Below are 56,297 nucleotides of genomic sequence, written 5' to 3'. Positions count from 1 at the left end.
ACCATCGACGTCGCCGAGACCGCCGCCGAGCTCGCCGACCTCGCGACGGCGACCCTGCGCGCCGCGCTCGCCATCGCCCGTACGGCCGCGCCCGACGACGCCGCCCTGTGCCGGCTCGCCGTGATCGCGATGGGCAAGTGCGGCGGTCACGAGCTGAACTACGTCTCCGACGTGGACGTGATCTTCGTGGGGGAGCCGGCCACCGAGGTCGGCGACCGGGAAGGGGGCGAGGCCAAGGCCATGCAGGCCGCGACCCGGCTCGCCTCGCACCTCATGCGGATCTGCTCGGAGACCACCGTCGAGGGCACGATCTGGCCGGTCGACGCCAATCTGCGCCCCGAGGGCCGCAACGGCCCCCTCGTCCGTACGCTCTCCTCCCACCTCGCGTACTACCAGCGCTGGGCGAAGACCTGGGAGTTCCAGGCGCTGCTGAAGGCGCGCGCGGTGGCCGGCGACCCGGAGCTGGGCGCCCAGTACATCGACGCCGTCTCCCCGCTGGTCTGGCAGGCCGCCGAGCGCGAGAACTTCGTGCCCGACGTGCAGAAGATGCGCCGCCGGGTCGTGGACAACATCCCCGCCGCCCAGGTCGACCGCGAACTCAAGCTCGGCCCCGGTGGCCTGCGCGACGTCGAGTTCGCCGTCCAGCTCCTCCAGCTCGTGCACGGCCGCAGCGACGCCGGACTGCACAGCGGCACCACCCTCGACGCGCTCGACGCCCTCGCCGCCGGCGGCTACGTCGGCCGGGCCGACGCCGCCCAGCTCGACGAGGCCTACCGCTTCCTGCGGGCCATGGAGCACCGCATCCAGCTGTACCGGCTGCGCCGCACCCACCTCGTCCCCGAGGACGAGGCGGACCTGCGCCGTCTCGGCCGCTCGCTCGGACTGCGCACCGACCCGGTCGCCGGTCTGAACAAGGAGTGGAAGCGGCACGCGGCCGTCGTCCGCCGCCTGCACGAGAAGCTCTTCTACCGGCCGCTGCTCGACGCCGTCGCCCAGCTCGCGCCCGGCGAGATCCGGCTCAGCCCGAAGGCCGCGGGACAGCGGCTCGAAGCGCTGGGGTACGCCGACCCCGCCGCCGCCCTGCGCCACCTGGAGGCCCTGGCCTCCGGGGTCAGCAGGAAGGCCGCGATCCAGCGGACGCTGCTCCCGGTGCTGCTCGGCTGGTTCGCGGACTCGGCCGACCCGGACGCCGGCCTGCTCGGCTTCCGCAAGGTCTCCGACGCACTCGGGAAGACCCCCTGGTACCTGCGGCTGCTCCGTGACGAGGGCGCCGCCGCCGAGAACCTCGCCCGGGTCCTCTCCGCCGGACGCCTCGCCCCCGACCTGCTGCTGCGCGCCCCCGAGGCGGTCGCGCTGCTCGGCGACCCGGAGGGGTTGAAGCCGCGCGGCCGGGACCACCTGGAGCAGGAGGTCCTGGCGGCGGTGGGCCGCGCGTCCGACGCCGAGCAGGCCGTCGCCGCGGCCCGCGGGGTGCGCCGCAGGGAGCTGTTCCGGACCGCCGCGGCCGACCTCATCGGCTCGTACGGCACCGAGGACAGCCCCCGCGAGCCCGACCCGGGCGCGCTGGTCGACCGGGTGGGGGAGGCGGTCACCGACCTCAACGCGGCGACGATCGCGGGCGCCCTGCGGGCCGCCGTCCGCGCCGAGTGGGGCGACGAACTGCCCACCCGGTTCGCCGTCATCGGCATGGGCCGCTTCGGCGGTCACGAGCTGGGGTACGGCTCCGACGCCGACGTCCTGTTCGTGCACGAGCCGCGCGAGGGCGTCGACGAGCAGGACGCGGCCAGGGCCGCGAGCAAGGTGGTCGCCGAAATGCGACGTCTCCTTCAACTCCCCACCGCGGACCCGCCGTTGCTGATCGACGCGGACCTCAGGCCGGAGGGCAAGAGCGGCCCCCTGGTCCGCACCCTGAAGTCGTACGCGGCCTACTACCACCGCTGGTCCCTCGTCTGGGAGAGCCAGGCGCTGCTGCGCGCCGAACCCATCGCGGGTGACCGTGAGTTGGGGGAGCGGTTCATCGAGCTCGTCGACCCGCTGCGCTACCCGGCCGAGGGCCTCGGCGAGGACGCCGTCCGAGAGATCCGCCGCCTCAAGGCCCGGATGGAGTCCGAGCGGCTGCCGCGCGGCGCCGACCCGACCCTCCACGCCAAGCTGGGGCGCGGCGGCCTGAGCGACGTCGAGTGGACGGTCCAGCTGCTTCAGATGCAGCACGGCTGGGTGGAACCGGGGCTGCGGACGACCCGTACCCGCGCGGCACTGCGGGCGGCCCACGCGGCCGGCCTCATCCCGACGGAGGAGGCGCAGACCCTGGACGAGGCGTGGGTCCTCGCCACCCGCGTCCGCAACGCGGTGATGCTGGTGCGCGGCAGGTCCGGCGACACCTTCCCCTCGGATCCGCGCGAACTCGCGGCGGTCGGACGGTACTTGGGGTACGAGGCCGGCCATGTCGGCGAGATGGTCGACGACTACCGGCGGATCACCCGCCGGGCCCGCGCCGTCGTCGAGGAGCTGTTCTACGGGGCGTAGGCCCTGGGGCGGTGGTGCGGGCGGGTCATGGCCGCGCCTACGCCCCGTCCGGCATGCCCCGGATGTGGGTCAGATAGCCGGCCAGGGCCAGTTCGAAGGCGGTGTCCGTGCGACCGCCCTCGGGGAAGGCGGCGAGCGCCCGCGCGAGGCGCGGGGTCGCCGTGTCGTCGGCCAGCTCCCACATCGCCTCCGGGGCCGCCATGTCGAGGGCCGAGCCCAGGACCAGGTTCTCCAGGGCGATGATCACCGGCATCACGTCCGGGAGGGCGAAGCCCGCGTCGAGGAGGAGGGCCACCGCCTTCTCGTACTGCTCCAGGACCCGCGGGGCGCGCACCGGTGAGGTGGTGAGCAGCGGGATCGCCTTCGGGTGGGCGGCGAAGGCGGCCCGGTAGGACCGCGCCCAGGCGGCGACGGCCGCGTCCCACGGCCGTCCGTCGAGGGTGCCGCCGTCGATGGCGGCGCAGATCCGCTCCCGCAGCAGCTCCACGATGCCGTCCCGGCCGTCCACATGGTGGTACACCGAGGCCGTCTGCACGCCGAGTCGCCTGGCGATCTGGGGGACGCTGAAGTCGCCCTGTTCGTCGACGAGTTCCAGTGCCGTGGTGGTGATGCGCACCCGGTCGAGCAGGGGCTTGTGCGGCCGGCCCATGGACGTTCTCCCGCTGTTCAGGTCTTCCCGAATCGTTGGACACGAGGCTACATTGCGCCAACCGAAAGCCTTTAGGTTTACGAGAAGGGCTTCTCCCGCATGTCCTCCAGCACGTCCGACAAGCCGCCCGGCCTGCGCACCGGCACCCTCGGCACCGCCGACATCTCCTTCTTCGTCGTCTCCGCCGCCGCCCCGCTCACCGTGATGGCAGGCGTCGCCCCCCTCGCCCTCGTCCTCGGCGGCATCGGAGCCCCGGCCGGCTACCTCCTCGCCGGCATCACCCTGGCGGTCTTCGCCGTCGGCTTCACCACCATGAGCCGCCATATCCGCAGCGGCGGCGCCTTCTACGCGTACATCGCCCAGGGCCTCGGCAAGCCGCTCGGCATCGCCGCCGCCCTCGTCGCCATGGTCGGCTACAACGGCATGGAGATCGGCGTCTACGGACTCCTCGGCTCCGCCACCGCCGACACCGCCGGCGCCCTGGGGGGCACCGACCCGCCCTGGCTCCCGATCGCCCTCGCCGGCCTGCTGGTCATCTGGTACGGCGGCTACCGGTCCATCGACTTCGGCGCCAAGGTCCTCGGCGTCCTGCTCGTCGCCGAGACCGGCATACTCGTCCTCCTCGCCGGCGGCGTCCTCCTCAAGGGCGGCGCGAACGGGCTCTCCCTCGCCTCCTTCGCCCCCGGCAACGTCCTCGTCCCCGGCACCGCGGCCGTCCTGGCCTTCGCCTTCTCGGCCTTCACCGGCTTCGAGTCCACCGTCATCTACCGCCGCGAGGCCCGCGACCCGGCCCGCACCATCCCCCGCGCCACCTACATCGCGGTCGGCTTCCTCGGCCTGTTCTACGCCTTCGTCGTCTGGACCGTGATCCAGGCCTTCGGCGACGACCAGGTCGTCGCGGCCGCCGCCGGCGACACCGGTGGACTCTTCTTCGCCGTCATCACCACCTACGTCGGCCCCTGGGCCGCCGACCTGATGCACGTGTTCATCGTGACCAGCATCATCGCCTCGCTCCTCGCCTTCCACAACGCGATCAACCGCTACGCCCTCGCCCTCGCCGAGGAGGGCGTCCTGCCCGCCGCCCTCGGCCGGATCCACCCCCGCCACCGCTCCCCGTACGTCGCCGGCCTCGCCCAGAGCCTGCTCGGCGCGGGCGTCGTCCTCGGCTTCGCGGCCGCCGGCGCCGACCCGTACACCCAGCTGCTGCTCTGGGTGAACACCCCCGGGATGCTCGGGCTCATGGCGCTGATGCTGCTCGCCGCCCTCGCCGTCGTCCGCTACTTCCGGCGCGTCCCGCACCGGGAGGGCGCCCTGCGCACCCTCGTCGCCCCCGCCACCGCGGCCGTCCTGCTCGCCGTGGCGATCTGGCTGGTCGCCTCCAAGGTCGCGCTGTTCACCGGCGCCTCCCCGACGGTCAACACGGTCCTCGTCGCCGTCGTCCCCGCCGTCCTCGTCCTCGGGCTCCTCCTCGCGTACCGGCTGCGCCGCACGCGCCCCGAGGTCTACGCCCACTTCGCCGAAGAACCGCCCACCGACCCGCACGCCGAGCCGCCCGGCACCGCGAACCCCCACCCGAACACCGACCCGCACGCCGAAGGAGCCGACCCCTCGTGTCCGCAGCCCCCGACCTCCTCCTCGTCGACGCCCGCGTCCGTACCCCCGAACCGAGCGGCCACACCACTGTCGCCGTCCGCGACGGACTGATCACCGCCCTCGGCGACGCCACCGACGCCCGCGCCTGGCGCGGCCCCCGCACCGAGGTCGTCGACCTGGCCGGCGCCACCCTCACCCCCGGCCTCACCGACGCCCACAGCCACCCCGTCTGGGGCCTGGAGATGTTCACCGGCACCGACCTGTCCGGCGTCACCGACCTCGAAGGACTACGGGCCGCCCTCCGGGACGCCGAGCGCCGCGACGGCTGGATCATCGGCTTCGGCCTCGACCACAACGTCTTCGGCGGCCGACCCGTCCACCGCGACCTGATCGAGGACGTCCTCGGCGGCGCCCCCGCGTACCTCCGCCTCTACGACGGACACTCCGTCCTGGCCGGCGCGGCCGCCCTCAAGGCCGCCGGCATCGACGGGCCCCGCGCCTTCGCCCAGCTCTCCGAGATCGTCTGCGACGCCGACGGACACCCCACCGGGCATCTGGTCGAGCACGCCGCCATGGACCTGATGACCCCGGTCCTGCCCACCCAGCCGTACGCCGAGCGCCGCGACCGGCTCGTCGGGCTGCTCACCGGCATGGCCGCCACCGGACTCACCTCCGCCCACGTCATGGACCTCGGCGGACCCGACGTACCCGGCCTCCTGACCGTCCTGGAGGAGGACGGCGAGCTGCCGCTGCGCCTCCGGCTCGCACCCTGGTGCATGCCGGGCGTCGACGAGGAGGAGCTGGACGCGTTCGTACGGCTCCAGGGGCGGGCCGGGCGCATGTGGGCGATCGGCGGCGTGAAGTTCTTCATGGACGGCACCGTCGAGGGCGGCACCGCCTGGCTGGAACACGCCGACTGCCACGGCCGGGGCACCGACGCCTTCTGGCCGGATCCGGCCGCGTACTCCGCCGCCGTGCGCCATCTCCACCGCGCGGGCGTCGGCACCGCCACCCACGCCATCGGCGACGCCGCCGTACGGCACGTCCTCGACACCGTGGAAACCCTGGGCACGGGCGGTCCCCGCCATCGCGTCGAGCACATCGAGACGGTCCCCGACGACCAGCTGGGGCGGTTCGCCGCGCTCGGTGTCGTCGCCTCGATGCAGCCCCCGCACACCGCGTACACCCGCGCCGACCACACCGACGAATGGTCCAGGCGGCTCGGCGAGGAGCGCGCGGCCCGTGCCTGGCGCTGCCGTGACCTGCGGGAGGCCGGCGCGTACCTCGCGCTGGGCTCGGACTGGCCCATCGCCCACTACGACGCCCGGCAGGTCCTCGCCACCGCGCGGGCCCCGCGCGGCGCGGCCTCGGCCCGGCACGGGCTGACGGGTCTGATGGCCCTGGAGGGGATGACCACGCACGCGGCGGTCGCGGCGGGGGAGGAGCGGATCGCGGGCCGGATCGCCCCGGGCCACCGGGCCGATCTCACCGCCTTCGCGGTGGACCCGGTGGAGGCCCCGGCGGACGAGACGGAGAACGCCCCGATCCGCCTCACCGTCGCCGGTGGCCGGATCACCTACCGGAGCTGACCGAGCGCTCCGTATCGGCCTTCTCGGCCACATCCGTCCCGGCGGCCACCTCGGTCGACGCGACGGCGTCGGCCTTCTCGTCCTCGCGGTCCGCCTCCGCCTTCGGAGGCGGACCGCTCCGCGTCACCGCGCCGGGCATCGGCTCGATCAGCTTGGGCAGGCGGTGCGGGCGGGAGCCGTACCAGAAGTAGGAGACGGCGAAGCCGAAGGCGAGGCAGATCATGCCGCCGACCGCGTCCAGCCAGAAGTGGTTGGCGGTGGCGACGATGACCACGAGGGTCGCCACCGGGTAGAGCAGGCCCAGGATCCTCGCCCAGGGCGCCTTGGCCAGGAGGAAGATCGTCAGGCCGCACCAGAGGGACCAGCCGATGTGCATCGACGGCATCGCCGCGTACTGGTTCGACACGTGCTTGAGGTTGCCCGAGGCCATCGAGCCCCAGGTGTGGTGGACGAGGACCGTGTCGACGAAGTTCTGGCTGGTCATGAGCCGCGGGGGCGCGAGCGGGTACAGGTAGTAACCGACCAGTGCCACACCGGTGGTGGCGAACAGCACGGTGCGGAACGCCCCGTAACGGCCCGGGTGCCATCGGTACAGCCACACGAGCACACCAATGGTCACGATGAAGTGCAGCGTCGCGTAGTAGTAGTTCATCGACACGATCAGCCATGTCACCGAGTTCACGGCATGGTTGACGGCGTGCTCGAAGGCGAGGCCGAGGGACTGCTCGGTCTCCCAGATCCAGTCGGCGTTCTTGAAGGCCTGGGCCTTCTGCTCCGGCACCGCGTTGCGGATGAGCGAGTACGTCCAGTAGCTCACCGCGATCAGCGCGATCTCGAACCAGATCGTGGGGCGCCGCGGCGCGCGCGCACGGAGGCGCGCGAACCTGCCGTCGGCCACGGTGGGTGACGACGGGGTCGTCCGGTTGTCCAAACTCTTCACGGTCGTTTCACCCATAGGGAGAGAGTCTGCCAGATCCCTTCCCCCCGACCGATCATCCCTCCGACGGGTTCGGTGCGCACCCGGTCCACCTCAGGAAGGAGTGCGCGCGGATGACGGCGCCGAGGCCGTCGACCCGCGAACCACCAGCTCAGGCATGAAGACGAACTCGGAGTGCGGGGCCGGAGTGCCCCCGACCTCCTCGAGCAGCGCGCGGACCGCGGCCTGCCCCATCGCCTGCACGGGCTGCCGAATGGTGGTCAGCGGCGGATCGGTGAACGCTATGAGGGGAGAGTCGTCGAAGCCGACGACGGAGACGTCCCTGGGGACGTCGAGCCCCTGCTGCCGTGCGGCCCGGATCGCGCCGAGCGCCATCATGTCGCTCGCGCAGACCACCGCCGTGCAGCCGCGGGAGATCAGCGCCCCGGCCGCGGCCTGGCCGCCCTCCAGGGTGTAGAGGGAGTGCTGGATCAGCGCCTCGGACTCCTCGAAGCCGAGGCCGAGCCGCTCCTCCATGCCCTGCTGGAAGCCCTCTATCTTGCGGAGCACCGGCACGAACCGCTTCGGTCCGACGGCGAGCCCGATCCTGGTGTGCCCGAGCGCGGCCAGGTGCGTCACCGCGAGCCGCATCGCGGCCCGGTCGTCGGGGGAGACGAAGGGCGCCTGCACCTTGGGGGAGAAGCCGTTGAGGAGGACGTACGGGACGCCCTTGCCGCGCAGCTGGTCGTAGCGCGTCATGTCGGCGGTGGTGTCGGCGTGCAGTCCGGAGACGAAGATGATGCCGGCGACGCCCCGCTCGACCAGCATGTCGGTGAGCTCGTCCTCGGTGGACCCGCCGGGGGTCTGGGTGGCGAGCACCGGGGTGTATCCCTGCCGGGTCAGGGCCTGTCCGATGACCTGCGCGAGCGCGGGGAAGATCGGGTTGTCCAGTTCGGGGGTGATGAGGCCGACGAGGCCCGCGCTGCGCTGGCGCAGTCGTACGGGCCGCTCGTAGCCGAGCACGTCGAGCGCGGCAAGGACGGACTCGCGGGTGGCCCCGGCCACACCGGGCTTGCCGTTGAGCACGCGGCTGACTGTGGCCTCACTGACCCCCGCCTGGGCTGCGATGTCGGAGAGCCGCGCGGTCATGAGGATGGACTGTACCGGTCACGGGGCGTATTGCCCACCGCACGGGTGAGGTGCGCGTGATGCAAGCCACTCCGCAAGCTCTTGCAGGTTTTGCGGGGCGTGCGTGGTGCGCTCGGGGCGTGCGCGCGGGGTCGTACGGCGCACGAGGGGCGTGTGTCAGCTGCTGTCAAGCGATTCAACGGCAACCTTCGGGACACGTGGATGTAACGATCCCCGGCCCTTGCAGAAAGTTCTCGCAAGGTCTTTCGGCTCGTTTTCATCCCTGTTACGTTCCTGGCAACCCGGAGCGCCGCGAGGGAGCGGTCGCATGAGGAAGGTTCCAGCCCCTCGTCCCCCCGGGATCAGTTGAAGGAGTTCACATGCGGCGTGGCATTGCGGCCACCGCGCTGGTCGCGGCCCTGGGCGTGACCCTGGCGGCGTGCGGGAGTGACAGCGGTTCCGACGGCGGCTCGAAGAGCTCGGGCGAGCTCTCCGGAACCGTGACCTGGTGGGACACCTCGACCGTCGGTTCCGAGGACAAGGTCTTCAAGAAGATCGCCGAGGGCTTCACGAAGAAGCACCCGAAGGTCACCGTCAAGTACGTGAACGTGCCGTTCGGTGAGGCGCAGAACAAGTTCAAGAACGCCGCGCAGTCCGGCTCCGGTGCCCCCGACGTCATCCGCTCCGAGGTCGCCTGGACCCCGGACTTCGCCAGCCTCGGCTACCTCCAGCCGCTGGACAAGACGCCGGCCCTGAAGGACGAGGGCGACTTCCTCCCGCAGGCCGCGGCCTCCACGAAGTTCGACGGCAAGACCTACGCCGTGCCGCAGGTCATCGACTCCATGGGCATCTTCTACAACAAGAAGATCTTCAAGGAGGCCGGCGTCGAGGCCCCCAAGACCATCGCCGAGCTCAAGTCGGTCTCCGCCAAGATCAAGGAGAAGACCGGCAAGACCGGTCTCTACCTGCGCGGCGACGACCCGTACTGGTTCCTCTCCTTCCTGTACGGCGAGGGCGGCGACATGGTCGACGCCGCCGGCAAGACCATCACGATCGACGACGCCAAGGGCGTCAAGGCGCTCGCCACCGTGAAGGACCTGGTCGACTCGAAGGCGGCGATCACCGACGCCACCAACGGCTGGGAGAACATGCAGGCCGCCTTCAAGGACGGCAAGGTCGCGATGATGATCAACGGCCCGTGGGCCGTCACCGACACCTACGCGGGCAAGGAGTTCGCCGACAAGGCGAACCTGGGCATCGCCCCGGTGCCGGCCGGCTCGGCCGGTCAGGGCGCCCCGCAGGGCGGCCACAACCTCGCGATCTACGCGGGCTCCAAGAACCTGGACGCCTCCTACGCCTTCACCGAGTACATGACCTCGGTCGAGACGCAGACGCAGATCGCCAAGGAGCTCAGCCTGCTCCCGACCCGTCAGTCCGTCTACATCAAGCCGGACGTCGCCACCAACGAGATGATCGGCTTCTTCAAGCCGGTCGTCGAGAAGGCCGTCGAGCGCCCCTGGATCCCCGAGGGCGGCAGCCTGTTCGACCCGATCAAGGTGGAGTACGCGAAGGTCCTCACCGGCCAGACCACCCCTGAGCAGGGCGCCAAGGCCATCGGTGACTCCTACCGCAAGCTCCTGAAGGACTGGAAGTAGAAGGAAGGCAGGCCGGCTGATGGCTGTTGACACCAGCAGCCAGTCGGTGGCGAAGGCCGCGGGCGACCATGTCGCCCGCGGCCGGAGCCGCGGTACTGGCACCTCCCGGGGCCCGCTGAGGCGCTCCCTCTCCACCCACTGGTACGCCTGGGCGATGGTCGCCCCGGTGGTGATCGTGATCGGCGTGATCATCGGCTATCCGCTGGTCCGCGGCATCTACCTGTCGCTCACCGACGCCAACGAGCGCAACGTCGCACGCTCCATCGGCGTCAACGAGATCCCCGCGACCTACGAGTTCGTCGGCCTGGACAACTACGTCGACGCCCTCACCGGCGGCCAGTTCCTCGCCACCCTCGGCTGGACCCTGCTGTGGACGGTGGCCTGTGTCTCCGTCACCTTCGGCCTCGGCCTCGCGCTCGCCAACATCCTCAACCGCAGGATCGCCGGCCGCTCCTTCTACCGGATGCTGCTGATCCTGCCCTGGGCCGTGCCCGGCTTCGTGTCGGTCTTCGCCTGGCGCTTCCTCTACGACGAGCGCCGCGGCCTGCTCAACCAGATCCTCGGGGGCGTCGGCGTCGACGCCCTGCCCTGGCTCAACGACCCCACCTGGGCCAAGTTCTCCGTCATCACGGTCAACGTGTGGCTCGGCATCCCGTTCATGATGGTCGCCCTGCTCGGCGGACTGCAGTCCATCCCCGGTGAGCTCTACGAGGCCGCCGAGATGGACGGCGCCGGCGCCTGGCAGCGCTTCCGGCACATCACGATGCCCGGTCTGCGCTCGGTGTCCACCACCGTCATCCTGCTGAGCACCATCTGGACCTTCAACATGTTCCCGGTGATCTTCCTGCTCACCCGGGGAGGACCGGGCGAGGCCACCCAGATCCTGGTCACCCAGGCGTACAAGTTCTCCTTCGAGATCAGCCCGCGGGACTTCGCCCAGTCGTCGACCTGGGGCGTCCTGATCCTGGTCCTTCTGATGATCTTCGCCGCGGTCTACCGGCGAGTCCTCCGCAAGCAGGGAGAAGTCTGGTGACCACCGCCACCAACGCCCCGATCCGCGGCCGCCGTTCGCCGCTCGCCTCGGTCGGGCTGCACGCCACCCTGATCGTGGCCTCCGTGATCGCCGTCTTCCCGGTGCTGTGGGTCCTGCTGACCTCGCTCAAGCCCGCCAAGTACGCGACCACCACGGACTTCGTCAAGGAGACGACGTTCGAGAACTACACGAACCTGCTGAAGGACACCCCGTTCCTCACCTGGTTCGGCAACTCGCTGCTCGTCGCCGGCCTCACCACCCTCCTCGGCGTCTTCATCGCCTCCACCACCGGCTACGCCGTCAGCCGCTTCCGCTTCCCCGGCAAGCGCGGCCTGATGTGGACGCTGCTCATCACCCAGATGTTCCCGGTCGCCGTCCTGATCGTGCCGATCTACAACATCATGGCGTCGATGGGCCTGCTCAACCAGCCGGTCGGCCTGGTCATCACGTACCTGACCATCGCCGTCCCGTTCTGTGCGTGGATGATGAAGGGCTTCTTCGACACCATCCCGCGCGAGATCGACGAGTCCGGCTACGTCGACGGCCTCACCCCGTTCGGCACGTTCTGGCGGCTCATCCTGCCGCTCGCCAAGCCGGGCATCGCGGTCACGGCCTTCTACTCCTTCATCACCGCCTGGGGCGAGGTCGCCTACGCCTCCGCCTTCATGGTCGGCGACGAGAACCTCACGCTCGCCGGCGGACTGCAGAAGTTCGTCAACCAGTACGGCGCCCAGTGGGGGCCGATGTCCGCGGCCTCCGTCCTGATCGCCGTCCCGGCCGCGCTGGTGTTCCTCTTCGTCCAGCGGCACCTGGTGACCGGCATGTCCGCCGGCGCCGTCAAGGGCTGACGGCCCTGAGCACCCCGCCCGAACGCACCTCCTTACCTCCCAGGGAAGACATGACCCAGCATCTCGCCACCCCGGCCGACGCCCCGACCACCGGCACGCACACGGGCTGGTGGAGAGACGCGGTGATCTACCAGGTCTACCCGCGCAGCTTCGCCGACGGCAACGGCGACGGCATGGGCGACCTGGAGGGAATCCGCAGCCGGCTGCCGTACCTCAAGGAACTGGGCGTCGACGCCGTCTGGCTCTCCCCGTTCTACGCCTCGCCGCAGGCCGACGCCGGCTACGACGTCGCCGACTACCGGGCCATCGACCCCATGTTCGGCTCGCTCCTCGACGCCGACGCCGTGATCCGCGACGCCCACGCCCTGGGCCTGCGCATCATCGTCGACCTGGTCCCCAACCACTCCTCCGACCAGCACGAGTGGTTCCAGCGCGCGCTGCGCGAGGGCCCCGGGTCGGTCCTGCGGGAGCGCTACCACTTCCGCCCCGGCAAGGGCGAGAACGGCGAACTGCCGCCCAACGACTGGGAGTCCATCTTCGGCGGCCCCGCCTGGACCCGCACGGAGAACCCGGACGGCACTCCCGGCGACTGGTACCTCCACCTCTTCGCCCCGGAGCAGCCCGACTTCAACTGGGAACACCCCGCCGTCCGCGACGAGTTCCGCTCGATCCTGCGCTTCTGGCTCGACATGGGCGTCGACGGCTTCCGCGTCGACGTCGCCCACGGCCTCGTCAAGGCCGAGGGCCTGCCCGACCTCGGCGCCCACGACCAGCTGAAGCTGCTCGGCAACGACGTCATGCCCTTCTTCGACCAGGACGGCGTCCACGAGATCTACCGCTCCTGGCGGAACGTGCTCTCCGAGTACGACGGCGAGCGCGTCCTCGTCGCCGAGGCGTGGACCCCGACCGTCGAGCGCACCGCCCACTACGTGCGCCCCGACGAGATGCACCAGGCCTTCAACTTCCAGTACCTGGGCACCCACTGGGACGCCGCCGAGCTGCGCCGCGTCATCGACGACTCGCTGGAGGCGATGCGCCCGGTCGGCGCGCCCACCACCTGGGTGCTGTCCAACCACGACGTCACCCGGCACGCCACCCGCTTCGCCAACCCGGCGGGCCTCGGCACCCAGCTCCGCGAGCCGGGCGACCGCGAACTCGGCCTGCGCCGCGCCCGCGCCGCGACCCTGCTGATGCTGGCGCTGCCCGGCTCGGCGTACGTCTACCAGGGCGAGGAGCTCGGCCTGCCCGACGTCACCGACCTGCCCGACGAGGTCCGCCAGGACCCGTCGTTCTGGCGGGCGTCGGGCCAGGACGGCTTCCGCGACGGCTGCCGGGTCCCGATCCCGTGGACCGTCGAGGGCGGCTCGTACGGCTTCGGTGCCGGCGGCTCCTGGCTGCCGCAGCCCACCACCTGGGGCGGCCTGAGCGTCGAGGCGCAGACCGGCGACCCCGGCTCCACCCTGGAGCTGTACCGCAGCGCCCTCGCCGTGCGGCGGGCGCAGCCCGGACTCGGTGCGGGCGAGGCCGTCGAGTGGCTGGAGGCACCCGAGGGTGTGCTCTCCTTCCGCCGCGAGGGCTTCGCCTGCATCGCCAACACCACCGGCCGGGCCATCTCCGTCCCGCTGCCCGGCCGGTTCCTTCTCTCCAACGAGGAGATCTCGATCGTCGACGACGAAGCGGTCCTGCCCGCCGACTCGACCGCCTGGTGGGCGGTGTGACGATCCCCCTGCCGCGGGGCGCCGGGAACGGCGCCCCGCGGCTCGCGGACATCGCGGCCCAGTCCGGGGTCAGCGAGGCCACCGTCAGCCGCGTGCTCAACGGCAAGGCGGGGGTGGCCGGCGCGACCCGGCACAAGGTGCTCGCGGCGCTCGACGTGCTCGGCTACGAGCGTCCCGTACGGCTGAAACGGCGCAGCGCGGGCCTCGTCGGGCTCGTCGTGCCCGAGCTGACCAACCCGATCTTCCCGGCGTTCGCGCAGGTCGTCGAGCAGGTCCTGGCCGGGCACGGCTACACCCCCGTGCTCTGCACCCAGATGCCCGGCGGCGCCACCGAGGACGAGCTCGTCGAGCAGCTCGTGGAGCGCGGGGTGGCCGGCATCGTCTTCCTCTCCGGGCTCCACGCGGACGCCTCCGCCGACCCGGCCCGCTACGCCCGGCTGACCGCCCGGGGCGTGCCGTACGTCCTCATCAACGGCTACAACGAGCACATCGACGCCAACTTCGTCTCCCCCGACGACCGGGCCGCCGCCCGGATGGCCGTGCGGCACCTGGTCGAGCTGGGGCACGAGCGCATCGGCCTCGCCATCGGCCCCACCCGCTACGTTCCCTCGCGCCGCAAGGCCGAGGGCTTCACCGCCGAGCTGTACGAGCTCCTCGGCGTCGAACGCGCCGACGCGGAACGGTTCATCAGACCCACGCTCTTCGGTGTCGAGGGCGGACACGCGGCCGCCGACATCCTGCTCCGCGAGGGCTGCACCGGCATCGTCTGCGGCTCCGACCTGATGGCGCTCGGCGTGATCCGTGCCGTCCGCGCCCGGGGCCTCGACGTACCTGGGGACGTCTCCGTCGTCGGCTTCGACGACTCGCCGCTGATCGCCTTCACCAGCCCCCCGCTGTCCACCGTGCGCCAGCCCGTCCAGGCCATGGCGACGGCGGCCGTCGGGGCGCTCCTCGAGGAGATCGAGGGGAACCCGGTGCAGCGCACGGAGTTCGTCTTCCAGCCTGAGCTGGTGGTCCGCGGCTCCACGGCGCAGCCGCCCGCCGCCCGCGCCGCGCTGCCGCAAGTCCTTACGTAACAACTTGCGTTGCGGTGTCCGGAGGGTTGACCGGGCGTCGGGGCACTCGTACGGTCACGGCTGAAAACAGTTGCTGAAGTTTTCGGCAACTTCTTGCGACAGTGAAGTCAGCAGGAGGAATCATGGCCAGCAGAACCGTGGCCGCTGCACTCGCCCTCGTGGCGGGAGCTGCCGCTGTGGCCGTCACGGGAAACGCCCCGGCGCAAGCCGCCCCGCCCGGCGAGAAGGACGTCACCGCGGTGATGTTCGAATGGAACTTCGCCTCGGTGGCCCGGGAGTGCACCGCCCGCCTCGGCCCCGCCGGATACGGATACGTCCAGGTCTCCCCGCCCCAGGAACACCTCCAGGGCGGCCAGTGGTGGACCTCGTACCAGCCGGTCAGTTACAAGATCGCCGGACGTCTCGGCGACCGCACCGCCTTCAAGAACATGATCGACACCTGCCACGCGGCCGGCGTCAAGGTCGTCGCCGACTCCGTCATCAACCACATGGCGAACGGCTCCGGTACGGGAACGGGCGGGACCCCGTTCTCCAAGTACGACTACCCGGGCCTCTACTCCGGCGCCGACATGGACGACTGCCGTTCCTCGATCTCCAACTACCAGGACCGGGGCAACGTCCAGAACTGCGAACTGGTCCAGCTCCCCGACCTCGACACCGGCGAGGACCACGTCCGCGGGAAGATAGCCGGCTACCTCAACGACCTGCTCTCCCTCGGCGTCGACGGCTTCCGCGTCGACGCCGCCAAGCACATGCCGGCCGCCGACCTCGCCAACATCAAGTCGCGGCTCACCACGCCCGGCGTGTACTGGAAGCAGGAGGCCATCTTCGGTGCCGGCGAGGCCGTCTCCCCGAGCGAGTACCTCGGCAACGGAGACGTCCAGGAGTTCCGCTACGCCCGCGACCTCAAGCGCGTCCTGCAGAACGAGAAGCTCGCCTACCTCAAGAACTTCGGCGAGGCCTGGGGCTACATGCCCTCCGGCCAGTCCGGCGTCTTCGTCGACAACCACGACACCGAGCGCGGCGGCGACACCCTCTCCTACAAGGACGGCGCGAACTACACTCTCGCCTCCGTCTTCGCGCTCGCCTGGCCCTACGGTGCCCCGGACGTCCACTCCGGCTACGAGTGGACCGACAAGGACGCCGGGCCGCCCAACGGCGGCCAGGTCAACGCCTGTTACGTCGACGGCTGGAAGTGCCAGCACGCCTGGCGCGAGATCTCCTCCATGGTCGCCTTCCGCAACACCGCACGCGGCCAGGCCGTCACCGGCTGGTGGGACAACGGCAACAACGCGATCGCGTTCGGCCGCGGCACCAAGGCGTACGTGGCCATCAACCACGAGACCTCGGCGCTCACCCGCACCTTCCAGACCTCGCTGCCCGCCGGCACCTACTGCGACGTCCAGTCGAACACGCCCGTGACGGTGAACGGATCCGGACAGTTCACGGCCACCCTCGGCGCCAACACCGCCCTGGCCCTGCACGTGAACGCCACGAGCTGCGGAGGCGGCGGCTCCACCACGCCGCCCGCCACCTCGGGCGCCTCGTTCAACGCCACCGCCACCACCGTGTCCGGCCAGGACATCTACGTCACCGGCAACCGCGCCGAACTCGGCACCTGGTCCCCGGCCGCCGCCCTGAAGCTCGACCCGGCCACGTACCCCGTCTGGAAGCTCACCGTCGGCCTGCCCGCCGGAACGGCCTTCGAGTACAAGTACCTCCGCAAGGACGCCGCCGGAAACGTCACCTGGGAGTCCGGCGCCAACCGCACCGCGACCGTCCCCGCCTCGGGCCAGATCGTCCTGAACGACACCTTCCGCAGCTGACCTCCCCTCCCCTCCAGGACCGCCCCGCACCGGGGCGGTCCTCCCACCCGTACCCGTACACCCGTCCCTCCTCCAGGGAGCACCCCCGTGACACGCAAGAGAACGGCGGTCGCACTGGCCGCCGCCCTGTGCGCCGCCCTCGTGCCGGCCGTCCCCGCGGCCGCCGCGCCCAGGCCCCCCGCCCCGCCCTCCGACCGGGCGCTCGCGGCCGAGCCCGCCCGCCAGGACCTCACCCGCGAGCAGTTCTACTTCGTCCTGCCCGACCGCTTCGCCAACGGCGACACCTCCAACGACCGGGGCGGCCTCACCGGCAGCCGGACCCAGACCGGCTTCGACCCCACCGACAAGGGCTTCTACCAGGGCGGCGACCTCAAGGGCCTCACGGAGCGGCTCGACTACATCAAGGGCCTCGGCACCACCGCCATCTGGATGGCGCCGATCTTCAAGAACCGGCCCGTGCAGGGCGAGGGCAAGGACGCCTCCGCCGGCTACCACGGCTACTGGATCACCGACTTCACCCAGGTCGACCCGCACTTCGGGACGAACGAGGACCTGGAGAAGCTGATCGCGGCCGCCCACCGCAAGGGCATGAAGGTCTTCTTCGACGTCATCACCAACCACACCGCCGACACCGTCGACTACGCCGAGCAGAAGTACGGCTACCGCCCCAAGGGCGCCTACCCGTACCTGGACGCCTCAGGACGTCCCTTCGACGACCGCGAGGCCATCGGCAAGGTCGACCGGGACTCCTTCCCGTACACCCCCGTCACCTCCACCGAGAAGGCGGACACCAAGGTCCCGGCCTGGCTCAACGACCCCACGATGTACCACAACCGGGGCGACTCCACCTGGGCCGGCGAGTCCGCCGAGTACGGCGACTTCGTCGGCCTCGACGACCTGTGGACCGAGCGCCCCGAGGTCGTCGACGGCATGCGGAAGATCTACGAGAAGTGGGTCCGCGACTTCAAGATCGACGGCTTCCGCATCGACACCGTCAAGCACGTCGACCTCGACTTCTGGACCCAGTGGGCCACCGCCCTCGACGCCTACGCGAAGAAGCAGGGCCGCGAGGACTTCTTCATGTTCGGCGAGGTGTACTCGGCCGACACCACCGTCACCTCCCCGTACGTCACCCGGGGCCGGCTCGACGCCACCCTCGACTTCCCCTTCCAGGACGCCGCCCGCGCCTTCGCCTCCCAGGGCGCCGGAGCCGACCGCCTCGCCAAGGTCTTCGCCGAGGACTACCGGTACACCACCGACAAGGCCAACGCCTACGAGCAGGTGACCTTCCTCGGCAACCACGACATGGGCCGCATCGGCACCTTCCTCAAGCAGGACAACCCGAACGCCTCCGACACCGAACTCGTCCGCCGGGCCACCCTCGCCAACGAGCTGATGTTCCTCTCCCGCGGCAACCCGGTGATCTACTACGGCGACGAGCAGGGCTTCACCGGCCCCGGCGGCGACAAGGACGCCCGCCAGACCCTCTTCGCCTCCCGGACCGCCGACTACCTCGACGACGACCAGCTCGGCACCGACCGCACCCACGCCACCGACGCGTACGACCCCACGCACCCGGTGTACACGTCCGTCGCCGCGCTGTCGAAGCTGACCCGCGACAACCCGGCCCTCCGCGACGGCGTCCAGCAGGAACGGTACGCCGAGGGCTCCGTCTACGCCTTCTCCCGTACGGACGCGAAGACGCGCACCGAGTACCTCGTCGCCACCAACAGCGCCACCACCGCGAAGACGGTCACCGTCCCCGTCGACTCGGCGAACTTCCGCGCCCTGTACGGAAGCCAGGGCGCCGTCACCGCCGTGAACGGCAGGGTCACCGTCACCGTGCCCGCCCTCTCCTCCCTGGTGCTCAAGGCCGACAAGCCCCTCCCGGCCCCCGCCGTGAAGCCCTCCGTCAGCCTCAAGGCCCCCGCCGCCGGAGCCACCGGCACCGTCGAGCTCACCGCCGACGTCAGCGGCGGCGGCCTCAACCGCGTCGTCTTCGCCGCCCAGACCGGCAACGGCCGCTGGCAGACCCTCGGCACCGCCGACCACGCCCCCTACAAGGTCACCCAGCACGTCACCGCGCCCGCCGGCACCGCCCTGCGCTACAAGGCCGTCGTCGTCGACAGCACCGGCCGCACCGCGAGCGCCACCGCCGCGAGCACCGCCGGACAGGCCCCCGCGCCCCAGAAGCCGGTCGCCGTCGAGCGTGCCCACGCCGTCGTCCACTACCGGCGCGAGGACGGGAACTACGACGGCTGGACCCTGAAGGGCGCCGGCCAGGAAGCCGCCTTCACCGGCCGCGACGCCCACGGCGCCTTCGCCTGGGTCAAGGTCCCCGAAGGCGCGTCCACCATCGCGTACACCGTCGAGAAGAACGGCACCGCCGACGGCCCGCAGCGCAGCGTCGACCTCGGCCGCACCGGCGAGGTCTGGATCACCCAGGGTCAGGACGGGCAGTCCGACACCAACCCCGCCCCCACCACCCCGGACAAGACCAAGGCCGTCCTCCACTACCAGCGCCCCGACGGGAACTACGAGGGCTGGGGCCTCCACACCTGGACCGGCGCCGCCCAGCCCACCGACTGGTCCAAGCCCCTCATGCCGACCCGGACCGACGCCTACGGCGCCGTCTACGAGGTCCCGCTCACCGACGGCGCGAGTTCCCTCTCGTACATCCTCCACAAGGGCGACGAGAAGGACCTGCCCACCGACCAGTCCCTCGACCTGGCGACCCTCGGCCACGAGGTGTGGCTGCTCTCCGGACAGCCCAAGTACCTGCTCCCGACCGTCGGCGGCGCCCCGAACCTCGACCTCGGCAAGGCCGAGGCCCAGTGGATCGACAGGAACACCGTCGTCTGGAAGGTCAAGGCCACCGAGGCCACCAGCCAGCAGCTCGTGTACGCGAAGGACGGCGGGATCACCGTCACCGACGGTGCCCTGAACACCGAGGGCCAGTGGCTCCGGCTCAACCAGACCGCCCTCACCGACGCCCAGAAGGCGAAGTACCCGCACCTCAAGGACTACCCGGCCTTCACCGTCGATCCGCGCGACACCGACCGTGCCCGCGACTCCCTCCGCGGACAGTTGATCGCCACCCAGCGCGCCGCCAACGGCGCCCTGCTCGCCGCCACCGGTGTGCAGACCGCCGGAGCCCTCGACGACCTGTACGCGAGGAAGGCCACCGGCGCCGCCCTCGGCCCCGTCTTCCGCGGCGGCAAGGTCGGCCTCTCCGTATGGGCCCCCACCGCGCAGTCCGTGGCCCTCGAACTCGACGGCCGCACCGTGCCCATGCGGCGCGACGACACCTCCGGCGTCTGGTCCGTCACCGGCCCTCGCGGCTGGGCGGGCAAGCCGTACCGGTACGTGGTGAAGGTCTGGGCGCCCAGCGTCCAGAAGGTCGTGGTGAACAAGGTCACCGACCCCTACTCCACCGCCCTCACCACCGACTCCGCCCGCAGCCTCGCCGTCGACCTCGCCGACCCGAAGCTCGCACCGGCCGGCTGGAGCGGACTCAGGAAGCCGGCCGCCGTGCCGCTGCGCGACGCCCAGATCCAGGAACTCCACATCCGTGACTTCTCCGTCGCGGACCCCACGGCGAAGGCCGACCACCGGGGCACCTACCTCGCCTTCACGGACAAGGCGAGCAAGGGCTCGAAGCACCTGCGCGAGCTCGCCGCCTCCGGCACCTCCTACGTCCACCTCCTCCCGGCCTTCGACATCGGCACCATCCCCGAGAAGAAGTCCGACCGGACCGAGCCCGCCTGCGACCTGAAGGTCTACGCCCCCGACTCCGAGGAGCAGCAGGCCTGCGTGGCCGCCGCCGCGGCCGAGGACGCCTACAACTGGGGCTACGACCCCCTGCACTACACCGTCCCCGAGGGCTCTTACAGCACCGACCCCGAAGGCACCCGCCGCACGGTCGAGTTCCGGCAGATGGTCCAGGCCCTCAACGGCAACGGCCTGCGCACCGTCATGGACGTCGTCTACAACCACACCGTCGCCGCCGGACAGTCCGACAAGTCCGTCCTCGACCGGATCGTCCCCGGCTACTACCAGCGCCTCCAGGCCGACGGCACCGTCGCCACCTCCACCTGCTGCGCCAACACCGCACCCGAGAACGCGATGATGGGCAAGCTCGTCGTCGACTCCCTCGTCACCTGGGCCAAGGACTACAAGGTCGACGGCTTCCGCTTCGACCTCATGGGCCACCACCCCAAGGCCAACATCCTCGCCGTGCGCAAGGCCCTCGACGAGCTGACCGTCGCCAAGGACGGCGTCGACGGCAAGGCGATCATCCTCTACGGCGAGGGCTGGAACTTCGGCGAGATCGCCGACGACGCCCGCTTCGTCCAGGCCACCCAGAAGAACATGGCCGGCACCGGCATCGCCACCTTCTCCGACCGGGCCCGCGACGCCGTCCGCGGCGGCGGCCCCTTCGACGAGGACCCCGGCGTCCAGGGCTTCGCCTCGGGCCTCTTCACCGACCCCAACACGTCCACCGCCAACGGCACCCCGGAGCAGCAGAAGGCCCGCCTCCTCCACTACCAGGACCTCATCAAGGTCGGCCTGACCGGCAACCTCGCCGACTACTCCTTCACCGACACCTCCGGGCGTACGGTCACGGGCAGCCAGGTCGACTACAACGGCGCCCCCGCCGGATACGCCGCCGCCCCCGGCGAGGCCCTCGCCTACGCCGACGCCCACGACAACGAATCCCTGTACGACGCGCTCGCCTTCAAGCTCCCGGCGGGCACGCCGGCAGCGGACCGGGCCCGGATGCAGGTCCTCGCCATGGCCACCGCGACCCTCTCGCAGGGGCCGGCACTCTCCCAGGCGGGCTCGGACCTGCTGCGCTCCAAGTCCCTCGACCGCAACTCCTACGACAGCGGCGACTGGTTCAACGCGATCCACTGGGACTGCGGAGACGGCAACGGCTTCGGCCGCGGACTGCCCCCGGCGGCCGACAACAAGGCCAAGTGGGGCTACGGAAAGCCGCTGCTCGTGAATCCGGACCTGACGGTCGGCTGCGCGCAGATCGACGGCGCCTCCGCCGCCTACCGCGACCTCCAGAAGATCCGCACCACCGAGCCGGCCTTCTCCCTCGCGACCGCGGGCCAGGTGCAGGACACCCTGTCCTTCCCGCTCTCGGGCCGCGAGGAGACCCCCGGCGTGATCACGATGCGCCTGGGCGACCTGGTGGTCGTCTTCAACGCGGGCACGCGGAGCGCCACCCAGCAGGTCCCCGGCCTGGCCGGGACGTCGTACGCCCTGCACCCGGTGCAGGCGAACGGCTCCGACACGGTCGTGAAGACGTCGTCCTACGAGCCGGGTTCGGGCACTTTCACGGTCCCGGCGCGGACGGTGGCGGTCTTCACGAAGCGGTGATCACCCGCTCCATCAGGGTCACCCCGTAGCGCGTGCCGTCGGCGGCGAGCTTTCCCGGCTCCTCGCCGACGGCACGATATCCCGCGGCCTCGTAGTACGTACGGAGCCGCGGGTTGTTCGACAGGCAGTCCAGCCGGGCGACCGACCGCCCACCGGCCGCGACCCGGCCCTCCGCGTGCGCGAGCAGCGCCCGCCCGGTCCCGGCGGGGGCCGAGTCCCGGACCGTCATCAGCCGGTGGACGTACCCGGCGACCGGCGGCTGCGGACCCCAGGCCTGTTCGTCCTCCCACCACAGCTCGTACGCGCCGACGGCCAGGCCGCCGTGGGACGCCAGCCACACCTCACCGGCGGCGACCCGCGCGCGGAAGTGCTCGGCGCTCTTCCCGCCGGGCTTCCACTGGTCGATCCCGCTCCGCAGCATCCACCGGGCCGCGCCGTCGTACATTCCCACCAGCAGGTCCACATCACCGGCGTCCGCCTGCCGGAAGGTCACTTGTGCCGTCATGGCGATCACCGTAAAGGTGTGGCCAGACAACCGACAGCCGTATCCCTCTGGCCGGGAGTGCCCATGCCGCAGATCACCGTCGACCACTCCGCGCCCCTCGACCGGCGCGGCTTCGCGCTCGCCCTGCACCCGCTGGTCGTGGAGACGGTCGACACGACGCTCGACGCCTGCAAGACCCGGTTCCGCGAGGTCGACGAGGCGGTCGTCGGGGACGGCTCGGCCGAGGACGGCCTCGTCCACGTCGAGATCGCCCTGCTGCCGGGCCGCCCGGACGAGCTCAAGGGGCGCCTCGCGGAGGCGGTCCTCGCCCTCCTCCCCGAGTACCTCAAGGCGACCGACGGGGTCCGCCTCTCGGTCGAGATCCGCGACCTGGAAGCGTCCTACCGCAAGCGCTGATCGGGCACGGAGGGCGCCTCGGGTGAGGCCGTCGGCACCAGCGCGACGAGCCGGGCCACCAGCTCCCCGAAGGGGCCGTCGGCCGGCTCGTCCGCGAGGATGCCGACCAGGATCTCCGCCATGTCCGCGTCGTACGCGGCACTCACCGCGGCGAGCGCCCCGAAGTCGTGCACGAGCTGCAACTCCAGCTCGGCGCGCGGGACCCGGCGGCCGTCCAGCCAGATCAGCGCCGTCGACTCGGCGAGCGACACCCAGGACCGCACGACCAACTCCAGCCTGGCCGAGGGCTTCTCGACCTGGAGATGGGCGAGGATCTGCACGTACGCGGCGTGCCGCACCTCGTCGATCATCGCGTTCGTCGTGGAGGAACCCACCGCGGGCCCGCCCCGCATCAGCGCCGCGAACCCCGGCCCGTGGTCGTCGACGAAGTCGAAGAACCGGCCCATCACCCGCAACAGCCGCGCCCCCAGCGGTCCCTGCGGCGGCTCCACGAACCTGGCCGCCAACTCGTCGGCCGCGCGCCGGAGCGCCGCCTCGTAGAGGCTCTGCTTGCCGGGGAAGTAGTGGTAGACCAGCGGCCGCGAGATCCCCGCGGCCGCGGCGATCTCGTCGATGGAGACCTCGTCGGGAGAGCGGTGGCTGAAGAGTTCGAGGGCCACCCCGATCAGCTGCTGCTTGCGCTCCTCGACGCCCATCCTGCGGCGTACCCCGGTCGTCATACGAACAGCCTAACGTCGTCCGATACGCTCCTGCCCCATGAGCGCTTCCGACCAGGACACCCCGGCCGTCAAGGCCACCAAGGCGCCGGAGGCCCCCGAGGCCGAAGAGGCCGACGCCGTACGCGAGAAGACCTCCGCCGAGGGTCCGAAGGCGGCCGCGGCCGACGAGGCCGCCCGGGACGCGGCGGACGAACGCGACGAGGTCGACGCGGACGACGAGGTCGACGCGGACGAAGGTGACGAAGAGGGCGGCGAACGCGACGAGGACGGCGCGGACGACGACGCCACCGACGAGGACGGCGACGCCGCCGCTGACGGCCTCACGCCCAAGCAGGCGCGGCGCATCCGCGTCGCCGTCGCCTCCGTGCTGCTCGTCGCGATGGCCGTCGTCCTGGTGATCCGGCTCGCGAGCCGGACGTCCGTCCTGGTCGTCGGCGTGTACGGGCTCGCGATGATCCTCTGCGGGATCGTGATCGAACTCTCCCGCAACGGCCGTACGCGGCTCGGCACCTGGCTCCTGGTGGGAGGCCTCCTCGCCGCGCTGGCCCTCGACTGGCTCGTCCTGCCGTAACCCCTGACTCCTAGAGGTCGAGGACCAGCCGCTTCCCCGCGCAGCGCGAGACGCAGATCAGCATCGAGTCGTCCCGCTCGGCGTCGGTGAGCAGATCGTCCCGGTGGTCGATCTCGCCCTCCAGGACCCGCTGTCGACAGGTCCCGCAGAAGCCCTGCCGGCAGGAGTACATGAGGCCCGGGACCTCCTCGCGGACCGCCGCGAGGACCGACTGGTCGGCCGCCACCCGTACCGTACGTCCGGAGCGGCGCAGCTCGACCTCGAAGGCCGTGCCGCCGGTCGTCGCGGCGGCCGAGAAGCGTTCGAGGCGCGGGGCCACGCCCTCCGGCATCGCCGCCGCCACGGCGTCCATGAGCCCGTCGGGGCCGCAGCAGTAGACGGCGGTCCCGGCCGGTACGCCGGCGAGGAAGCCCAGGTCGGGGTAGCCGGACTCGTCCTCGGCGACGACGGTCACCCGGCCGCCGGCGCGGCCGAGGGACTCGATCTCCGCCAGGTACGGCATGGTGGCGCGGCTACGGCCGCAGTACACGAGCCGCCAGTCCGCCCCGGCCGCCTCGGCGGCGCGCAGCATCGGCAGGACCGGCGTGATGCCGATGCCGCCGGCGACGAAGACGTACGCGGGGGAGTCGATGAGCGGGAAGCGGTTGCGCGGGCCCCGGATCTCGATCTCCACGCCCTCGTGGAGCTGCTCGTGGACTTCGCGCGAGCCGCCCCGGCCGCCCTGCCCGGTCTCGATCAGCCGGGTCGCGACCGTGTACGTGGCGGGGTCGGCCGGGTCGCCGCAGAGCGAGTACTGCCGGACGAGCCCGGAGGGCAGGACGAGGTCGATGTGCGCGCCGGGCTGCCAGGCGGGCAGTCCGCGTCCCTCCAGGCGCAGTTCGACGACGCCATCGGCCGGTGTGGCGCGCGAGGTGACGAGGACCTTGCGGGGGACGGTGCTGCCCCGGCCGTAGCCGGACACGGGCTCGTCGAGGGCGGGCATCGGCCACAGCGGGGCGGTCGTCATGCGGCTGCGGACGGCGCGGCGGACGAGCAGCGCGGCCCCGGCGACGAGGGCGACGGTGGTGAACCGGGGCATCAGTGGCCTCCGTTGGCGCCGGGGGAGGAGGCCAGGTAGGCCATCGCCTGCGCGGTGTCACCCTCCTGGGACGGGTGATAGGCGCGGCTCAGGTAGCGGGGTATCGAGCGCAGCATGTCCGGGGTGGAGGGCAGCACGCCCTGCCGGCCCTTGCGGACGAACTGGCCGAAGGAGGCCTTGCCGTCGAGGAGGGTGGGGTCGTTCTCCATGAAGAAGCGGACGCCCCGCTGCCAGAGGAAGACGAGCGCGGAGAACGCCAGCGCCCAGGTGCGGGCGCGGCGCCGGTAGCCGCCGTCGAGGTGCATGAACAGTTCGAAGGCGACCGAGCGGTGCTCGACCTCCTCCGCGCCGTGCCAGCGCAGCAGGTCGAGCATGGTGGGGTCGGCGCCGACCCGGTCGAGCTCGTCGGCGTTGAGCACCCAGTTGCCGAGGAAGGCGGTGTAGTGCTCGATCGCGGCGATCAGCGCGACCCGCTCCATCAGCCACCAGCGGCGCGGCCGGCCCGGCGGCAGGGTCCGGTCCCCGAGGAGCTTCTCGAAGAACCAGTCGACCTGCGCGGTGTACGGGGTCGGGTCGAGTCCCTGCTCCCTGAGGTGGGGCAGGACGTCGTCGTGGGCCTGGGAGTGGATGGCCTCCTGGCCGATGAAGCCGATGACGTCCGCGCGCAGCCGGTCGTCGGTGATGTACGGCAGCGCCTGCTGGTAGACGTGCACGAACCAGCGCTCGCCGGCCGGGAGCAGCAGGTGCAGCACGTTGATGGTGTGGGTGGTGAAGGGATCGCCGGGTACCCAGTGGAGCGGAGTCTCCTCCCAGTCGAAGGAGACCTTTCGGGCCTTGAGCTCGACGTGCTCCGACGCCACCGGTGCAGGCTGCGTATTAGACATGGCGTCAATGTACTGAGGGGTAGGCGGTGGCGACAGAGGTGTGCACGCTCTTTTTGACCGGCGGGGGAGGGGAGGCCAGGAGGAGGTCCCGACCTCCCCCACCCGGCTCGGGCATCACCTCAACGCGCGCACCCGCGTCCCGTCCGGCAGGGTGCCGTCGAGGTCGGCGCGGGCCCCGGCCGCGGCCTTCACGGCCAGCAGAGGCCCGTCGGACCGGCCCTTCACCCCGCCGGAGGTCTCCAGGGCGGTGAAGTCCGGACTCCCGGCGGCCAGTACGTACCAGCCACCGCCGGGCGCCTGCCAGAGCACCCCGGCAAGCACCCGGGGATCGCGCACACCACAGGCGGGCGACCCCTCGGAACGGGCCGCGAGCGCGGCGGGCACGGTGGGCGACGGGACCAGGAACTGGGCGAGGACCCGGCTGCCCGTGCCGCGCCAGGTCTCCGCGCGGGTGCACAGCCAGGTGCCGCGCCCGGCGCCCTCGGGCAGCGGCTGCCGGGCGAACCGCCAGGCGTTCACGGACCGGACGCCGTGCGCCCGTACCGCCGTCAGCTGGCACGCGGTCCGCGCCCACGCCTCGCGCGCCTCGGCGGTCGTGGCGTCGTCGGGCGCGGCGGGCGGCCCCCAGAGAAGCCGGGCGGGCACGAGCTCCCCGAGATCGGCGAGCATCCGGAGCCCGGAACCGTCCCGCACCTGAAGGGCGTTCCAGCGGGTGCAGCCCTTCGCGAGCGCGGGGCTGGTCATCGGCTCGGTCACCCCGCCGGCGTCGCGCCCCAGCGGCCTCGCGTCCTCGCCGGGCGCGAGGAGATCCCGTACGGCGGTCTCCTTCACCCAAGGGGCCGTCAGGTAGCGGACGTTGCCGGCCGCGCGGGACAGGACGAGCGCGGCCGAGCCGACGGTGTCGGCCCCGTCGGTCCGCGCGAAGTCGAGCGCGGCACCCGCCGTACCCCCGACCGGCTCCGCGTACCGCACGGCCCGCAGCCCGTCGTGGAGGAGCACCACCCGGGCCCCGTCGACCACCCCGGCGAAGAGCAGCTGGGGCGGCCCCATGGGCGGCCCGACCGGCGTCCCGGGCGTGGCGGAGGACCGCACGGACGCGCCGGGCCGCGCCCACACGGCGAGCGCCCGCCGCAGCAGCGCGCGGTCCCCGGTGAGCGCACCGCGGGCGGGCCAGACGGAGAAGTCCTGCCGGGTGGACCCGGGCCAGACGGCCGGGCCGACCCGCTTGAGGGCCGCGGGGTCGAGCGCGGCCTCGGCGGCGGGGTTACGGGCGTACGAGGGCGCAGCAGCACCGTTTCTGCCCCACCCGTCCCCGGGCAGCCCGAGCAGCGCCCCGCACACGAGCAACGCGGCGACGGCGACGATCCCGGCCCGCGCGTGCTGCCGCCGCCGCAACAGATCGGTGGGCCGCGCCTGCAACGCGCAGGGATCGAACTCGTCGGATTCGAGCAGGGCGACACCACTGCGACGCCGGCCCGGGGGGACGGCAGGGGGGCGCTTGCCGACTGCGGGGTCGGCGTCACGGCCGGTGGGGGCTCCGCCCGTGCCTCCGAACGCACCTGCGCCGGCCCCTGCTCCTGCTCCTGCTCCCGCGCGTCCGCCCACGCCCTGGGCCGCGCCGGGCCGGCCCTCCGTACCGTCCGCGCCGACGGGGCCCGTGGGTCCGTCGGGCCCGGTCGGCGCGCCGGTGCGCCGACCCGTGTCACCGAGGCCCGTGAGGTCCGTGCGACCCGCGCGGCCGGACGCGCCGGGCCCCGGCCGGTCGCCGCGCGTGCCTCCGGCTGCGCCCCGCCCGGGGCCGGGCTGTTCGCCCACGCGGTCGCTGCGGCCGTACGAGCCCGTACCCGTGGCGCCGAGGCGGTGCGCGGAACCGGCACCGGCCGGGCCGCCCGGTGGGGCAGGCGTCCCGTCCGCTCCCTCGCCCGGGGCCTCCGGCCCGTCCTCCAGCGCGTCCGCCTCCGCCAGCGCCGACGCCGGGTCCTCCACCCCCGCCGCCGCCAGCACCCGCAGGACCTCCGCGTCGCCCTGACGCTCCAGGCCCCGCAGGACGTACGCCGCGCGGCCCGGGCCGGAGAGCCGGGACAGCCGCTGGTCCAGGGCCAGTTCGTCCGCGCCCCCCACCCGGGGGAACAGCCGCAGCCCCCACACGTGCGGCAGCAGCGGCGGGAACTGCGCCCGGCGCGGCAGCGCGAGGCGTCGCAACGGCAGCCCCGCGACGAGCGCCTGCCGCAGCACCTCGCCCCGTACGTACGCGTAACCGGGATCGACCGCGTCCTCGGCGAGCCGCGGCTCCGGCACGGCCGGACCCGCGACCCGGCGGCGCGGCAGCGAACGCTGGACGAGCGCGTGCGCGGTCAGCACCCGGCGGTTGCGGCCGAGCGACGGCGGAAGCACGAGGTAGGCGATGCGGACGAGACGCGGATAGCGCTCGACGAGCGCGGCCTCGGCCTGCTCGACGTCGACGGGGCCCACGGGCGAGGGAACGAGATCCTTGGTGCTCACGTTCAGCAGAACGAGCGATTCTTCCGATGGTCACCCCGGCGGCCCGGACGGCGACACCACGGCCTACGCCACGGCCGACACCCCGGGCCGACACCACGTCCGACTCCGCAGCCGACGCCACAGCAGACGCCACGTCCGACCCCGCAGCCGACTTCCCGTCGACTCCCCGCCGGCTCAGTCCGTGCGTACCGTCAGCCGCTCACGGATCCGCTCCGTCACCTCGTCCGGGACGCCGAGCCCCTCCCGTACGTACCGCTCCATCGAGCCGTGCCGGACCGCCACCTCGTCGAGCGCCGCGTCCAGGTACTGCGGCAGGACCCCGATCAGATCGAGCGCGAGATCGGGATCGCCGCCCTGCGCCGTGAACCCCTCGATCATCGGCGCGAACGCCTGCCGTACGGCCGTGTTGACCGAAAGGTACTCCTCCCGCACGGTCTCCTCGTCCGCGCCGAGCAGCGACAGGACGACCGTCGCCGCCCACCCCGTCCGGTCCTTCCCCGCCGAACAGTGGAAGAGCAGCGGACCGGCGTCCGGAGCGCCCAGCTCGGTGAGGAGGGTGCCGTAGGCCACGCGGGCGGACTCGCCGGAGACGAAGGTCCGGTACGTCCGGGCGAAGGCCGCCCGGACCCGGCCCTCGCCGAGGTGCTCCTCGGCGAGCGCGGGGTCGGTGAGCAGCGCCTTGAGACGGGCGGCGGGCGGCAGCCCGCTGACGGCCAGATGGTCGGCGAGCACGTCCGCGACGAGGCCCCGGGCGTCGGAGGGAAGCCGGTCGGGCCGCTCGGCGCGCTCGGTCTCCGTACGGAGGTCGACGACCGTACGGATGCCCAGCGCGGCCACGACCGGCTCGGCCGGGTCGAGCCGGTCGAGCTGGGCGGACCGCAGGGCGAGCCCCGGACGGACGGAACGCCCGGCGGCGAGCGGCAGACCGCCCAGGTCACGGAGGTTGGCGACGGAGGTGGCGGGGATGGCGGGCATGACGTCGACTCCTCCGGTACGTACGCGTTCGTGTCGACCGTAGTGGATCAACCCGATACGAGCAGTTCCGGACGTTTCGGACGCCTGTGCCCCGGCCCCTCCCCGCCGCCGCGCCTCACCCCTCCGCGAGCGCCGCCAGCACCTCCGCCTCGCGCTCGGGGGAGAGGCCGACCTGCGGCCGGTCCGGGCGCTGGGGGGCCGTGCCGCCGACCGATTCCAGCCACGCCCACGTGTCCGCGACCGTCTCCGCCGCCGACCGGCAGCGCAGCCCCGCCGCGAGCGCGCGGGAGACGTCGGCGGCGTGCATCGCGTCGTACATCTCGCCCGGCGGCAGCCACACGGGCAGCTCCGACCACGGCGCCACCCCGGCCTCGACCAGCGCCTCCGGCGCGGTCCAGCGGAGTTCGGCACCGGAGCCGGTGACCCGTACACACGCGTCGAGCAGATCGCCCATGGTCACGTGCCCGGGCGGCGAGACGAGGTTGTACGGCCCCGAGAGCCCCGCGGCCACCGCGTCGAGCGTCCACTCGGCGAGGTCCCGCACGTCGACGTACTGGACCGACAGCGAGGCGGGCCCGGGGGCGAGGACCGGGCCGCCGCGGGCGATCCGGCCCAGCCACCAGGGGAGCCGGCCCACGTTCTCGTACGGGCCGAGGATCAGGCCCGCGCGGACGAGCAGCGTCCGGTCCGCGCCGAACGCGGCGGTGGCGGCGAGCTCGCCGCCCCGCTTGGCCTCGGCGTACGGCACGTCCCCGTCGTCGGCCGAACCCTCCACCAGCGGGCCGTCCTCGTCGAGCCCGGCCGCCGCCGGCCACGCGTACACCGAACGGCTCGACACGTACGCGTACCGGCCGACCCGGTCGGCGAGCAGCCGCGCCACGTCCCGCACCGCGGACGGCGCGGCCGACCAGGTGTCCACCACGGCGTCCCAGGAGCCGGTGGCGAGCGCGGCGAGACCCTCGGGGCCCGTCGTGCGGTCACCGATGAGCGAGGTGACCCCCTCCGGCGCCGCGTGCCGGCCGCGATGGAAGACGGTCACCTCCCAGCCCCGGGCGAGCGCCGCCTCGACGACCGCGCGGCCGACGAACTCCGTACCTCCGAGCATCAACAGTTTCATGATCAGAGCGTGCCGGGCGGTACGCCGGCGGACCAGGACTTTTCGCTGCCGGAGGATTCCGCCGAGGGAGGAAGGTCATCGGTCCGGGAGGAACGTCATCGGTTCGGGAGGGGGGTCTCGTGCGCCTTCTGGCGGGGTGGCACCATGACGGGCGATGACGAATGCCCGGTCGCCCCTGCGCGCAGTGCGAGCCGCCCTTTTCGCGGTGGTGTGCGTGACCTTGGCAGCCATGGGGCATTCGTCCATGTCTGCGCACCAGCTTCCGGCGCTCGCGCTGCTCGGCGCCTTCGCCGTGACGGCCGCCGCCGCGTGGGCCGCCGCGGGCCGGCGCCGGGGCGCCCCGACGATCGCGGCCGCGCTGTTCCTCCTCCAGGGCGCACTGCACCTGCTCTTCTCGCTGGCCGGTTCCCTGGCGGGGGACACGGGCCACCCGGCGGCGACGCCCCCGCACGGCATGACCGGCACGCCCACGACGCACGGCACGCACGCGATGCACGGGATGACGGGCGCCGACGGCGCGCCCGGCATGACCGGCCCGCACGACATGAGCGGCGCCACCGCGATGTTCCTGGACATGAGCACCGGCATGCTCGCCGCCCACCTCCTCGCCGCGCTCCTCTGCGGCCTCTGGCTCGCGCACGGCGAGGCCGCGTTCTTCACGCTCGCCCGAGCCGCCCTCGCGTACGCCTTCACCCCCCTGCGGCTGCTCCTCGCGCGCGTGCGGGTCCCCGACGTCCGACGTCGCCCCGTCCGGCGCGCACGGCGGAGCGCCCACCGCCCCCACACCGTCGTCCTCGCCCACACCCTCTCCCGGCGCGGTCCGCCCCGGCTGTCCGCACCCCGCGCCACGACCCTCGGAGCACACGTCTGACCCGGGGGTCCCTTCCCCCTGTCTGCATCGACTCCAAGGACAGTCCCAGCGATGACCATCGACGATCCCGTACGCCCGGAAACGCCCGAGGCGCCACCGTCGGACCCCACCCCCGCCGCCCCCACCACCCCGCAGAAGGCGGGAACCTGGAGCGCCCTGCGCCCCCTCGTCCTCCGCCTCCACTTCTACGCGGGCGTGCTCGTCGCCCCGTTCCTCCTCGTGGCCGCCGCGAGCGGTCTGCTCTACGCGCTCTCCTTCCAGGCCGAGAAGGTCGTGTACGCGCACGAGCTGCAGGTCCCCGTCGGCGACACGACCCTGACGCTCTCCCAGCAGGTGAACATCGCCCGCGAGGCCAACCCGAACGGCACCGTCACCGCCGTCTGGCCCGGCGCCGAACCCGGCGCGACCACCCGCGTCCTGATGGCCGACCCGGACGTCCCCGAGGACACCTCACTGGCCGTCTTCGTCGACCCGTACACCGGGGCCGTGCGTGGGCAGCTGCCCAGCTACGGCAGCTCCGGCGCCCTCCCGCTGCGCACCTGGATCGACGGTCTGCACCGCGACCTGCACCTCGGGGAGACCGGCCGCAACTACAGCGAGCTGGCGGCGAGCTGGCTCTGGGTCATCGCCCTCGGCGGTCTCCTGCTGTGGCTCGGCCGGCGCCGCAGGAACCGCCGCGCCCTGTTCGTACCGGAGGGCGGCCCCGCCTCGCGCCGCCGCACGCTGTCCTGGCACGGCTCGGTCGGTCTGTGGACGGTGACCGGACTCGTCCTGCTGTCGGCGACGGGCCTGACCTGGTCGAAGTACGCGGGCGAGAACATCGGCGTCGTCCAGGACGGCCTCGGCGGCGCCACGCCCACGCTCACGGCGACCGTCGGCGGCGCGGCCGGCGGCTCCTCGGAACACGAGGGCCACGGCGGCGGCCACACCGGCGGCACCGCCGCCCAGGGCCCGGACATCGGCCTCGACAAGGCCCTGGAAGCGGCCCGCGCGGCCGGCATCGACAGCCCGAGGATCTCGGTGATCCTGCCGAGCGAGGGCAAGGGGTACGTGGTCAAGGAGACGGACGCCCAGTTCCCGCTCCAGCTGGACTCGGTGGCGGTGGACCCGGCGGACGGCGAGGTCATCGACCGGCTCGCCTTCGCCGACTACCCGCTCCTCGCGAAGCTCACCCGGATAGGCATCGACGCGCACATGGGCGTGTTCCTGGGCCTGTTCAACCAGCTGGCCCTCGCGGTCCTGGCGCTCGCCCTGATCCTGCTGATCCTGTGGGGCTACCGCATGTGGTGGCTGCGCCGCCCGGGCCGCCCGGCGGCCCGCGGTGCCTGGCGGAAGGTCCCGGTGACGATGCTGCTGCCGCTGCTCGCGGTGACGGGCGCCGTGGGGTGGTTCGTCCCGCTGCTCGGCGTCAGCCTGCTGCTGTTCCTGACCGCGGACCTCGCCCTGGGACTGGTGTCCAGGGCGAGGAGCAGGGCGCGGACGAACTGACCGGACCGGCCGGCCCGGCCGAACCGCCCGGTCAGGGCGTGTACTTGTAGCCGACCCGCCGCACGGTCTGGATCGTGTGGCGGTGCTCGGCGCCCAGCTTCCGGCGCAGCCGGGCCACGTGCACATCGACGGTGCGTCCGTCGCCGACGTGGCCGTACCCCCACACGGTGGTGACCAACTGGTCGCGGGTGTGGACCCGGTGGGGGTGCGCCACCAGATGGGCGAGCAACTCGAACTCGAGATATGTCAGGTCGAGCGCCTGGCCGTCCACGACGGCGATCCGCTGGACGCCGTCGATGGCCACGGGCCCCTGGTCCTCCACCGCGGCGGCGACGGGCGCGGGCGCGGGAGCGGCGACGGGCAGCCGCGGCTGCTGATCCGCCGGTACGAGCACGAGGTACCCGACCATCGGCGGCCGGCCCGGCAGCGTCGGCAGGGTGTGCGGGGGAGCCGGCAGCAGGGTGGCACCGGGCGGCAGGAAGTCGGCGACCTGCGCGAAGTCGACGACCTCGTTGGGATCGACGGCACGCAGTCGATGACGGCCGGGACGAACGGCGGTGGGGGTGCTGTGAGCGGTCTGGGCCATGGTGAAGTCAGCTCTTTCGCGCGGAGGAACGGACGGACAGGAGTCGTACGTCATACGTCGTGCGCGTCGGCCGAAGGCCGTGGATCGGACCGTACCGATCGGGGCTTTAGAGGGCCGACGCGTTCCTCGCGCGGCAACACACCCGGTCGAAGTCGTGGTGCTGCCGGGAAGGCCAGAACGGCTCGAGGTCGTGACGACCCGTCGCGGTGTCGTTCTGTGTGATGGCCATATCCCTATTGAACCAGAAGGGAATGCCCCCGACGACCCCTTCGCCGGCCAAACCCCGTGTCGTCCTTCCCACATGCCGGGAGAGCCGCCCCCGGCCGGCAACGGAAAGAGGCGCCCACCGTGGCCGGTGGACGCCTCTCGTCAGGGAGCTTCGCGGATCAGACCTGGCCGGCCTTCGCGAGGGCCTCGCAGCAGGTGTCCACCAGCAGGCGGGTCACCGTGTAGGGGTCCACGTTCGCGTTCGGGCGGCGGTCCTCGATGTAGCCCTTCTGGTCCTGCTCGACCTGCCACGGGATGCGGACCGAGGCGCCGCGGTCCGAGACGCCGTAGGAGTACTGGTCCCACGGGGCGGTCTCGTGCAGGCCCGTCAGACGGTCGTCGATGCCGGCGCCGTAGTTCTTGACGTGGTCGAGCGGCTTCGAGCCCTCGCCGAGGGACTCGGCGGCGGTGATGATCGCGTCGTAGCCCTCGCGCATCGCCTTCGTCGAGAAGTTGGTGTGCGCGCCCGCGCCGTTCCAGTCGCCCTTCACCGGCTTCGGGTCCAGCGTCGCGGAGACGTTGAAGTCCTCGGCCGTGCGGTACAGCAGCCAGCGGGCGATCCACAGCTGGTCGGAGACCTCCAGCGGCGCCAGCGGGCCGACCTGGAACTCCCACTGGCCGGGCATGACCTCGGCGTTGATGCCGGAGATGCCGAGACCGGCCTTGAGGCAGTTCTCCAGGTGCGCCTCGACGATCGGGCGGCCGAAGATCTCGTCCGCGCCGACACCGCAGTAGTAACCACCCTGAGCGGCCGGGAAGCCGTTGACCGGGAAGCCGAGCGGGCGGGTGCCCTCGAAGAACGTGTACTCCTGCTCGATACCGAAGATCGGCTCCTGAGCGGCGTACTTCGCGGCGACCTCGGCCAGCGCGGCACGCGTGTTGGACTCGTGCGGCGTCATGTCCGTGTTGAGGACCTCGCACAGCACCAGGACGTCGTCGCCGCCGCGGATCGGGTCCGGGCAGACGAAGACCGGCTTGAGGACACGGTCCGAGGCGTGGCCCTTGGCCTGGTTCGTGCTGGAACCGTCGAAGCCCCAGATCGGCAGCTCGCCGAGCGTGGCGCCCCCGCCCACGATGATCTTCGTCTTCGAACGAAGCTTCGCGGTCGGCTCGGTGCCGTCGATCCAGATGTACTCAGCCTTGAAGGTCACTGGCCTCATCCTTTGGGCGTGCTGCTGCGGGTGTCGCGGCGGCTCGCGGCGCTGCGAGAAGCTGCGGTGTCTGTGTCCGGTCGCAGCTTCGCAACACGGGATTTCCCGTCGGTTGCCCGAATGTGAACCCCGTGTTACTCAGCTTTCCCGATCTTCGCGGAGCCGCTGTGCGACGACGTGGGCGTTCAGGAGCGTGTCGAGACCCGCGCTCCCGATACGCCGTACGACCTCCGTGTACGAGGTCCCCAGGGCCTCCGCCGTCCGCCCCAGGTGCCAGTCGCAGTCGGCCAGTCGCCGCAGCAGATAGCCCTTCCGGATCTGGTTCTCGGAGAGCCGGAACGTCTTCAGATAGGCCGTCCGTCCCTTGCGGTCGGTGATCAGCTCCCCGATGTGCTGCTCCCGCCCGCCCCGCTCGAACGGCGGCAGGAACCGGTGCAGATCGAAAGGGCCGGCCCGGTGGACCCGCTCGAAGGCGTACGAGGTCTCCAGGAGGTCCCGCGCCATGATCCCGTCGTGCGCCGCGGCCCAGGCCCGCTCCTGCTCCCGGGCCGCCGCCCGCAGGTCCGCGAGGGTACGGATGCCACCGGCCCCGTCCCGGATCCGCGCCGTGAACTCGGGCACCGGGCCGCCGTAGTACGCGTACTGGTGGACCAGCTCCCCGTACAGGTCCTCGACGAGCGTGGGGTGCAGCAGGCGGTAGTCGTCCGGGTGCGGCACCACGAAGGCCGCGGCCAGCGCGTCGGCCACGTACAGGAGCAGCCCGCACTGGCCCGGATGGACCTCGAAGATCCGCAGCGCCTCCGTGAGCCCGGGCACGCTCCACCCCGCGTACGCCGCCTCGGCACGCGGCGAGAGGCCGTGCCGGACCGCCTCGCGGGACCACTCGTCCCAGACGATCGAGGGACCGCCGAAGTGCAGCGCGAGATAGCCCTCCAGGGCGAGGTGCAGCGGCAGGAAACGGAGCCGCGACCCGGCGCGGCCCTCCTTGTCGCGCCGCCGCTTGGCCATCCGGTGGATCCGCCGCACGGGCATGCGGTCCGTAGCCCCGTCGTGGCCACCGCCTCCGCGCTCGCCGCCTCCTCCGCCGCCGAGCCGGGTCCCGTACGCGGCGGACTCCCGGCCCGCCCCCGGGGCCGGCTCGGCCCCCGTCCAGTCGGCGACGAACCCGTGCGGCACGTACGAGGTGTAGGTGGTGCGGTCGGTCAGGTCCACCGCGCCGAGACCGCCGTACACCTCCCGGTGCAGCCGCAGCCCGGGAACCGGCTCGGACCGCACCAGCGGCACCAGCCGTACCCCGCCCCACACCTGCGCGGGCCGGACGTCGAGCCCGGTCAGATCGATCCGGGTCATGCCCGTCCCCCTTCCTCCGCCGCCTTCAGGAACAGCTCCACCCGCCGGTCCAGATAGGCCCGCAGCTCCGCGAACCCCGTCCGCCCCTCGGCGAACTGCGCGATCTCCACCAGCGCCGCCAGATCCTCCGCGTCCCGGATGCCGGCGGCGGGCACGCTCGGCGCGATCCGGCGTACGTCGAAACCCTGCGCGTCGTATACGGGGTTCAGGTGCACCACGCTCGTCCGGCGCTCCGGATCCAGCCGCGACCGCCACACCCGCAGCACCTCGCCCGCGAGCCCCGGCGGAGCGTTGTCCCAGCCGTCCGAGACGATCACGAGCCGCTCCGGGCCGGTCTCCAGACCGTCCAGGATCCGCAGGCCCAGCGGGGTCGGCCCGTACGGCCGGACGAGCAGCGGGTCGTCGCCGCCCGAGGTCCACAGCGGGGTGTACGCCCCCGGCGCCGCGAGGGCCTCCAGGAGGAAGTGGCAGCCGAGGGCGACCGCCAGCGGACGGCGCCGCTTCACCGCCGAACCCGAGGAGGAGAAGCTGTCGTCGAGCACGGCCGTGACCCGCCCCCAGCTCCCCGCGTACGGCCCCGCCGCGCGCCGGCCCGCGGCCCGCAGCGCTCCCGTCAGCTCGGCCCGCCGCTCCACGCGCTCGGCGAACGGCAGCGAGAGGACGTACAGGGCGAGCCGGGTCAGCGGCATCACGGACAGGTCGGCGGCCCGCTCGGTCCTGAGCTGTTCGAGCCGGGTCATCCGGGGCGCGATCCGCTCCAGGAACACCGCGCGCGGCACGCCGTGCTTGGCGGCGAAACCCTCGGCGACGGTGAACGGCAGCTCGTACAGCGCGCCCTGCTCGTGACGGGCGCGGCGGAACGCGTCGAGCGTCGGGTTCTCGTACCGGACCCGGCGTCCCGGCGCGAAGAGGAAGTCCCCGGTCTCGGGGTCGGGCAGCCGCCCGTGGACGTGCCGGAGGGTGGCCTTCAGACCGCTCCGGTACTTCACCGCGTCCAGGGCGGGATCGGGGCGGGCCGCGAGCCACGCGCGCACGATCGCGCGCGTGCGCCGGTTGTTGACCCCGGCGGCGCGCAGCGTCCGGAACAGCCGGTAGACCCGCTGCGGCGGCAGCAGTGCGAGCCGGGCCGCGATCAGCCGGCCCTCGGCCCGCTTCTCCTCGGGCCCGCCCGCCTCGTCGGCGGTGCGCAGGAGCTGCTCGACGACGAGGGCGGCGTTGTGGTGGTTGATGTCGAGCGCGAGGGCGGCCGCGTACACGGGCCGGTAGTTGACCCGTACGTACTCGTGGACGAAGTGGAGCGAGAACCGCTGCTCGGCGGCGGAGGAACGGAACTCGCGCTGGCCGGTGGCGGTCACGGCGGCGTTGACGAAGAGGAGCACGTCCTCGGCGGCGACGAGCTCGGACAAGGCTCACTCCTTCTCGTGCCGCGTGGGTGCCGGCCGGGGAATGAGGGCACGAACAGCGAAGACGTTGCTTCAGAGGCAGGTTCCGGAAGTCGCACCGAAGTCCCGCGGCCGGCCCGGAAACGCTAACACCGGGCGGGGGGAGGGACGCGAGCGGATTTCGGGGAGGGGCCGAGAGGGGCGAGCGGGGCGGGGAGGCCGGGGAGGCCGGGGGCGGACCCGCGGCGGCCCGATGTCGGAGGCACCCGGCAGACTGGGAGCATGGCGAAGCAGCTGGGCGCGAAGCCCCGAATCGGACTCCTCGGCACCGGCCCCTGGGCCGGTCGCACACACGCGCCCGCGTTGGCCGGGCATCCGGGGATCGAGTTCAGCGGGGTGTGGGGCAGACGCCCCGAGGCCGCGGCCGCGCTCGCCGCCGCGTCGGGCACGCGCGCGTACGACGACGTGGACGCGCTCTTCGAGGCCAGCGACGCCGTCGCGCTCGCGCTCCCGCCGGACGTCCAGGCCCCGCTGGCGGTCCGGGCCGCGGCGGCCGGCTGCCATGTCCTCCTCGACAAGCCGGTCGCGACGACGGTCGCCGGGGCTCGGGAGGTCGCCGAGGCGGTGGAGGCCGCGGGAGTGGCCTCGGTGGTCTTCTGCACGCTCCGCTTCGCGGAGCCGACGGCCCGCTGGATCGAGGAACAGACGGCGGCCGGCGGCTGGTTCCTGGGCGAGGCGCACTGGCTGGGCTCGCTCTACGGGACCGGTTCGGCCAGCGAGTACGCGGCCTCCCCGTGGCGCCGCGAGAAGGGCGGCCTGTGGGACGTGGGCCCGCACGTCCTGTCGGTCTACCTCCCGGTCCTCGGAGACGTCACGGAGATCACCGCGGCGCGGGGCCCGGCGGACACCCACCACCTGGTGCTCCGGCACACCTCGGGCGCGAGCAGCACCGCCACCCTCACCCTCAGCGCACCGCCGGAGGCGGCCGAGGCGGCCCTCAGCCTGTACGGCACCCGGGGCCGGGCCGAACTGCCCCGCTGGGACGGGGCTCTGGGGGCGTTCGGCGCGGCGGTGGACGCCCTGATCGGCGCGGCCCGCACGGGAGAGCCCGACGCCTGCGACGCCCGCTTCGGCCTCCGCCTGACGGAGATCCTGACGGCGGCGGAGGCGATGGCGGCGGAGGGTGCCGTTCAGGACCCGAGCGCCTCGGACAGCCCTTCGCACAGTGCCTCCAGCGCACGCGGGTACAACCGCTCCGGCGGCGTGGCGTAACCGACGACCAGGCCGTCCGGGCGGTCCGGGCGGTGCGGATCGTCGGGGTGGGCCGGGTCCTTGGCGTCGGGATGGCGATAGGGGGCCAGGCCCTCCACCACGACCCCGCGCCGGGCCGTCGCGGCGAGGGCCGCCCGTTCCGTGCCGGGGGGCAGTTCCAGGACGGCGTGCAGCCCCGCGGCGATGCCCGTCACCCGTACCGCCGGGAGCCGTTCGGCGAGCAGTGCCGTCAGCCGGTCGCGCCGCCCGCGGTGCCGCTGGCGCATCCGTCGGACGTGCTGGTCGTAACCGCCGGAGGCGAGGAAGTCCGCCAGGGTGAGCTGGTCCGTCGCGGAGGCGTACGGCTCGCGTTGGCCCTTCGCCGCGACCACCGGGTCCACCAGCGCGGACGGCAGGCACATCCAGCCGATCCGCAGGGTGGGGGAGAGGCTCTTGCTGACGGAGCCGATGAGGACGGTCCGTTCCGGGTCCAGGCCCTGGACGGCTCCCACGGGCCTCCGGTCGTAACGGAACTCCCCGTCGTAGTCGTCCTCGATCACCAGTCCGTCACAGGCCCGCGCCCACTCCAGGACCCAGGCCCGGCGCTCGGGGTGCAGCGGCCCGCCGGTGGGGAACTGGTGGGCGGGAGTCAGCAGTATCGCGCGTGCGTGGTCCGGGATCTCGGCGACCCGCGCCCCGTCCTCGTCGACGGCCACCGGCAGCGTGGTGACCCCGGCCTCGGCGAGGAGCCCGCGGTGGAACGGCAGCCCGTACGCCTCGACCGCCCAGGGTCCCGCGGGGCCGAGCACGCGCGCGAGGAGCCGGAGCGCGTGCGCGGCGCCGGAGCAGACCACGATCCGGTCCGGGGTGGTGCGGACGCCCCGCACCCGCGCGAGGTACTCGGCCAGCGCCAGGCGCAGTTCGGTCCGGCCGTGCGGGTCACCGATCCCGAAGGCCTCGTGCGGCGCGGCCGTCAGGGCCCGCCGGCCCGCCGCCAGCCAGGCGGCGCGGGGGAAGGCGGCGGGGTCGGGCTTGCCCTGGACGAGGTCGTACGGGAGCGGGGGCGGCGCTGTCGTCCGTACGGGCCGGGGGGCGGGGGCGGCGACCCGGTCGGCGACACGGGTCCCGGAGCCCTGGCGGGAGGTGAGCCAGCCTTCGGCGACGAGCTCGGCGTACGCGTCGGCGACGGTGTTCCGGGCGATGCCGAGGTCGGCGGCGAGCGAGCGGTAGGGAGGCAGCCGGGTCCCCGGGGCCAGCCGCCCGCCGCGTACGGCCTCGCGCAGGGCGGCGATGAGCACGGCCCGACGCCCGCCGGCGGCGCTCAGCTCCAGGTGCAGATCGACCCCGAGCCCGTCGTTGCCCGATGCGGTCACGATTCCTCCCCGTCGCTCGCGTCGCTCACGTCGCTCATGAGGTCCCGTACGCCGGTCAGGAACCGCCGTACGGCCTCCCTCTCGCCCTCCTCGAACCCGCCGAGCAGGGCCACGGCCCCTTCGACGAGGGGACCGAAGTGGGCACGCCCCAGCTCCTTCGCCCGGTCCTCCACGGTGAGGAGGACCCGCCGCCGGTCGCGGGAGTCGCGGACGCGGGCCACGTGGCCGAGGCGTTCGAGCCGGTCGACGACGGCGGTCGTGCCGGCCGAGTTGAGGCCCAGCCGCTCGCCGAGCCACCCGGCGGTGGCGTCGGTGCCGGCGCGCTCGGCGTCGAGCAGGCAGATCAGGGCGCGGACGTCGGTGGGGTGCATGCCGTTGCGGGCGGCGAACTCGCCCTGCCGGAGGCCGTATTCGACGGTGACCTCGCGGAGCAGATGAAAGATGAGCATCTCGGGTGACTCGGCCACCGCGTCCTCCTATTATCTCGCTGAGCGAGATTATCGCCGAACGAGAGGACCAGGAGATGCCCGAATCCCGAACCTCCGACTCCGCCTCCGCCTCCGCGTACGACTCCGCCTTCGAGTTCGCGTACGACGAACTCCTCGCGACCTGGCCGCACCCCACGACGACCTCGGAACTCCCCACCCCCTACGGCACCACGCACCTCCTGCACCACGGCGCCGAGGAAGCCCCGCCGGTGCTCCTCCTGCCGGGCGGCGGGTCGACCGCCGGCTCCTGGCGCACCACGGCCGCGGCGCTCGGCGCGACGCACCGGGTGCACGCCGTCGACCTCGTCGGCGGCCCGGGCCGCAGCCGGACGGCCGGCCGCCCGCTCCGTACGGCCGCCGATCTGACGGCCTGGCTGGACGCCCTGCTCGACGGCCTCGGACTGACCTCGGCGGCCTTCTGCGGCCACTCGTACGGAGGGTGGATCGCGCTCCGGTACGCGCTGGCGGCCCCCGACCGGACCGACCGCCTCGTCCTGCTCGACCCGACCGGCTGCTTCGCCGGCTTCCGCCCCGCCTACCTGCTGCGGGCGCTGCCGACGCTGCTGCGCCCGACGGCCGCGCGGACGGCGGCGTTCCTGGCGTGGGAGACGGCCGGCGCGGAACACGACCCCCGGGTGCGCCGCGTGGACACCCTGGCGGCGGAACTCCCGCGCCTCCGCCCGGTCACGGGCCCCCGCCCGACCGCCACCGAACTCGCGGCACTGCGCCCGCCGGCCCTGGTCCTCCTGGCGGAGGGCAGCCGGACGCACGACGCACACGAGGCGGCGATGAGGGCGACGGCTCTGGGCCTGCGGACGGAACTCGTCCCGGCGGCGACCCACCACACCCTCCCGGCCACGCTGCCGCCGAGGACCCTGACCGCCCTCACGGACTTCCTGGCGCCTTAGGAGGAGTCCCGCACTCGCCCTAGGAGGTGTCTTGCCGATCATGCCGGGCTCGCGACGCCTGGCACCGCCCCTCGCCGCGTCGTCGTCGGTCGTCAACGCTCCGCGTGGACTCCCTCCTCCGCCTTGAGAGGCGTCCCCTCGGCCCCAACGGGCCTGGGGGGACCCCATGCACCAGACGCCGCTCCCTGATCCGGCCTGATCGACACGACACCCCCTAGCGGGAGAGCGCGTCCCGCACGGCCTCCTCGGACCGGCCGACGACGGCCGTGCCGTCCTCGGCGGTGATGATCGGCCGCTGGATGAGCTTGGGATGCGCGGAGAGGGCCTCGATCCACCGCTCCCGGCTCCCGGCGTCGCGGGCCCACTCCTTCACCCCGAGCTCCTTGGCGACGGCCTCCTGCGTCCGCGTGATGTCCCACGGTTCGAGCCCGAGCCGGTCGAGCACCTGCCGGATCTCGTCCGGGGAGGGGACGTCCTCCAGGTAGCGGCGCACGGTGTAATCGGCGCCCTCGGCGTCGAGAAGGGTGAGGGCGCTGCGGCACTTGGAACAGGCGGGATTGATCCAGATCTCCATGCCCCCACGGTACCCCCCAGAGCCCTCTCCACCACCCCCCAAACCCCCTCTGGCCAGGGGCGATTGTCAGTGGGGGCCACTAAAATGGGGGGTGAAGGTGAGGGTCCCGGGGAGGGCTCGCACCCCGCCGTTCGCCAGGAGGTAGCCCATGGCTCTCGCCGTGATCCGGACACCGTCCCTCGAACCCTGGAAGCCGCTCCGGAAGAAGCCGCTCCCCGCGGGCCGCCCCCGCGAGTGGTACGTGACGCACAACCGCCGACTGAAGGCCATGCGCCTCGCGATCGCCCTCCTCGACGCCGGCGTCTACGTCCCGTCGAAGGCCACGAACGCGACGATACGCACCACGGCCGACCACATCGGCATCCACCCGCCCTCGGACACCACCTGCCGCATGGTGCGCGCCATGATCCGCTACGGCCGCTGACGGCGGAGCGGCGCTGCCCGGCCCCGGCCGGGCAGCGCCGTCGTCGGACCCCGCCCGCTACCAGGCCACCGGCAGCCGCTCGGGGAGCCGCTTCATGAAGTTGGTGCGCCACACCAGCTGTTCGACCGGCACCGCGAGCCGCAGCCCCGGCAGCCGGTCGAGGAGCGTCTCCAGGGCGATCTCGGCGTGCCGCTTGCCGAGGGCGGTGGCCGGGCAGTAGTGCCGGCCGCCGCCGAAGGAGAGGTGGTCGGCGGCGTTCTCCCGCCCGGGCCGGAAGACCAGCGGATCGGGGAAGTGGTCCGCGTCGTGGTTGGCCGCCTCCACCAGGACGAGCACCAGCTCTCCCGCCCGTACGAGCACGTCACCGAGGTGGACGTCCTCAAGGGCGAGGCGCGGCAGCCCGTCCCCGATCGACAGGTTCACCCGCAGCAGCTCGTCCATCGCCCCGGCGACCCCGTGCGCGCCGGTGCTCAGGGCCTCCCGCACGTCCGGCCGGGTCAGCACCGACACGAGCGCCATCGTCAGGAACCCGGCGGTGGAGATCACCCCGGCCCCGAACAGCGTCACGCCCACCGTCGCCAGCATCTCGTCCGTCAGATGCGCGTAGTCGGGGTCCTCGCGCAGCGCCGCGAGCTCCGCCATCAGCCCACCCGTCGCCGGATCGTCGAGGCGCTCGGTCATGTACGCGATGTCCCGGTCCCAGTGGAGCCGGGCCGCCTCGATCTCGTGCGGGGCGTTCATGAAGGCCACGTCCAGACTGCGCAGCAGCCGCGGCCCGTCCTCCTCCGGGATGCCCAGCATCCGGCAGTGCAGACCCGCCGAGTACGGATCGGCGTAGGCGCCCCGCAGCTCACCGGGTGCCCCCTCGTCGACCAGCGCGTCCACCAGGGCACCGGCCCGCGCCCGCAGCCACTCCTCCAGACCGGGCGCCTTCGGGTTGATCGCCTTCATGACGGCCTTGCGCAGCCCGGCCCCGGTGATGTTGCCCATGTTGTTCACCACGTGCGGCGGGATCGTCAGCGCGTACTGGCGCGGGGCGCCCGGTGCCGAGGTGTCCTTGAGGCTGAACCGCGGGTCCTCCAGGACCTGCCGGCACAGCTCGTACGAGGAGACCAGCCAGGCCTCCGCCCCGGCGATCGTCCGCACACGCCGTACGGGTTCGGCGCGGAGCGCCTCGACCTCCGCGGGCAGCCGGGTCCCGTCCCAGTCGAAGGGGAACGCGGGCAGTTCGTCCGTCATGACCACGGTCATCGCGAATCTCCTTCGACAGGCGTGAGGATGCCGTGCCCCTGGTTGCGGGAGGCACGCAGCCCGGTGCCCCGGGCGTAGAGCAGATCGGCCAGGGGCAGGGCCTGGTGGTAGCAGTTGAGCGAGGACGGCACCCCGAGGATCGCGGGGGTGTCCAGGAAGAGCGGCACCTCGGCGCTGATGTACGCCCGGCACACCTCCTTCTGGAGCCCGTTCGCCTCCTGCCCCGGCGCCAGCTTCCCGGCCAGGAAGATCCCGGTGAGCGCGTCGCAGGTCTCCCGCACGACCGGATCCCCGTCGACGGCCGCCACGACCTGGCGGTGCAGCTCCTGGTACGCGGGCAGGGCCTGGAACTCCGACATGCCCCGGGCCCGTACCCGTACCCCCGCGGGATCGGCCTCGGCCACGGCGGCCCCGACCTTCGCCCGCACCCCCCGCAGGTTCTTGACGGCCTTCCGCCGTGCCTCGTCGGCCCCGTACCCGAGCGCCTCGTACATGTCGGAGACATGCAGATCGGTGTAGACGAGATCGACCTGGTCGAAGTGGTCCAAGCCCCAGCGCGTCAGCTCGCGCAGCCGCTGGGCGGTGAAATAACTGTTTCCCGGAGAGACGCCGATGACCACGTGCGCGCCCTCGTCGGCGATGACGCGGCAGTGATCGGTGTACGGCTGGAGTCGGAGCGTCTCTGCAGGGGCGATAGCCGCCTGAGTCACGTCGGCAGTCCTCATCGCGCCAGCTAGTCCCAGCGGAGCCCTGTGCTCCGGGTGTGGCGGCGGCGACGACCACACGCTATCGATCAGTCGCGGAGCGTGAACCCTCTACTCGTAGGTACGGACGAGAGTTCGTCACCTGTTCGCACTCCTGTGATCTCGACAGGAAACGACGAGACCCGCCGCCCCCTCGAAGGGGACGACGGGCCTCGGCGGAACCTCGCTCGCGCGGTACGGCTTAGAGGTCGAAGTAGAGCTCGAACTCGTGCGGGTGCGGGCGCAGCTGGATCGGGGCGATCTCGTGGGTGCGCTTGTAGTCGATCCAGGTCTCGATCAGGTCGGACGTGAAGACGCCGCCGGCCTGCAGGTACTCGTTGTCCGCCTCGAGGGCGTTGAGCACGGCCTCCAGGTTGGTCGGGACCTGCTGGACGTTCGCGTGCTCCTCGGGAGCGAGCTCGTAGAGGTCCTTGTCGATCGGCTCCGCCGGCTCGATCTTGTTCTTGATGCCGTCGAGGCCCGCGAGGAGCAGCGCCGAGAAGGCGAGGTACGGGTTCGAGGACGGGTCCGGCGCGCGGAACTCGACGCGCTTGGCCTTCGGGTTCGAGCCCGTGATCGGGATGCGCATGGCGGCGGAGCGGTTGCGCTGCGAGTACACCATGTTGACCGGGGCCTCGAAGCCCGGGACCAGGCGGTGGTACGAGTTCACCGTCGGGTTGGTGAAGGCGAGCAGCGACGGGGCGTGCTTGAGGATGCCGCCGATGTAGTAGCGGGCGGTGTCCGAGAGGCCCGCGTAGCCCGTCTCGTCGTAGAACAGCGGGTCGCCGTTCGCCCACAGCGACTGGTGGACGTGCATGCCCGAGCCGTTGTCGCCGAAGATCGGCTTCGGCATGAAGGTCGCGGTCTTGCCGTTGCGCCAGGCGACGTTCTTCACGATGTACTTGAAGAGCATCAGGTCGTCGGCCGCGGCGAGCAGCGTGTTGAACTTGTAGTTGATCTCGGCCTGGCCGGCGGTGCCGACCTCGTGGTGCTGGCGCTCGACCTGCAGGCCGACGTTCTCCAGCTCCAGGGAGATCTCGGAGCGCAGGTCGGCGAAGTGGTCGACCGGCGGGGCCGGGAAGTAGCCGCCCTTGTAGCGGACCTTGTAGCCGCGGTTGTTCTCCTCCGCACCGGTGTTCCAGGCGCCGGCCTCGGAGTCGATGTGGTAGAAGCCCTGGTTCGCCGAGGTCTCGAAGCGCACCGAGTCGAACACGTAGAACTCGGCCTCGGGGCCGAAGTACGCGGTGTCGGCGATGCCGGTGGACGCGAGGTACGCCTCGGCCTTCTTCGCGATGTTCCGCGGGTCACGGCTGTACTGCTCGCCCGTGATCGGGTCGTGGATGAAGAAGTTGATGTTCAGCGTCTTGTCGCGGCGGAAGGGGTCCACACGGGCCGTCGACAGGTCGGCGCGGAGCGCCATGTCGGACTCGTGGATCGCCTGGAAGCCGCGGATCGACGAACCGTCGAAGGCGAGCTCCTCCGACGGGTCGAACGCCGTCGCCGGGATCGTGAAGTGCTGCATCACGCCCGGAAGGTCGCAGAAGCGGACGTCGACCATCTTGACGTCGTTGTCCTTGATGTACTTCTTGACCTCGTCGGCGTTCTGGAACCCGTGCGTCTCGGACATCCCACTCCTCCTACTCCCGGCCCGGGGAGGGGCGGGGTTTGCAGCTGGTTCGTGCGGCCAGTGCGGTGGCACACGCTGGACCCGACCATAGGCAGACGGGATTTCTCAAGCATGACCCAATTGTTTCGTCGAAGTTAACCGAGGTGGGTGCTGCCGCGCCGGTCGGGACCCTTCGCCTACCCGGGCCGAAGTGATCAAAAACGGGCGCAGTACCGTGGTCGGGTGGACAACAGGCAAGCACTCGGATCTTGGCTCTCCGGCCCCCGCGCGGCGGCCGAGGACGCAGGCGTCGACTTCGGCTACCGCGGTCAGCAGCTGGGGCTGCCCGAGGAGGGCCCCGGTTCGATCGCCCGCCCCGGGCGTCGTCTCGGCGCCCTCGCCGTCGACTGGGCCCTCTGCACGCTGATCGCATACGGCCTGATCACCGACGGCTACAACCAGGCGACCGGCAACTGGGCCCTCGTCATCCTGCTCGTCCTGAGCGTGCTGACCGTGGGCACCATCGGCTCCACCCCCGGCAAGCGCCTCTTCGGCCTCGGGGTCGTCTCCGTGAACGGCGGCCGCCTCGGCCTCCCGCGGGTGGCGCTCCGCTCCCTGCTGGTCTGCCTGGCGATCCCGGCCCTCATCTGGGACCGCGACGGCCGCGGCCTCCACGACCGCCTCTCCGGCGCCGTACAGGTCCGCATCTGACCGGCGCGCACGCATGACGAAGGCCCCGGACCGTCCCACGGTCCGGGGCCTTCGTCATGAAGCAGTTCTGGAAACAATCGCTTCCGGTCGGGCGCGTCAGCGCATCTTTCCGCCCCGCGGCATCCGCATGCCCTTCGGCATCGGACCCTTCGGCAGCGGCATGTTGCTCATCAGGTCACCCATCGCCCGCAGCCGGTCGTTGGCCGCCGTCACCTGCGGGCCGGTGAGCACCCGAGGCAGCTTGAGCATGGTCGTACGGACCTTCTTGAGCGGCACCTGGCCCTCGCCGTCGCCGACGATGATGTCGGTCACCGGCACGTCCACCACGACGCGGTTCATCCGCTTCTTCTCGGCCGCGAGCAGAGGCTTCAACCGGTTCGGGTTGCCCTCCGCCACCAGCACGATGCCGGCCCGGCCGACCGCCCGGTGCACGACGTCCTGGCTGCGGTTCATCGCGACCGCGGGGGTCGTCGTCCAGCCTCGCCCGACGTTCTGCAGGACCGCCGCGGCGGCGCCCGGCTGGCCCTCCATCTGCCCGAAGGCCGCGCGCTCGGCGCGCCGCCCGAACACGATGGCCGCCGCCAGGAGCGCCAGGACGAATCCCAGGATGCCCAGGTAGACCGGGTGACCGATCAGGAAGCCGATCGCGAGGAGGACACCGAGTACGACGATGCCCACGCCTGCGACGACAAGTCCGACCTTCGGGTCAGCCTTTCGGGTCATCTTGTACGTGAGGGCGATCTGCTTGAGCCGCCCCTGGTTCGCAGCGTCAGCGCTGCCCGTGTTTGCCTTCCTCGCCATGTCCTGAAGTTTACGTGGCCCGGGAAGTCCGGCCCGACGCGACCTCCATCACGTGCTGGGCCTCGACCCGGTCCTTGGCGCGGCGGCGGTCCTCCAGGACGGAGTTCCAGGCGTTGCGCCGGGCGGTGCGCTGCCCGGCGCCGAGGAGCAGTGCCTCCACGGCCTTCAGGGCGTCGGTGACGGACGGGATCGCGGTGACGCGGACGTGCGTCGATGCGGCCGGCATGTCGGGGTCCTCCCTCGATTGCGGATGAGACGAGGCGGGGGGTACGAGCGGGGATGTGAGCGAGTCGTGGCGGTGAGTGCATCCAGGCTCACAGACTGGTGTTACCAGGGCGTGACCCGGTGGTCAAACACTGATGAAACGTTGATGCGGCCATGTGGAGGGCACGGGAAACGCCGACGCGGCCCGTACATCCCCGCTGAGCTGCGGGGCCGTACGGGCCGCGTCCGATCCGGCCATTACCGGCCAGTAACTGCTTGTGCTCCGATTCACACGGCCTGGGTGGCGTTGTCCACCGCGCCGCGCTTCTCGATCGCCTGCTGGAACAGGCGCCCCGCGCGGTACGACGAACGGACCAGCGGGCCCGACATGACACCGGAGAAGCCGATCTCGTCGGCCTCTTCCTTCAGCTCCACGAACTCCTGCGGCTTCACCCAGCGCTCCACGGGGTGGTGCCGGACGGAGGGGCGCAGGTACTGCGTGATCGTGATCAGCTCACAGCCCGCGTCGTGCAGCTGCTGGAGTGCCTCGCTGATCTCCTCACGGGTCTCGCCCATGCCGAGGATCAGGTTCGACTTCGTGACCAGACCGTAGTCACGGGCCTGCGTGATGACGTCGAGCGAACGCTCGTAACGGAATCCCGGACGGATCCGCTTGAAGATCCGCGGCACGGTCTCCACGTTGTGCGCGAAGACTTCGGGGCGGGAGGCGAAGACCTCCGCCAGGAGCTCCGGCACCGCGTTGAAGTCGGGCGCGAGCAGTTCGACCTTGGTGCGGCCCTCGGCGCGCTCCGCCGTCTGCTGGTGGATCTGGCGCACGGTCTCCGCGTACAGCCAGGCGCCGCCGTCCTCCAGGTCGTCGCGCGCGACGCCGGTGATGGTGGCGTAGTTCAGGTCCATCGTGACGACGGACTCGCCCACACGGCGCGGCTCGTCCCGGTCCAGCGCCTCGGGCTTGCCCGTGTCGATCTGGCAGAAGTCGCAGCGCCGGGTGCACTGGTCACCGCCGATGAGGAAGGTCGCCTCGCGGTCCTCCCAGCACTCGAAGATGTTGGGACAGCCCGCCTCCTGGCAGACCGTGTGCAGCCCCTCGCTCTTCACGAGGCTCTGCATCTTCGTGTACTCGGGCCCCATCTTCGCCCGCGTCTTGATCCACTCGGGCTTGCGCTCGATGGGGGTCTGGGCGTTCCGGACCTCCAGGCGCAGCATCTTGCGTCCGTCGGGTGCGACTGCGGACACATCGGCTCCTGTAGCTTCGATTCTTCGGCGCACACCAGGGTACGCCGTTGCTTCCCATGCCTTACTACGTCAGGCCAACCTCTGGCCAGCGCCCTGCATTCCTGCGGGCCCTCCTCAGACCGAGGTCGTCTCCACCGGACGCTCGATCTCCCGCGGCTTCAGCTCCGCGTTCTCCAGGACGTCCCGCAGGTGCTTCTCCACGACCGGGAGCACCTCCTCGATGGTGAGGTCCCGGCCCAGCTCGTTGGCGAGCGACGTCACGCCCGCGTCGCGGATGCCGCACGGGATGATCCGGTCGAACCAGGCGTTGTCCGGGTTCACGTTGAACGAGAAGCCGTGCATCGTGACGCCCTTGGCGACCCGGATGCCGATGGCGGCGAGCTTGCGGTCCTCGCGGCGCTGGCCGGCGTTGGACGGGGCGTACTCGGGGCCGTTCAGGCGCGGGTCGAACTCGTCGTCGGTCAGCCGCGGGTCGAAGTCGAGGGAGAGCCCGCCGATCGCCGGGCGCTGCTCGACCGGGTCGCCGAGGACCCAGACGCCGCTGCGGCCCTCGACCCGCGTGGTCGCCACGCCGAACTCGGCGGCGGTGAGGATCAGCGCCTCCTCGAGCCGGCGCACGTGCGCGACGACGTCCACCGGACGGGGCAGTTTCATGATCGGGTAGCCGACGAGCTGGCCGGGGCCGTGCCAGGTGATCTTGCCGCCGCGGTCGACGTCCACCACGGGCGTCCCGTCGAGCGGGCGCTCGTTCTCCGCCGTACGCCGGCCGGCCGTGTAGACCGGCGGGTGCTCGAGGAGCAGACAGGTGTCGTCGATCTCGTCGGCGAACCGCGCGGCGTGCACCTCGCGCTGCTTGTCCCAGGCCACCTGGTAGTCGACGGCTTCCTCGCCGAACCCAAGGCGGACGAATCGCAGCTCACTCACGGCCATGCCTCCTCCTGGGTGCCGGGGCCGGAATCCGGGGATCATCCCGGGCCGGTGCGGCACCATGCGTCATTCGCGCCCATGCCACTGTACGGCGGTGCCGGGGACGGCCCTCCGGCAGGTGGACGGGGACCGGGTCCGGCAGGTGGCTGGGGACACCTACGTCAGCGATGCCGTCAATCCTCACACGATCGGATGAATGTGGGGCGAAGGTGGCGGTACGGGCCGTGAGGACCGCTAAATTCGCGCCGTTCCATGAGGGTCCGACGGGGCTGCCGCCCGGACCCGGAAGGCAGGAGACCGCACAGCTGATGACGGAACGACCACCGCAGCGCATCCCGAACCGCCAGCTCGCCGCGCTCATCGCCGAAGCCGGGTTCTCCCATGCGGGTCTGGCGAGACGGGTGGACCAGCTCGGTCTGGAACACGGTCTCGACCTGCGGTACGACAAGACCTCGGTGACCCGCTGGCTCCGCGGCCAGCAGCCGCGCGGCACCACGCCCGCGCTGATCGCCGAGGTCTTCACCCGTCGCCTCGGCCGCCGGCTCTCCGCCCAGGACCTCGGCCTCGACGCCTGCGCGCCGGTCTACGCGGGCCTGGAGTTCGCGGCGACTCCCGAGGAGGCGGTCGACATCGTCAGCGGGCTCTGGCGGAAGGACTCCGGCAGCCACGCCGAACTCCGCAAGATCGCCTTCACGCCGGCGGGCCTGGTCGTGCCCAGCCGCGACTGGCTGATCGGCCGTGCGGACGACCGGGTGGCGCGGGGGGACGCGCCGCAGGGTCCCCGGGCCACGGCGGCGTCGGGCGCCGCGGCGGCGGCCGGAGCCACGGCCACGGCCGGCGTCACGGCCACGGCCGAGGCCCGTCTGGCGCACGACCCGCGCCCGGCCCACGACCCCCGGCTCGCGCACGACCCCAGGGTGCCGCCCCAGGGCCGCTTCTCCGTGCCCCGGCAGCGCGGTACGGACAGGGGGCCCGGCCAGCGGGTCTCCAGCGGGGACATCGCGGCCCTGCGCTCCGTCGGCGAGCTCTTCCGTACGCTCGACCACGCCTACGGCGGCGGGCACGCCCGGCAGGCCCTCGTCCGCTACCTGGAGCACGAGGCCGAGCCGATGCTGCGCGGCACGTACGGCGAGTCCGTGGGCCGGCGCCTCTTCGCCGCGGCCGCCGACCTCACCCGGCTCGCCGGATGGACCTCGTACGACATCGCCGCGCACGGCCTCGCCCAGCGCTACTTCGTCCAGGCGCTCCGGCTCGCCCAGGCGGCCGGGGACCGGGCGTACGGCTCGTACGTGCTCCTCACCATGAGCTGCCAGGCCGTCTACCTCGGCCACGGGCGGGAGGCCGTGCAGCTCGCCCGCGTCGCCCAGCAGGGCGTCGGGCCGGCCGCGCCGCCGGTCGTCCAGGCGATGCTGCACGCGGTGGAGGCGCGGGGGCACGCGGTCCTCGGCGAGGCGCGGGTGTGCAGTGCCTCGCTCGTACGGGCCGAGCGGGCCCTGGAGGCGGCGCGGCCGGGCGACGAGGTGCCGTACTGGGCCCGGATGTTCGACGAGGCCCAGCTCGCCGACGAGCTCGGGCACTGCCACCGCGACCTCCAGCAGTACCGGCCGGCGGCCCAGCACGCCGAACGCGCCCTCCAGCTCAGGGCCCCCGGCTTCGCCCGCAGCCGCCTCTTCTGCCGGGTGGTCCTGGCGACGTCGCGCCTCGCCCTGGGGGAGCTGGACCAGGCGTGCGCGCTGGGCGCGGAGGCCGCGCAGCAGGCCTCGGAGATGCGGTCGGCGAGGGCGGTGGAGTACGTACGCGACTTCGAGCGCCGCCTGGAGCCGTACCGGGACGCGGCGGCGGCCCGCACATACAGGGACCGAGTAGCCGCCATCGGCTGACCCCCGGCCCCTGGCCGCCCGTCCGGGCTGCGCCCGCCACCCCCCCCGCCCACCTCCGTGTGGGCCTTCGTCCCGCTGGGGCGTGGGGGACCCCCACGCCCCAGCGGAACGAAGGCCCACAACCGCGGGGGCGCAGCCCGTGGCGCGCGTGGGGGAGCCCCGGGGCCCGGGCCCGTGCGGGTGGCGCGCAAAGACCCCGTCAACCCCCTACGCCGCCTCCTCGGCCCCCTCGTCCACCCCCCGCCGCAGTCCCAGGTCCCTCAACAGGGACACCGCCGCCCGGCGGCCCGAGGACAGGGCCCCCTGAGGGTTGCTCGTCGCGCGGTGGTCGCCGCAGACGTACAGGCCCGCGAGCAGCCGGACCGAGCGGTGCGCGTCGTGCGGTGGGGGCATCGAGGGGACGGCGTCCGGCGTGTGCCGCAGGGCCAGCAGCTCCCACTCGTCCGTCGACGTGCCGTACAGCGTCGCGAGGTGCTTGCGGACCCGCCGTTCCGTGTCGTCCGGCGGCGTTCCGAGCACCGTCGAGGTGATCAGCGTCCGGCCCGACGGCGCCCGCCCCGGGTCCACCGCGCTCATCACCGCCGTGTGGGCCACCGGCCCGCCCGGGTCCGCCTCCAGGAGCAGCGTCGGGTCGGCCGTCGGCGCCACCGGCGCCGTGTGGTGCAGCACCGTCACGGAGTGGAAGGCCGGCCGACGCAGGCCGGGCAGCAGCTCGGCGGCCGTCCGCGCCCCCGTCGCGAGGACGACCGACCGGCACCGGAACACCCCGTGCTCCGCCGTCGTCACCCGTGAGATCGACGTCTCGGTGACCCGGACCCCCGTCCGGACCGTGCCCGGCGGCAGCGCCGCCGCGAGCCGCTCGGGGAGCGCCGCCGCCCCGCCCTCGGGCACCGCGAGCCGGCCCCGGGCGAAGGCGCGCAGCGCCAGGTCCGCGCGGCGGCTCGACATGCCGAGGTCCGGGTCGCCGAGGAGCGCCGCGAGCAGCGGCCGCAGCACGCCCTGGACGGTCCTCGCGGGCAGCCGCGCGGTCAGCGCCTCGCGCGCGGTCCGTTCGGGGCGGGCCAGGATCCGCTGCGCCGGGGTCGCCGCGAGCCGGACGAGGGAGGCGCCGAGCCGCGCCTGGTCGAGCGAGGCGGCCGGATGCCGGGGGGCGCTCGCGAGGGCGCGCGCCACGCTGAACGCTCCCCCCACGCTTCGGTGCCCCGCGCTCCGGGGCCCCCCGGCCGTCCGGCGCGGGTGCGGGGCGCCCCACCGCGCGTACCGGCCGTCGCTGTGCACGAGCACCCCCGGCGCGAACGGCCGCAGCACCAGGCCGTCGAGGCCCGGAACGGCCCGGAGTTCCTCGTACGACAGGGTGAGCAGCGGTCCCACCCGGTCGAGCAGGAAGCCGTCGACGGCCTCGGTCGCCATCCGGCCCCCGACGCGGGGTTCGGCCTCCAGGACGACCACGGAGAGCCCCGCGTCGGTCAGCCGGCCGGCCGCGGCCAGTCCCGCGACCCCGGCTCCCACGATGACGACGTCGACGGTGTGCGCGGTGCCGAGGTCGACATCGACGTCGCTGTCGACGTTCGTACGCTGTGCGGTCCTTGCGCTGTCTGCGCTGTTGAGCACGTGCCCCTCCCCAGGTCGGCGCGGCCGGTGGGAGGCCTATGCCCCCAACGGGCCTCCGGAATGCCCGAGTTCGCCGTTCTCGTCGAGCCTAGGCAGCGCTCCCACCGGTGCCAGCCGCGCGCACCGGGGTGCGTGTGGCACGGGGGAGCACGGAGGGGGAGTGCGGGAGGGGGAGCGGTACGGGGTTCAGCGCGCGGCCGCCCGGATCGAGTCGTCGATCGTCGGGAACGCGAAGTCGAATCCGGTCTCCAGCAGCCGCCCCGGCAGCACCCGCTGACTCCCCAGCACATCCTGTGCGAAGTCCCCGAGGACCACCTTCAGCGCGGGCGCGGGCACGGTGAAGAGGGTCGGCCGGCGCAGGACCCGGCCCATCGCCGCGGTCACCTCGCGGTTGGTGACCGGGTCGGGGGCGGTCAGGTTCACCGGGCCCGAGAGCGCCGGGGTGTCGATGAGATGGCGCAGGGCGGCCACCTCGTCGTGGAGGGAGATGAACGACCAGTACTGGCGGCCGTCGCCCATCCGTCCGCCGAGTCCGGCCCGGAAGACCGGGAACAACCGTCCCCACGCCCCTCCCTCGCGCGCCACCACCAGGCCGGTGCGGGCGTAGGTGACCCGGATGCCGGCCTCCTCGGCCGGCGCCGCGGCGGCCTCCCACTCCACGCAGACCTCGGGCAGGAAGCCCGTGCCCGCCGGGGCGCTCTCGTCGACCGCGCGGCTGCCGGTGTCCCCGTACCAGCCGAGCGCCGTGCCGCACACCAGGCTCTCCGGGGGCTCCGCGAGGGAGGCGAGGGCCTGGGCGATCGCCGTCGTGCCGAGGACGCGGCTGTCGCGGATCTCCCGCTTGTACGCCTCGTTCCAGCGGCGCTCGCCGACCCCGGCGCCCGCCAGGTGTACGACGGAGTCCACGCCGACGAGCCCGGCGGCGTCCACGTACAGCCGCTTGGGGTCCCACTCGACCTCGTCGGCGGTCCGGGCGGGCCGGCGCACGAGCCGGACGACGTCGTGGCCGTCGGCGCGCAGGGAGTGGACGAGGGCGGAGCCGATGAGCCCGGAGGCACCGGTGACGGCGACACGCTTGTGAGTGGCGGAACGCTGCATGGAGCCATCCTGCCCTCCCGGGCGGGCGCGTGGCACAGTGGCCGCCATGATCGTGCCGGAGACGCTGATACGTACCGCCGAACGCGCGGACGACGCCGCCCTCGCCGAGCTCGACCGGGCCGCCTGGTCGACCCTGCACGCGGTGCTGCCCGCCCCGGTCCCGCCGTACGAGCCCTTCTTCGACGACCGCCACCTGCCGGGGGATTACCTCCTCGCCGTGCGCGCGGGCGTGATCGACGGCTACGTCCGGGTGGTGTCGCCGACCCCGCTCGCGGCCACCGCCCACGTGCGGCAGATCCAGGGCCTCGTGGTCGCCGAGGCCGCGCGGGGGCGCGGCGTGGCGCGGGCGCTGCTGCGGGCGGCGATGGACCGGGCCCGGGCGGACGGCGCCGTACGCATGACCCTGCGGGTGCTCGGCCACAACGCCCCGGCCCGCGCGCTCTACGCCTCCGAGGGCTTCGCGGTGGAGGGCGTGCTGCCGGGGGAGCTGTTCCTGGCCGGGGAGTACGTGGACGACGTCCTCATGGGCCGGTCGCTGACCCTCCGCTGACGTCCGGGTTCAGCAGCCGCATCCCGCCCATCAGTTCGCGCAGGCACCGGACCGCGAGCTCCGCCGGGGCGCCCTCGCCGCGCACCGGCGCGTCCGTCTCCGCCCAGCTCTCCAGGGCGATCCGGATGGCGTCCGTGGCCGCCGCGGCCGCGAGCCGTACCTCCAGCGGGTCCGCACCCGGCCCCGCGAGGCCGGCGACGACCTCGCGCAGCCGCTCCTCCGACTCCTGGTTGACCCGGTACCAGACGGCCCGCAGCGCGGGGTCCTCGGCGGCCGCGCGCAGCAGCCCGCGCGTCCAGCGCAGCCCCTCCTCGGCCGCCGCGTCCGTCGGGGTCAGTGAGGCGGCGATCGAGCGTTCCAGGGCCTCGGGCAGCCCCGCGCCCGGTTCCGAAGGGCCATCGGCGGTCGTCGCGGCCGTCGCGGCGAGGAGTTCGCGCCAGCGGTCGCCGCCGCCCGCGAGGAGCGGGGCCACGGCGTCCTGCTTGGAGCGGAAGTACCGGTAGAAGGTGCGCAGCGCGACCCCGGCCCGCAGGGCGATGTCCTCGGCCGTGGTGCCGTCGGGGCCGTGCTCGGTGAAGAGCTCGGCGGCGGCGCGTGCGATGTCCAGCTGGGTCGCGGCCTTGCGGCGCTCCGTCAGCGTCCGGGTGGGGGGCGTGGCGCCCTCGGGCTTGGTGCTCACCGTACGAAGCGTACGCCCGCGACTGCCGACGGTGCACGTCGTGCAGCTATGGCAAAACGTGCCACTTGGGCGTACGGTGGCAGCATCCCCGGGAAGCTCTGACGTCCCGGAAGCAGGATTCCCGGAAGCTCGACATCGAGAGGTTGCCGCCATGAACCAGCTGACCCGTTACGA

Annotated in this window: 48 protein-coding genes (2 of these 48 only partly in view); 21 read left to right on the top strand and 27 right to left on the bottom strand. The window is 72.7% G+C overall.

Features of this window, described 5'->3' with window-relative positions; translation table 11 throughout:
- Positions 1-2,526, top strand: partial view of a bifunctional [glutamine synthetase] adenylyltransferase/[glutamine synthetase]-adenylyl-L-tyrosine phosphorylase gene (locus ACIP8Z_RS30990; protein ID WP_402089397.1) — the 3' portion only. 477 nt of this gene lie to the left of the window's left edge; 2,526 of the gene's 3,003 nt are visible here — the last part of the coding sequence; its start codon lies off the left edge, out of view; its stop codon occupies positions 2,524-2,526.
- A 37-nt stretch (positions 2,527-2,563) separates the two neighbouring features.
- Here the strand turns inward: ACIP8Z_RS30990 and ACIP8Z_RS30985 are convergent, their stop codons facing one another.
- Positions 2,564-3,175, bottom strand: coding sequence for a TetR/AcrR family transcriptional regulator C-terminal domain-containing protein (locus tag ACIP8Z_RS30985; RefSeq protein ID WP_073917457.1), 612 nt, complete (start codon positions 3,173-3,175; stop codon positions 2,564-2,566).
- Positions 3,176-3,274: 99 nt separating this feature from the next.
- Here ACIP8Z_RS30985 and ACIP8Z_RS30980 point away from each other — a divergent pair, with 99 nt between their 5' ends.
- Positions 3,275-4,879: an APC family permease gene (locus tag ACIP8Z_RS30980; protein ID WP_402089395.1), complete on the top strand. Its 1,605-nt coding sequence runs from the start codon at positions 3,275-3,277 to the stop codon at positions 4,877-4,879.
- Positions 4,786-6,357: an amidohydrolase gene (locus ACIP8Z_RS30975; RefSeq protein WP_402089393.1), complete on the top strand. Its 1,572-nt coding sequence runs from the start codon at positions 4,786-4,788 to the stop codon at positions 6,355-6,357. Before ACIP8Z_RS30980 ends, ACIP8Z_RS30975 begins: the two co-directional genes overlap by 94 nt.
- Here ACIP8Z_RS30975 and ACIP8Z_RS30970 read toward each other — a convergent pair.
- Positions 6,341-7,312, bottom strand: coding sequence for a phosphatase PAP2 family protein (locus ACIP8Z_RS30970; RefSeq protein ID WP_402089391.1), 972 nt, complete (start codon positions 7,310-7,312; stop codon positions 6,341-6,343). The two genes, ACIP8Z_RS30975 and ACIP8Z_RS30970, sit on opposite strands and share 17 nt — an antisense overlap.
- Positions 7,313-7,387: 75 nt before the next feature.
- On the bottom strand, positions 7,388-8,422 hold the full coding sequence (locus ACIP8Z_RS30965) for a LacI family DNA-binding transcriptional regulator (RefSeq protein ID WP_402089389.1): 1,035 nt from the start codon (positions 8,420-8,422) through the stop codon (positions 7,388-7,390).
- 359 nt (positions 8,423-8,781) lie between these two features.
- Here ACIP8Z_RS30965 and ACIP8Z_RS30960 point away from each other — a divergent pair, with 359 nt between their 5' ends.
- The 7 genes from ACIP8Z_RS30960 to pulA all read left to right on the top strand — a co-directional run bounded on the left by ACIP8Z_RS30960 (position 8,782) and on the right by pulA (position 21,945).
- Entirely contained in the window at positions 8,782-10,056 is a 1,275-nt protein-coding gene (locus ACIP8Z_RS30960; RefSeq protein WP_402089387.1) for an extracellular solute-binding protein, read from the top strand.
- A gap of 19 nt (positions 10,057-10,075) precedes the next feature.
- The gene (locus ACIP8Z_RS30955) at positions 10,076-11,089 is read left to right on the top strand and encodes a carbohydrate ABC transporter permease (protein ID WP_402089385.1); all 1,014 of its coding nucleotides are present in this window, start codon (positions 10,076-10,078) and stop codon (positions 11,087-11,089) included.
- Positions 11,086-11,937, top strand: coding sequence for a sugar ABC transporter permease (locus ACIP8Z_RS30950; protein WP_402089383.1), 852 nt, complete (start codon positions 11,086-11,088; stop codon positions 11,935-11,937). Before ACIP8Z_RS30955 ends, ACIP8Z_RS30950 begins: the two co-directional genes overlap by 4 nt.
- 50 nt (positions 11,938-11,987) lie before the next feature.
- Positions 11,988-13,655, top strand: coding sequence for an alpha-amylase family glycosyl hydrolase (locus ACIP8Z_RS30945; protein ID WP_402089381.1), 1,668 nt, complete (start codon positions 11,988-11,990; stop codon positions 13,653-13,655).
- Positions 13,643-14,731, top strand: a complete 1,089-nt coding sequence (locus ACIP8Z_RS30940) for a LacI family DNA-binding transcriptional regulator (protein ID WP_319308887.1) — start codon at positions 13,643-13,645, stop codon at positions 14,729-14,731. The genes ACIP8Z_RS30945 and ACIP8Z_RS30940 overlap by 13 nt, the downstream gene beginning before the upstream one ends.
- Before the next feature lie 122 nt (positions 14,732-14,853).
- Positions 14,854-16,557 (top strand): carbohydrate-binding module family 20 domain-containing protein, encoded by a 1,704-nt coding sequence (locus ACIP8Z_RS30935; protein ID WP_402089379.1) that lies wholly within the window; start codon positions 14,854-14,856, stop codon positions 16,555-16,557.
- An 87-nt stretch (positions 16,558-16,644) separates the two neighbouring features.
- The gene (pulA, locus tag ACIP8Z_RS30930) at positions 16,645-21,945 is read left to right on the top strand and encodes a pullulanase-type alpha-1,6-glucosidase (protein WP_402089377.1); all 5,301 of its coding nucleotides are present in this window, start codon (positions 16,645-16,647) and stop codon (positions 21,943-21,945) included.
- On the opposite strand, the gene ACIP8Z_RS30925 is transcribed toward pulA, so the two are convergent.
- Positions 21,932-22,450: a GNAT family N-acetyltransferase gene (locus ACIP8Z_RS30925; protein WP_402089375.1), complete on the bottom strand. Its 519-nt coding sequence runs from the start codon at positions 22,448-22,450 to the stop codon at positions 21,932-21,934. The genes pulA and ACIP8Z_RS30925 overlap by 14 nt on opposite strands.
- Positions 22,451-22,513: 63 nt before the next feature.
- On the opposite strand from ACIP8Z_RS30925, the gene ACIP8Z_RS30920 reads away from it, so the two are divergent.
- Positions 22,514-22,846 carry a 5-carboxymethyl-2-hydroxymuconate Delta-isomerase gene (locus ACIP8Z_RS30920; protein ID WP_402089373.1) on the top strand — a complete coding sequence of 111 codons (333 nt, stop codon included), beginning with the start codon at positions 22,514-22,516 and terminating at the stop codon, positions 22,844-22,846.
- Here the strand turns inward: ACIP8Z_RS30920 and ACIP8Z_RS30915 are convergent.
- A complete protein-coding gene (locus tag ACIP8Z_RS30915; protein WP_402089371.1) occupies positions 22,831-23,565 on the bottom strand; it encodes a TetR/AcrR family transcriptional regulator in 735 nt (244 codons plus the stop codon). The two genes, ACIP8Z_RS30920 and ACIP8Z_RS30915, sit on opposite strands and share 16 nt — an antisense overlap.
- 37 nt (positions 23,566-23,602) lie before the next feature.
- On the opposite strand from ACIP8Z_RS30915, the gene ACIP8Z_RS30910 reads away from it, so the two are divergent.
- On the top strand, positions 23,603-24,136 hold the full coding sequence (locus tag ACIP8Z_RS30910; RefSeq protein ID WP_402089369.1) for a hypothetical protein: 534 nt from the start codon (positions 23,603-23,605) through the stop codon (positions 24,134-24,136).
- Positions 24,137-24,146: 10 nt separating this feature from the next.
- Here the strand turns inward: ACIP8Z_RS30910 and ACIP8Z_RS30905 are convergent, their stop codons facing one another.
- The 5 genes from ACIP8Z_RS30905 to ACIP8Z_RS30885 form a co-directional block, all read right to left on the bottom strand.
- Positions 24,147-25,214, bottom strand: a complete 1,068-nt coding sequence (locus ACIP8Z_RS30905) for a PDR/VanB family oxidoreductase (protein ID WP_402089367.1) — start codon at positions 25,212-25,214, stop codon at positions 24,147-24,149.
- Positions 25,214-26,098: a metal-dependent hydrolase gene (locus tag ACIP8Z_RS30900; RefSeq protein WP_402089365.1), complete on the bottom strand. Its 885-nt coding sequence runs from the start codon at positions 26,096-26,098 to the stop codon at positions 25,214-25,216. Before ACIP8Z_RS30900 ends, ACIP8Z_RS30905 begins: the two co-directional genes overlap by 1 nt.
- 114 nt (positions 26,099-26,212) lie before the next feature.
- Positions 26,213-28,600, bottom strand: coding sequence for a hypothetical protein (locus ACIP8Z_RS30895; RefSeq protein ID WP_402089363.1), 2,388 nt, complete (start codon positions 28,598-28,600; stop codon positions 26,213-26,215).
- 174 nt (positions 28,601-28,774) lie between these two features.
- Entirely contained in the window at positions 28,775-29,575 is an 801-nt protein-coding gene (locus tag ACIP8Z_RS30890; protein WP_402089361.1) for a tyrosine-protein phosphatase, read from the bottom strand.
- Positions 29,576-29,690: 115 nt separating this feature from the next.
- Complete coding sequence (locus tag ACIP8Z_RS30885) at positions 29,691-30,692, bottom strand: NAD-dependent epimerase/dehydratase family protein (RefSeq protein ID WP_402089359.1); 1,002 nt, start codon at positions 30,690-30,692, stop codon at positions 29,691-29,693.
- A gap of 244 nt (positions 30,693-30,936) precedes the next feature.
- Between ACIP8Z_RS30885 and ACIP8Z_RS30880 the strand changes: the two genes are divergently transcribed.
- Both ACIP8Z_RS30880 and ACIP8Z_RS30875 read left to right on the top strand, forming a co-directional pair.
- Positions 30,937-31,563, top strand: coding sequence for a hypothetical protein (locus tag ACIP8Z_RS30880; RefSeq protein WP_402089357.1), 627 nt, complete (start codon positions 30,937-30,939; stop codon positions 31,561-31,563).
- Positions 31,564-31,614: 51 nt separating this feature from the next.
- The gene (locus ACIP8Z_RS30875) at positions 31,615-33,051 is read left to right on the top strand and encodes a PepSY-associated TM helix domain-containing protein (RefSeq protein WP_402089355.1); all 1,437 of its coding nucleotides are present in this window, start codon (positions 31,615-31,617) and stop codon (positions 33,049-33,051) included.
- A gap of 31 nt (positions 33,052-33,082) precedes the next feature.
- Here ACIP8Z_RS30875 and ACIP8Z_RS30870 read toward each other — a convergent pair whose 3' ends face one another.
- The 4 genes from ACIP8Z_RS30870 to ACIP8Z_RS30855 form a co-directional block, all read right to left on the bottom strand.
- Positions 33,083-33,637 (bottom strand): winged helix-turn-helix domain-containing protein, encoded by a 555-nt coding sequence (locus tag ACIP8Z_RS30870; RefSeq protein WP_402089353.1) that lies wholly within the window; start codon positions 33,635-33,637, stop codon positions 33,083-33,085.
- Between the two features lie 386 nt (positions 33,638-34,023).
- Positions 34,024-35,055: a glutamine synthetase gene (gene glnII, locus ACIP8Z_RS30865; protein ID WP_073917423.1), complete on the bottom strand. Its 1,032-nt coding sequence runs from the start codon at positions 35,053-35,055 to the stop codon at positions 34,024-34,026.
- A 138-nt stretch (positions 35,056-35,193) separates the two neighbouring features.
- Positions 35,194-36,405: an ARPP-2 domain-containing protein gene (locus tag ACIP8Z_RS30860; RefSeq protein WP_402089351.1), complete on the bottom strand. Its 1,212-nt coding sequence runs from the start codon at positions 36,403-36,405 to the stop codon at positions 35,194-35,196.
- Complete coding sequence (locus tag ACIP8Z_RS30855; protein ID WP_402089349.1) at positions 36,402-37,811, bottom strand: hypothetical protein; 1,410 nt, start codon at positions 37,809-37,811, stop codon at positions 36,402-36,404. Before ACIP8Z_RS30855 ends, ACIP8Z_RS30860 begins: the two co-directional genes overlap by 4 nt.
- Before the next feature lie 258 nt (positions 37,812-38,069).
- On the opposite strand from ACIP8Z_RS30855, the gene ACIP8Z_RS30850 reads away from it, so the two are divergent.
- Complete coding sequence (locus ACIP8Z_RS30850) at positions 38,070-39,059, top strand: Gfo/Idh/MocA family protein (protein ID WP_402089347.1); 990 nt, start codon at positions 38,070-38,072, stop codon at positions 39,057-39,059.
- On the opposite strand, the gene ACIP8Z_RS30845 is transcribed toward ACIP8Z_RS30850, so the two are convergent.
- Positions 38,978-40,411 carry a PLP-dependent aminotransferase family protein gene (locus tag ACIP8Z_RS30845; RefSeq protein WP_402089345.1) on the bottom strand — a complete coding sequence of 478 codons (1,434 nt, stop codon included), beginning with the start codon at positions 40,409-40,411 and terminating at the stop codon, positions 38,978-38,980. The genes ACIP8Z_RS30850 and ACIP8Z_RS30845 overlap by 82 nt on opposite strands.
- Positions 40,408-40,860 (bottom strand): MarR family transcriptional regulator, encoded by a 453-nt coding sequence (locus ACIP8Z_RS30840; RefSeq protein WP_402089415.1) that lies wholly within the window; start codon positions 40,858-40,860, stop codon positions 40,408-40,410. The genes ACIP8Z_RS30845 and ACIP8Z_RS30840 overlap by 4 nt, the downstream gene beginning before the upstream one ends.
- A 74-nt stretch (positions 40,861-40,934) precedes the next feature.
- On the opposite strand from ACIP8Z_RS30840, the gene ACIP8Z_RS30835 reads away from it, so the two are divergent.
- The gene (locus ACIP8Z_RS30835) at positions 40,935-41,807 is read left to right on the top strand and encodes an alpha/beta fold hydrolase (RefSeq protein WP_402089344.1); all 873 of its coding nucleotides are present in this window, start codon (positions 40,935-40,937) and stop codon (positions 41,805-41,807) included.
- Positions 41,808-42,021: 214 nt separating this feature from the next.
- On the opposite strand, the gene ACIP8Z_RS30830 is transcribed toward ACIP8Z_RS30835, so the two are convergent.
- Positions 42,022-42,381 carry an arsenate reductase family protein gene (locus ACIP8Z_RS30830; RefSeq protein ID WP_055602836.1) on the bottom strand — a complete coding sequence of 120 codons (360 nt, stop codon included), beginning with the start codon at positions 42,379-42,381 and terminating at the stop codon, positions 42,022-42,024.
- A gap of 148 nt (positions 42,382-42,529) precedes the next feature.
- Here ACIP8Z_RS30830 and ACIP8Z_RS30825 point away from each other — a divergent pair, with 148 nt between their 5' ends.
- Positions 42,530-42,805, top strand: a complete 276-nt coding sequence (locus tag ACIP8Z_RS30825) for a hypothetical protein (RefSeq protein WP_319308856.1) — start codon at positions 42,530-42,532, stop codon at positions 42,803-42,805.
- A 57-nt stretch (positions 42,806-42,862) separates the two neighbouring features.
- Here ACIP8Z_RS30825 and ACIP8Z_RS30820 read toward each other — a convergent pair whose 3' ends face one another.
- The 3 genes from ACIP8Z_RS30820 to glnA form a co-directional block, all read right to left on the bottom strand.
- Positions 42,863-44,056, bottom strand: coding sequence for a cytochrome P450 (locus ACIP8Z_RS30820; protein ID WP_402089341.1), 1,194 nt, complete (start codon positions 44,054-44,056; stop codon positions 42,863-42,865).
- Positions 44,053-44,766 (bottom strand): tRNA-dependent cyclodipeptide synthase, encoded by a 714-nt coding sequence (locus tag ACIP8Z_RS30815; protein ID WP_402089339.1) that lies wholly within the window; start codon positions 44,764-44,766, stop codon positions 44,053-44,055. The genes ACIP8Z_RS30820 and ACIP8Z_RS30815 overlap by 4 nt, the downstream gene beginning before the upstream one ends.
- Before the next feature lie 235 nt (positions 44,767-45,001).
- The gene (gene glnA / locus ACIP8Z_RS30810) at positions 45,002-46,426 is read right to left on the bottom strand and encodes a type I glutamate--ammonia ligase (protein WP_030314285.1); all 1,425 of its coding nucleotides are present in this window, start codon (positions 46,424-46,426) and stop codon (positions 45,002-45,004) included.
- 222 nt (positions 46,427-46,648) lie between these two features.
- Here glnA and ACIP8Z_RS30805 point away from each other — a divergent pair, with 222 nt between their 5' ends.
- Positions 46,649-47,116: an RDD family protein gene (locus ACIP8Z_RS30805; protein WP_266965265.1), complete on the top strand. Its 468-nt coding sequence runs from the start codon at positions 46,649-46,651 to the stop codon at positions 47,114-47,116.
- Positions 47,117-47,212: 96 nt separating this feature from the next.
- Here the strand turns inward: ACIP8Z_RS30805 and ACIP8Z_RS30800 are convergent, their stop codons facing one another.
- The 4 genes from ACIP8Z_RS30800 to lipB all read right to left on the bottom strand — a co-directional run bounded on the left by ACIP8Z_RS30800 (position 47,213) and on the right by lipB (position 50,302).
- Positions 47,213-47,917, bottom strand: a complete 705-nt coding sequence (locus ACIP8Z_RS30800; protein WP_402089337.1) for a DUF4191 domain-containing protein — start codon at positions 47,915-47,917, stop codon at positions 47,213-47,215.
- Positions 47,918-47,927: 10 nt separating this feature from the next.
- A complete protein-coding gene (locus ACIP8Z_RS30795) occupies positions 47,928-48,143 on the bottom strand; it encodes a hypothetical protein (protein ID WP_030208220.1) in 216 nt (71 codons plus the stop codon).
- A gap of 266 nt (positions 48,144-48,409) precedes the next feature.
- On the bottom strand, positions 48,410-49,378 hold the full coding sequence (gene lipA / locus ACIP8Z_RS30790) for a lipoyl synthase (RefSeq protein ID WP_402089335.1): 969 nt from the start codon (positions 49,376-49,378) through the stop codon (positions 48,410-48,412).
- Between the two features lie 114 nt (positions 49,379-49,492).
- Positions 49,493-50,302, bottom strand: coding sequence for a lipoyl(octanoyl) transferase LipB (gene lipB / locus ACIP8Z_RS30785; protein ID WP_402089333.1), 810 nt, complete (start codon positions 50,300-50,302; stop codon positions 49,493-49,495).
- A 311-nt stretch (positions 50,303-50,613) separates the two neighbouring features.
- Between lipB and ACIP8Z_RS30780 the strand changes: the two genes are divergently transcribed.
- Positions 50,614-52,185, top strand: a complete 1,572-nt coding sequence (locus ACIP8Z_RS30780; RefSeq protein WP_402089331.1) for a regulator — start codon at positions 50,614-50,616, stop codon at positions 52,183-52,185.
- A 207-nt stretch (positions 52,186-52,392) separates the two neighbouring features.
- On the opposite strand, the gene ACIP8Z_RS30775 is transcribed toward ACIP8Z_RS30780, so the two are convergent.
- Positions 52,393-53,796, bottom strand: a complete 1,404-nt coding sequence (locus tag ACIP8Z_RS30775; RefSeq protein WP_402089329.1) for an NAD(P)/FAD-dependent oxidoreductase — start codon at positions 53,794-53,796, stop codon at positions 52,393-52,395.
- A gap of 186 nt (positions 53,797-53,982) precedes the next feature.
- Positions 53,983-54,894, bottom strand: coding sequence for a TIGR01777 family oxidoreductase (locus ACIP8Z_RS30770; protein WP_402089327.1), 912 nt, complete (start codon positions 54,892-54,894; stop codon positions 53,983-53,985).
- Positions 54,895-54,940: 46 nt separating this feature from the next.
- Between ACIP8Z_RS30770 and ACIP8Z_RS30765 the strand changes: the two genes are divergently transcribed.
- Positions 54,941-55,444 (top strand): GNAT family N-acetyltransferase, encoded by a 504-nt coding sequence (locus ACIP8Z_RS30765; RefSeq protein WP_402089325.1) that lies wholly within the window; start codon positions 54,941-54,943, stop codon positions 55,442-55,444.
- On the opposite strand, the gene ACIP8Z_RS30760 is transcribed toward ACIP8Z_RS30765, so the two are convergent.
- Positions 55,416-56,123: a TetR/AcrR family transcriptional regulator gene (locus ACIP8Z_RS30760; protein WP_402089323.1), complete on the bottom strand. Its 708-nt coding sequence runs from the start codon at positions 56,121-56,123 to the stop codon at positions 55,416-55,418. The genes ACIP8Z_RS30765 and ACIP8Z_RS30760 overlap by 29 nt on opposite strands.
- A gap of 151 nt (positions 56,124-56,274) precedes the next feature.
- On the opposite strand from ACIP8Z_RS30760, the gene ACIP8Z_RS30755 reads away from it, so the two are divergent.
- A protein-coding gene (locus ACIP8Z_RS30755; RefSeq protein ID WP_402089321.1) for an SDR family NAD(P)-dependent oxidoreductase crosses the window boundary here: on the top strand, positions 56,275-56,297 show its 5' end (the start). Its footprint extends 772 nt past the window's final position; 23 of the gene's 795 nt are visible here — the first part of the coding sequence; the start codon lies at positions 56,275-56,277; its stop codon lies off the right edge, out of view.

The organism is Streptomyces sp. NPDC088553 (assembly GCF_044752965.1).
Classification (GTDB): domain Bacteria; phylum Actinomycetota; class Actinomycetes; order Streptomycetales; family Streptomycetaceae; genus Streptomyces.
Note: the sequence above shows the minus strand (reverse complement) of the source record. Positions and strands in the feature narration are given on the sequence as shown.

Excerpts from the sequence above, each read along its gene's own strand:
- ACIP8Z_RS30985 (WP_073917457.1), bottom strand. The coding sequence starts at position 3,175 with ATGGGCCGGCCGCACAAGCCCCTGCTCGACCGGGTGCGCATCACCACC.
- ACIP8Z_RS30980 (WP_402089395.1), top strand. The coding sequence starts at position 3,275 with ATGTCCTCCAGCACGTCCGACAAGCCGCCCGGCCTGCGCACCGGCACC.
- ACIP8Z_RS30970 (WP_402089391.1), bottom strand. The coding sequence starts at position 7,312 with ATGGGTGAAACGACCGTGAAGAGTTTGGACAACCGGACGACCCCGTCG.
- ACIP8Z_RS30965 (WP_402089389.1), bottom strand. The coding sequence starts at position 8,422 with ATGACCGCGCGGCTCTCCGACATCGCAGCCCAGGCGGGGGTCAGTGAG.
- ACIP8Z_RS30960 (WP_402089387.1), top strand. The coding sequence starts at position 8,782 with ATGCGGCGTGGCATTGCGGCCACCGCGCTGGTCGCGGCCCTGGGCGTG.
- ACIP8Z_RS30955 (WP_402089385.1), top strand. The coding sequence starts at position 10,076 with ATGGCTGTTGACACCAGCAGCCAGTCGGTGGCGAAGGCCGCGGGCGAC.
- ACIP8Z_RS30945 (WP_402089381.1), top strand. The coding sequence starts at position 11,988 with ATGACCCAGCATCTCGCCACCCCGGCCGACGCCCCGACCACCGGCACG.
- ACIP8Z_RS30935 (WP_402089379.1), top strand. The coding sequence starts at position 14,854 with ATGGCCAGCAGAACCGTGGCCGCTGCACTCGCCCTCGTGGCGGGAGCT.
- ACIP8Z_RS30925 (WP_402089375.1), bottom strand. The coding sequence starts at position 22,450 with ATGACGGCACAAGTGACCTTCCGGCAGGCGGACGCCGGTGATGTGGAC.
- ACIP8Z_RS30920 (WP_402089373.1), top strand. The coding sequence starts at position 22,514 with ATGCCGCAGATCACCGTCGACCACTCCGCGCCCCTCGACCGGCGCGGC.
- ACIP8Z_RS30915 (WP_402089371.1), bottom strand. The coding sequence starts at position 23,565 with ATGACGACCGGGGTACGCCGCAGGATGGGCGTCGAGGAGCGCAAGCAG.
- ACIP8Z_RS30910 (WP_402089369.1), top strand. The coding sequence starts at position 23,603 with ATGAGCGCTTCCGACCAGGACACCCCGGCCGTCAAGGCCACCAAGGCG.
- ACIP8Z_RS30905 (WP_402089367.1), bottom strand. The coding sequence starts at position 25,214 with ATGCCCCGGTTCACCACCGTCGCCCTCGTCGCCGGGGCCGCGCTGCTC.
- ACIP8Z_RS30900 (WP_402089365.1), bottom strand. The coding sequence starts at position 26,098 with ATGTCTAATACGCAGCCTGCACCGGTGGCGTCGGAGCACGTCGAGCTC.
- ACIP8Z_RS30890 (WP_402089361.1), bottom strand. The coding sequence starts at position 29,575 with ATGCCCGCCATCCCCGCCACCTCCGTCGCCAACCTCCGTGACCTGGGC.
- ACIP8Z_RS30885 (WP_402089359.1), bottom strand. The coding sequence starts at position 30,692 with ATGAAACTGTTGATGCTCGGAGGTACGGAGTTCGTCGGCCGCGCGGTC.
- ACIP8Z_RS30880 (WP_402089357.1), top strand. The coding sequence starts at position 30,937 with ATGTCTGCGCACCAGCTTCCGGCGCTCGCGCTGCTCGGCGCCTTCGCC.
- ACIP8Z_RS30875 (WP_402089355.1), top strand. The coding sequence starts at position 31,615 with ATGACCATCGACGATCCCGTACGCCCGGAAACGCCCGAGGCGCCACCG.
- ACIP8Z_RS30870 (WP_402089353.1), bottom strand. The coding sequence starts at position 33,637 with ATGGCCCAGACCGCTCACAGCACCCCCACCGCCGTTCGTCCCGGCCGT.
- ACIP8Z_RS30860 (WP_402089351.1), bottom strand. The coding sequence starts at position 36,405 with ATGACCCGGATCGATCTGACCGGGCTCGACGTCCGGCCCGCGCAGGTG.
- ACIP8Z_RS30850 (WP_402089347.1), top strand. The coding sequence starts at position 38,070 with ATGGCGAAGCAGCTGGGCGCGAAGCCCCGAATCGGACTCCTCGGCACC.
- ACIP8Z_RS30840 (WP_402089415.1), bottom strand. The coding sequence starts at position 40,860 with ATGCTCATCTTTCATCTGCTCCGCGAGGTCACCGTCGAATACGGCCTC.
- ACIP8Z_RS30835 (WP_402089344.1), top strand. The coding sequence starts at position 40,935 with ATGCCCGAATCCCGAACCTCCGACTCCGCCTCCGCCTCCGCGTACGAC.
- ACIP8Z_RS30830 (WP_055602836.1), bottom strand. The coding sequence starts at position 42,381 with ATGGAGATCTGGATCAATCCCGCCTGTTCCAAGTGCCGCAGCGCCCTC.
- ACIP8Z_RS30825 (WP_319308856.1), top strand. The coding sequence starts at position 42,530 with ATGGCTCTCGCCGTGATCCGGACACCGTCCCTCGAACCCTGGAAGCCG.
- ACIP8Z_RS30820 (WP_402089341.1), bottom strand. The coding sequence starts at position 44,056 with ATGACCGTGGTCATGACGGACGAACTGCCCGCGTTCCCCTTCGACTGG.
- glnA (WP_030314285.1), bottom strand. The coding sequence starts at position 46,426 with ATGTCCGAGACGCACGGGTTCCAGAACGCCGACGAGGTCAAGAAGTAC.
- ACIP8Z_RS30800 (WP_402089337.1), bottom strand. The coding sequence starts at position 47,917 with ATGGCGAGGAAGGCAAACACGGGCAGCGCTGACGCTGCGAACCAGGGG.
- ACIP8Z_RS30795 (WP_030208220.1), bottom strand. The coding sequence starts at position 48,143 with ATGCCGGCCGCATCGACGCACGTCCGCGTCACCGCGATCCCGTCCGTC.
- ACIP8Z_RS30780 (WP_402089331.1), top strand. The coding sequence starts at position 50,614 with ATGACGGAACGACCACCGCAGCGCATCCCGAACCGCCAGCTCGCCGCG.
- ACIP8Z_RS30770 (WP_402089327.1), bottom strand. The coding sequence starts at position 54,894 with ATGCAGCGTTCCGCCACTCACAAGCGTGTCGCCGTCACCGGTGCCTCC.
- ACIP8Z_RS30765 (WP_402089325.1), top strand. The coding sequence starts at position 54,941 with ATGATCGTGCCGGAGACGCTGATACGTACCGCCGAACGCGCGGACGAC.